General features: G+C 41.8%; 63 protein-coding genes and 2 riboswitches (2 of these 65 cut by a window edge). Of the genes, 53 read left to right on the top strand and 10 right to left on the bottom strand.

The window, feature by feature from the left end; all coding sequences use genetic code 11:
- On the top strand, positions 1–438 hold the 3' portion of the coding sequence (gene tasA, locus ACRRMM_RS02390; RefSeq protein WP_008342195.1) for a biofilm matrix protein TasA. 363 nt of this gene lie to the left of the window's left edge; the window shows 438 of its 801 coding nt (coding positions 364–801); its start codon lies off the left edge, out of view; its stop codon occupies positions 436–438.
- A gap of 67 nt (positions 439–505) precedes the next feature.
- On the opposite strand, the gene sinR is transcribed toward tasA, so the two are convergent.
- From sinR to ACRRMM_RS02370, 4 genes are all read right to left on the bottom strand, one after another.
- Positions 506–841 carry a transcriptional regulator SinR gene (sinR, locus tag ACRRMM_RS02385; RefSeq protein WP_017357978.1) on the bottom strand — a complete coding sequence of 112 codons (336 nt, stop codon included), beginning with the start codon at positions 839–841 and terminating at the stop codon, positions 506–508.
- A 33-nt stretch (positions 842–874) separates the two neighbouring features.
- Positions 875–1,039: an anti-repressor SinI family protein gene (locus tag ACRRMM_RS02380; RefSeq protein WP_008342197.1), complete on the bottom strand. Its 165-nt coding sequence runs from the start codon at positions 1,037–1,039 to the stop codon at positions 875–877.
- Between the two features lie 184 nt (positions 1,040–1,223).
- Complete coding sequence (locus ACRRMM_RS02375; protein ID WP_007501215.1) at positions 1,224–2,021, bottom strand: YqhG family protein; 798 nt, start codon at positions 2,019–2,021, stop codon at positions 1,224–1,226.
- 14 nt (positions 2,022–2,035) lie between these two features.
- Positions 2,036–3,706 (bottom strand): DEAD/DEAH box helicase, encoded by a 1,671-nt coding sequence (locus ACRRMM_RS02370; RefSeq protein WP_428828445.1) that lies wholly within the window; start codon positions 3,704–3,706, stop codon positions 2,036–2,038.
- 250 nt (positions 3,707–3,956) lie between these two features.
- Positions 3,957–4,064: riboswitch (glycine riboswitch) on the top strand.
- Between the two features lie 3 nt (positions 4,065–4,067).
- Positions 4,068–4,163: riboswitch (glycine riboswitch) on the top strand.
- A 104-nt stretch (positions 4,164–4,267) separates the two neighbouring features.
- Here ACRRMM_RS02370 and gcvT point away from each other — a divergent pair.
- The 3 genes from gcvT to gcvPB are packed head-to-tail and all read left to right on the top strand — an operon-like array spanning position 4,268 to position 8,181.
- A complete protein-coding gene (gene gcvT / locus ACRRMM_RS02365; protein ID WP_411238303.1) occupies positions 4,268–5,365 on the top strand; it encodes a glycine cleavage system aminomethyltransferase GcvT in 1,098 nt (365 codons plus the stop codon).
- A 16-nt stretch (positions 5,366–5,381) separates the two neighbouring features.
- Complete coding sequence (gcvPA, locus tag ACRRMM_RS02360; protein WP_035702787.1) at positions 5,382–6,728, top strand: aminomethyl-transferring glycine dehydrogenase subunit GcvPA; 1,347 nt, start codon at positions 5,382–5,384, stop codon at positions 6,726–6,728.
- Positions 6,721–8,181, top strand: coding sequence for an aminomethyl-transferring glycine dehydrogenase subunit GcvPB (gcvPB, locus tag ACRRMM_RS02355; RefSeq protein ID WP_338335294.1), 1,461 nt, complete (start codon positions 6,721–6,723; stop codon positions 8,179–8,181). The genes gcvPA and gcvPB overlap by 8 nt, the downstream gene beginning before the upstream one ends.
- Positions 8,182–8,221: 40 nt before the next feature.
- Here the strand turns inward: gcvPB and ACRRMM_RS02350 are convergent, their stop codons facing one another.
- A complete protein-coding gene (locus ACRRMM_RS02350; RefSeq protein WP_024718853.1) occupies positions 8,222–8,602 on the bottom strand; it encodes a rhodanese-like domain-containing protein in 381 nt (126 codons plus the stop codon).
- 219 nt (positions 8,603–8,821) lie between these two features.
- Here ACRRMM_RS02350 and ACRRMM_RS02345 point away from each other — a divergent pair, with 219 nt between their 5' ends.
- The 3 genes from ACRRMM_RS02345 (at position 8,822) to ACRRMM_RS02335 (ending at position 11,156) form a co-directional block, all read left to right on the top strand.
- The gene (locus ACRRMM_RS02345; protein WP_017357972.1) at positions 8,822–9,658 is read left to right on the top strand and encodes a lipoate--protein ligase family protein; all 837 of its coding nucleotides are present in this window, start codon (positions 8,822–8,824) and stop codon (positions 9,656–9,658) included.
- Positions 9,659–9,743: 85 nt separating this feature from the next.
- Positions 9,744–10,178 carry a transcriptional regulator MntR gene (mntR, locus tag ACRRMM_RS02340; RefSeq protein WP_003215946.1) on the top strand — a complete coding sequence of 145 codons (435 nt, stop codon included), beginning with the start codon at positions 9,744–9,746 and terminating at the stop codon, positions 10,176–10,178.
- Positions 10,179–10,280: 102 nt separating this feature from the next.
- Positions 10,281–11,156 (top strand): patatin-like phospholipase family protein, encoded by an 876-nt coding sequence (locus ACRRMM_RS02335; RefSeq protein ID WP_428828444.1) that lies wholly within the window; start codon positions 10,281–10,283, stop codon positions 11,154–11,156.
- Here ACRRMM_RS02335 and ACRRMM_RS02330 read toward each other — a convergent pair.
- Complete coding sequence (locus ACRRMM_RS02330) at positions 11,153–11,548, bottom strand: SA1362 family protein (protein WP_007501201.1); 396 nt, start codon at positions 11,546–11,548, stop codon at positions 11,153–11,155. The two genes, ACRRMM_RS02335 and ACRRMM_RS02330, sit on opposite strands and share 4 nt — an antisense overlap.
- Before the next feature lie 38 nt (positions 11,549–11,586).
- The gene (locus ACRRMM_RS02325; protein WP_428828443.1) at positions 11,587–12,543 is read right to left on the bottom strand and encodes a DUF1385 domain-containing protein; all 957 of its coding nucleotides are present in this window, start codon (positions 12,541–12,543) and stop codon (positions 11,587–11,589) included.
- 221 nt (positions 12,544–12,764) lie between these two features.
- Here ACRRMM_RS02325 and ACRRMM_RS02320 point away from each other — a divergent pair, with 221 nt between their 5' ends.
- The 29 genes from ACRRMM_RS02320 to ACRRMM_RS02180 all read left to right on the top strand — a co-directional run bounded on the left by ACRRMM_RS02320 (position 12,765) and on the right by ACRRMM_RS02180 (position 38,492).
- Positions 12,765–13,292 carry a YqhR family membrane protein gene (locus ACRRMM_RS02320; RefSeq protein WP_268449608.1) on the top strand — a complete coding sequence of 176 codons (528 nt, stop codon included), beginning with the start codon at positions 12,765–12,767 and terminating at the stop codon, positions 13,290–13,292.
- A gap of 109 nt (positions 13,293–13,401) precedes the next feature.
- On the top strand, positions 13,402–13,845 hold the full coding sequence (gene aroQ / locus ACRRMM_RS02315) for a type II 3-dehydroquinate dehydratase (RefSeq protein ID WP_007501195.1): 444 nt from the start codon (positions 13,402–13,404) through the stop codon (positions 13,843–13,845).
- Positions 13,842–14,903: a M24 family metallopeptidase gene (locus ACRRMM_RS02310; protein ID WP_007501193.1), complete on the top strand. Its 1,062-nt coding sequence runs from the start codon at positions 13,842–13,844 to the stop codon at positions 14,901–14,903. Before aroQ ends, ACRRMM_RS02310 begins: the two co-directional genes overlap by 4 nt.
- A gap of 25 nt (positions 14,904–14,928) precedes the next feature.
- Positions 14,929–15,486, top strand: coding sequence for an elongation factor P (efp, locus tag ACRRMM_RS02305; RefSeq protein ID WP_007501192.1), 558 nt, complete (start codon positions 14,929–14,931; stop codon positions 15,484–15,486).
- Between the two features lie 375 nt (positions 15,487–15,861).
- Positions 15,862–16,143 (top strand): YqhV family protein, encoded by a 282-nt coding sequence (locus ACRRMM_RS02300; protein WP_017367580.1) that lies wholly within the window; start codon positions 15,862–15,864, stop codon positions 16,141–16,143.
- A gap of 66 nt (positions 16,144–16,209) precedes the next feature.
- Positions 16,210–17,133: a stage III sporulation protein AA gene (gene spoIIIAA, locus ACRRMM_RS02295; RefSeq protein ID WP_019743012.1), complete on the top strand. Its 924-nt coding sequence runs from the start codon at positions 16,210–16,212 to the stop codon at positions 17,131–17,133.
- On the top strand, positions 17,127–17,642 hold the full coding sequence (spoIIIAB, locus tag ACRRMM_RS02290) for a stage III sporulation protein SpoIIIAB (RefSeq protein ID WP_007501189.1): 516 nt from the start codon (positions 17,127–17,129) through the stop codon (positions 17,640–17,642). The genes spoIIIAA and spoIIIAB overlap by 7 nt, the downstream gene beginning before the upstream one ends.
- A gap of 19 nt (positions 17,643–17,661) precedes the next feature.
- A complete protein-coding gene (spoIIIAC, locus tag ACRRMM_RS02285) occupies positions 17,662–17,868 on the top strand; it encodes a stage III sporulation protein AC (protein WP_003153142.1) in 207 nt (68 codons plus the stop codon).
- The gene (gene spoIIIAD / locus ACRRMM_RS02280) at positions 17,865–18,278 is read left to right on the top strand and encodes a stage III sporulation protein AD (protein WP_087978339.1); all 414 of its coding nucleotides are present in this window, start codon (positions 17,865–17,867) and stop codon (positions 18,276–18,278) included. Before spoIIIAC ends, spoIIIAD begins: the two co-directional genes overlap by 4 nt.
- Positions 18,279–18,297: 19 nt before the next feature.
- On the top strand, positions 18,298–19,491 hold the full coding sequence (gene spoIIIAE, locus ACRRMM_RS02275; RefSeq protein WP_017357967.1) for a stage III sporulation protein AE: 1,194 nt from the start codon (positions 18,298–18,300) through the stop codon (positions 19,489–19,491).
- A gap of 14 nt (positions 19,492–19,505) precedes the next feature.
- Positions 19,506–20,138, top strand: coding sequence for a stage III sporulation protein AF (gene spoIIIAF, locus ACRRMM_RS02270; RefSeq protein WP_007501185.1), 633 nt, complete (start codon positions 19,506–19,508; stop codon positions 20,136–20,138).
- 28 nt (positions 20,139–20,166) lie between these two features.
- Positions 20,167–20,802, top strand: a complete 636-nt coding sequence (gene spoIIIAG / locus ACRRMM_RS02265; RefSeq protein ID WP_370539206.1) for a stage III sporulation protein AG — start codon at positions 20,167–20,169, stop codon at positions 20,800–20,802.
- A complete protein-coding gene (locus tag ACRRMM_RS02260; protein ID WP_024718861.1) occupies positions 20,802–21,434 on the top strand; it encodes a SpoIIIAH-like family protein in 633 nt (210 codons plus the stop codon). The genes spoIIIAG and ACRRMM_RS02260 overlap by 1 nt, the downstream gene beginning before the upstream one ends.
- A gap of 194 nt (positions 21,435–21,628) precedes the next feature.
- Complete coding sequence (gene accB, locus ACRRMM_RS02255) at positions 21,629–22,111, top strand: acetyl-CoA carboxylase biotin carboxyl carrier protein (RefSeq protein WP_019743732.1); 483 nt, start codon at positions 21,629–21,631, stop codon at positions 22,109–22,111.
- A gap of 11 nt (positions 22,112–22,122) precedes the next feature.
- Positions 22,123–23,472, top strand: a complete 1,350-nt coding sequence (accC, locus tag ACRRMM_RS02250; protein WP_008342217.1) for an acetyl-CoA carboxylase biotin carboxylase subunit — start codon at positions 22,123–22,125, stop codon at positions 23,470–23,472.
- Between the two features lie 25 nt (positions 23,473–23,497).
- On the top strand, positions 23,498–23,905 hold the full coding sequence (locus tag ACRRMM_RS02245; protein WP_017357965.1) for an Asp23/Gls24 family envelope stress response protein: 408 nt from the start codon (positions 23,498–23,500) through the stop codon (positions 23,903–23,905).
- 209 nt (positions 23,906–24,114) lie between these two features.
- Positions 24,115–24,510, top strand: coding sequence for a transcription antitermination factor NusB (gene nusB, locus ACRRMM_RS02240; protein WP_012010530.1), 396 nt, complete (start codon positions 24,115–24,117; stop codon positions 24,508–24,510).
- An 11-nt stretch (positions 24,511–24,521) separates the two neighbouring features.
- The gene (gene folD, locus ACRRMM_RS02235; RefSeq protein ID WP_007501171.1) at positions 24,522–25,373 is read left to right on the top strand and encodes a bifunctional methylenetetrahydrofolate dehydrogenase/methenyltetrahydrofolate cyclohydrolase FolD; all 852 of its coding nucleotides are present in this window, start codon (positions 24,522–24,524) and stop codon (positions 25,371–25,373) included.
- Positions 25,374–25,443: 70 nt separating this feature from the next.
- A complete protein-coding gene (xseA, locus tag ACRRMM_RS02230) occupies positions 25,444–26,802 on the top strand; it encodes an exodeoxyribonuclease VII large subunit (RefSeq protein ID WP_428828442.1) in 1,359 nt (452 codons plus the stop codon).
- On the top strand, positions 26,786–27,046 hold the full coding sequence (locus tag ACRRMM_RS02225; RefSeq protein WP_428828441.1) for an exodeoxyribonuclease VII small subunit: 261 nt from the start codon (positions 26,786–26,788) through the stop codon (positions 27,044–27,046). Before xseA ends, ACRRMM_RS02225 begins: the two co-directional genes overlap by 17 nt.
- On the top strand, positions 27,030–27,926 hold the full coding sequence (locus tag ACRRMM_RS02220) for a polyprenyl synthetase family protein (RefSeq protein WP_205831366.1): 897 nt from the start codon (positions 27,030–27,032) through the stop codon (positions 27,924–27,926). Before ACRRMM_RS02225 ends, ACRRMM_RS02220 begins: the two co-directional genes overlap by 17 nt.
- Positions 27,927–28,077: 151 nt before the next feature.
- Positions 28,078–29,979 carry a 1-deoxy-D-xylulose-5-phosphate synthase gene (gene dxs, locus ACRRMM_RS02215; protein ID WP_007501165.1) on the top strand — a complete coding sequence of 634 codons (1,902 nt, stop codon included), beginning with the start codon at positions 28,078–28,080 and terminating at the stop codon, positions 29,977–29,979.
- Entirely contained in the window at positions 29,976–30,830 is an 855-nt protein-coding gene (locus tag ACRRMM_RS02210) for a TlyA family RNA methyltransferase (RefSeq protein WP_007501164.1), read from the top strand. The genes dxs and ACRRMM_RS02210 overlap by 4 nt, the downstream gene beginning before the upstream one ends.
- A 366-nt stretch (positions 30,831–31,196) precedes the next feature.
- A complete protein-coding gene (ahrC, locus tag ACRRMM_RS02205; protein WP_007501163.1) occupies positions 31,197–31,646 on the top strand; it encodes a transcriptional regulator AhrC/ArgR in 450 nt (149 codons plus the stop codon).
- A 34-nt stretch (positions 31,647–31,680) separates the two neighbouring features.
- Positions 31,681–33,414, top strand: a complete 1,734-nt coding sequence (gene recN / locus ACRRMM_RS02200; RefSeq protein WP_039964012.1) for a DNA repair protein RecN — start codon at positions 31,681–31,683, stop codon at positions 33,412–33,414.
- Between the two features lie 198 nt (positions 33,415–33,612).
- Complete coding sequence (spoIVB, locus tag ACRRMM_RS02195; protein WP_432450773.1) at positions 33,613–34,890, top strand: SpoIVB peptidase; 1,278 nt, start codon at positions 33,613–33,615, stop codon at positions 34,888–34,890.
- Positions 34,891–35,173: 283 nt separating this feature from the next.
- Positions 35,174–35,977: a sporulation transcription factor Spo0A gene (gene spo0A / locus ACRRMM_RS02190; protein WP_008342226.1), complete on the top strand. Its 804-nt coding sequence runs from the start codon at positions 35,174–35,176 to the stop codon at positions 35,975–35,977.
- 450 nt (positions 35,978–36,427) lie between these two features.
- Positions 36,428–37,528: a Rap family tetratricopeptide repeat protein gene (locus ACRRMM_RS02185; protein ID WP_019743381.1), complete on the top strand. Its 1,101-nt coding sequence runs from the start codon at positions 36,428–36,430 to the stop codon at positions 37,526–37,528.
- Positions 37,529–37,754: 226 nt separating this feature from the next.
- Positions 37,755–38,492 (top strand): glycerophosphodiester phosphodiesterase, encoded by a 738-nt coding sequence (locus tag ACRRMM_RS02180; RefSeq protein ID WP_048001396.1) that lies wholly within the window; start codon positions 37,755–37,757, stop codon positions 38,490–38,492.
- 33 nt (positions 38,493–38,525) lie between these two features.
- Here the strand turns inward: ACRRMM_RS02180 and ACRRMM_RS02175 are convergent, their stop codons facing one another.
- Positions 38,526–38,762: a DUF2627 domain-containing protein gene (locus tag ACRRMM_RS02175; RefSeq protein ID WP_017357960.1), complete on the bottom strand. Its 237-nt coding sequence runs from the start codon at positions 38,760–38,762 to the stop codon at positions 38,526–38,528.
- A gap of 149 nt (positions 38,763–38,911) precedes the next feature.
- On the opposite strand from ACRRMM_RS02175, the gene ACRRMM_RS02170 reads away from it, so the two are divergent.
- The 9 genes from ACRRMM_RS02170 (at position 38,912) to ACRRMM_RS02130 (ending at position 49,336) form a co-directional block, all read left to right on the top strand.
- The gene (locus ACRRMM_RS02170) at positions 38,912–40,984 is read left to right on the top strand and encodes a sigma-54 interaction domain-containing protein (RefSeq protein WP_017367572.1); all 2,073 of its coding nucleotides are present in this window, start codon (positions 38,912–38,914) and stop codon (positions 40,982–40,984) included.
- 125 nt (positions 40,985–41,109) lie between these two features.
- The gene (gene yqiS / locus ACRRMM_RS02165; protein ID WP_008342231.1) at positions 41,110–42,003 is read left to right on the top strand and encodes a phosphate butyryltransferase; all 894 of its coding nucleotides are present in this window, start codon (positions 41,110–41,112) and stop codon (positions 42,001–42,003) included.
- A gap of 25 nt (positions 42,004–42,028) precedes the next feature.
- Positions 42,029–43,123: a branched-chain amino acid dehydrogenase gene (gene bcd, locus ACRRMM_RS02160; RefSeq protein ID WP_007501155.1), complete on the top strand. Its 1,095-nt coding sequence runs from the start codon at positions 42,029–42,031 to the stop codon at positions 43,121–43,123.
- 33 nt (positions 43,124–43,156) lie between these two features.
- Positions 43,157–44,278, top strand: a complete 1,122-nt coding sequence (gene buk / locus ACRRMM_RS02155) for a butyrate kinase (RefSeq protein WP_017357958.1) — start codon at positions 43,157–43,159, stop codon at positions 44,276–44,278.
- Positions 44,268–45,692, top strand: a complete 1,425-nt coding sequence (gene lpdA / locus ACRRMM_RS02150; RefSeq protein ID WP_428828439.1) for a dihydrolipoyl dehydrogenase — start codon at positions 44,268–44,270, stop codon at positions 45,690–45,692. Before buk ends, lpdA begins: the two co-directional genes overlap by 11 nt.
- Positions 45,693–45,709: 17 nt before the next feature.
- Positions 45,710–46,702 (top strand): thiamine pyrophosphate-dependent dehydrogenase E1 component subunit alpha, encoded by a 993-nt coding sequence (locus tag ACRRMM_RS02145; RefSeq protein WP_048003063.1) that lies wholly within the window; start codon positions 45,710–45,712, stop codon positions 46,700–46,702.
- Positions 46,703–46,714: 12 nt separating this feature from the next.
- The gene (locus ACRRMM_RS02140; protein ID WP_007501148.1) at positions 46,715–47,698 is read left to right on the top strand and encodes an alpha-ketoacid dehydrogenase subunit beta; all 984 of its coding nucleotides are present in this window, start codon (positions 46,715–46,717) and stop codon (positions 47,696–47,698) included.
- A gap of 19 nt (positions 47,699–47,717) precedes the next feature.
- Positions 47,718–48,974 carry a dihydrolipoamide acetyltransferase family protein gene (locus ACRRMM_RS02135; RefSeq protein ID WP_428828438.1) on the top strand — a complete coding sequence of 419 codons (1,257 nt, stop codon included), beginning with the start codon at positions 47,718–47,720 and terminating at the stop codon, positions 48,972–48,974.
- Positions 48,975–49,042: 68 nt separating this feature from the next.
- Positions 49,043–49,336 carry a YesK family protein gene (locus ACRRMM_RS02130; RefSeq protein WP_008342236.1) on the top strand — a complete coding sequence of 98 codons (294 nt, stop codon included), beginning with the start codon at positions 49,043–49,045 and terminating at the stop codon, positions 49,334–49,336.
- Positions 49,337–49,350: 14 nt separating this feature from the next.
- Here ACRRMM_RS02130 and ACRRMM_RS02125 read toward each other — a convergent pair whose 3' ends face one another.
- Positions 49,351–50,244 (bottom strand): YegS/Rv2252/BmrU family lipid kinase, encoded by an 894-nt coding sequence (locus ACRRMM_RS02125; RefSeq protein WP_048001399.1) that lies wholly within the window; start codon positions 50,242–50,244, stop codon positions 49,351–49,353.
- Positions 50,245–50,411: 167 nt separating this feature from the next.
- Between ACRRMM_RS02125 and ACRRMM_RS02120 the strand changes: the two genes are divergently transcribed.
- The 6 genes from ACRRMM_RS02120 to ACRRMM_RS02095 all read left to right on the top strand — a co-directional run bounded on the left by ACRRMM_RS02120 (position 50,412) and on the right by ACRRMM_RS02095 (position 54,932).
- Complete coding sequence (locus tag ACRRMM_RS02120; protein WP_007501138.1) at positions 50,412–50,849, top strand: BrxA/BrxB family bacilliredoxin; 438 nt, start codon at positions 50,412–50,414, stop codon at positions 50,847–50,849.
- A 196-nt stretch (positions 50,850–51,045) separates the two neighbouring features.
- On the top strand, positions 51,046–51,810 hold the full coding sequence (locus ACRRMM_RS02115; RefSeq protein WP_008342238.1) for a transporter substrate-binding domain-containing protein: 765 nt from the start codon (positions 51,046–51,048) through the stop codon (positions 51,808–51,810).
- A gap of 126 nt (positions 51,811–51,936) precedes the next feature.
- Entirely contained in the window at positions 51,937–52,590 is a 654-nt protein-coding gene (locus ACRRMM_RS02110) for an amino acid ABC transporter permease (protein ID WP_008342239.1), read from the top strand.
- Positions 52,583–53,305, top strand: coding sequence for an amino acid ABC transporter ATP-binding protein (locus ACRRMM_RS02105; protein WP_017357952.1), 723 nt, complete (start codon positions 52,583–52,585; stop codon positions 53,303–53,305). The genes ACRRMM_RS02110 and ACRRMM_RS02105 overlap by 8 nt, the downstream gene beginning before the upstream one ends.
- A 111-nt stretch (positions 53,306–53,416) precedes the next feature.
- Positions 53,417–54,370: an aromatic acid exporter family protein gene (locus tag ACRRMM_RS02100; RefSeq protein ID WP_007501130.1), complete on the top strand. Its 954-nt coding sequence runs from the start codon at positions 53,417–53,419 to the stop codon at positions 54,368–54,370.
- Positions 54,371–54,422: 52 nt separating this feature from the next.
- On the top strand, positions 54,423–54,932 hold the full coding sequence (locus ACRRMM_RS02095) for a L,D-transpeptidase (RefSeq protein WP_353829576.1): 510 nt from the start codon (positions 54,423–54,425) through the stop codon (positions 54,930–54,932).
- 40 nt (positions 54,933–54,972) lie between these two features.
- Here the strand turns inward: ACRRMM_RS02095 and prli42 are convergent, their stop codons facing one another.
- Positions 54,973–55,065, bottom strand: coding sequence for a stressosome-associated protein Prli42 (gene prli42 / locus ACRRMM_RS02090; RefSeq protein ID WP_017357951.1), 93 nt, complete (start codon positions 55,063–55,065; stop codon positions 54,973–54,975).
- A 101-nt stretch (positions 55,066–55,166) separates the two neighbouring features.
- Between prli42 and mce the strand changes: the two genes are divergently transcribed.
- Together mce and ACRRMM_RS02080 are read left to right on the top strand one after the other, a co-directional pair.
- Complete coding sequence (gene mce / locus ACRRMM_RS02085) at positions 55,167–55,589, top strand: methylmalonyl-CoA epimerase (protein ID WP_353829575.1); 423 nt, start codon at positions 55,167–55,169, stop codon at positions 55,587–55,589.
- On the top strand, positions 55,582–56,035 hold the beginning of the coding sequence (locus ACRRMM_RS02080; protein ID WP_113747203.1) for an acyl-CoA carboxylase subunit beta. Its footprint extends 1,010 nt past the window's final position; the window shows 454 of its 1,464 coding nt (coding positions 1–454); it begins with the start codon at positions 55,582–55,584; the stop codon falls past the right edge of the window. Before mce ends, ACRRMM_RS02080 begins: the two co-directional genes overlap by 8 nt.

Genomic DNA, 56,035 nt, shown 5'->3' with positions numbered 1-56,035 from the left:
GCCGAAGGTGGGAATGGATACCCGAAAAATATTATTTTAGACCATGCAAACCTGCTTGACCTGCATCTATTAACGTCAAAGCAGGATCAGACCGCATTTGAAAAGCTTCGTCATGCCGTCGATGAGAAGTTTTTACATGAAAGTGGTAAAATTAATGTTGCCACCGTTGATGGATCAACAGCTCCAGAGTATGACGGCATTCCAAAGAATCCGTTTGATTACGATAAAATGGAAATGATCATTGAATTTGTCAATGACCAGACGAAGGATAAAGCGGGTAACTATATCCAAAATAAATACCAAGGCGATGCGATTCAAGTTGATCTTTCCTTCGAAGCGACTCAGTGGAATGGTTTAACGATCAATCCAAAAAAGCATACGGATGAAAAAGGCTACGTGAAAGAAAACGAAAAAGCACACAGCGAAGATAAAAAATAAAGTCAGTCTTTAGACTGATAACAAGATCTGCATAGCAATTGGAGGAGTATGCGCTAAAATATGCGCATTACTCCTCTTCTTGCTTTTTTTTCCAGATTTGATAATCTAAAAATTCACGAAATTGCTTTTTCGAAACCCCTGATGTCATTGCATCTCGAACTAGTTTTTCCCATTCACTATCTAATTGACCATCGTATTCGGTTTCATCATTTTCGTTTAACAGTGTATGAACCGAGACGTCCAGAACAGCGGAGACTTTTTCAAGAAATTGAATGGAGGGGTTTGTTTGCAAGTTTCTTTCTATTGAACTTAAATAAGACTTCGCTACCCCAGCCTTTTCGGCCAGTTCTGATAGTGAGTAGCCTTTTTCATTGCGGTATTGTTTAATACGCTGGCCAATCAATGTCATCACCTTCCTTTCGATATTATAGCACATTCAGAAAGGTTTGATAGAATGACTTCTTGCCATAGGGGGAGACTCAGAGGACTTTTCGCGTGATTTGAGAAAATGACGGACTTCTTCTACTGTTAGTCCTGCTTTGCGCGCTTCGCGTAATAATTGAACCCATTCACTGTCTAATAACTTCGTTTTCTTTTCCATACAAATACCCTCCTAAAATACTGAATCGTGTATTTCAGGCACTTAACGCATGAAATGGAAAAACACAGGTGATAAGACCTCATAGATTGCTTGCGTCATGTTTCCGCCCAATACAAACAGACAAACGTTGCTTTTGATTGATCGAAAATTTGATATCACTTGAAAGGGAGGGAGACTCGCTAAGTCAGCCTCCTCTTTTTTGCTGTAAGTAAAAAAGTCCGCCATTTTCAATCGTAAGACTGATTTTTGGTTCGTATAAAGTTTTAAGTGCTTGTCTTTCTATTTCATATTCTACAGATGTGTCTGAAGTCCCTTCATAAAATTGGTTTAAAAGTTCCGAGTCTTCTTTCCACTTTTGAACAGCTCTTACCGCCCAATCATCCGGCTCTTCATTGGCATAACGTTCCATCAGGCTGTAAAGCCGTTTGACGCCGCTCTCTGGCTTAATCATCGTACTCATTGTGAAGCAATAATCAGGAATTTGAGACGACAGCTCACGTGCTTCTAGCTTCTCTTGAAATTGTTCGATGACTTCTCCGCGTATTAGATGAAGTCCAAGAGACAGCAGTTTATCTTTTTTACGGTCTGCCAGATAGGATATTTTGACATTGAGACCAAGCCACGGCTCCAGTGCGATCTGGCTGTTTGTGAGCGGTCTGACTTTTTCGTACAGCCGAATAAAACGGCCTTGCTGTTTCACAACCTCGAATATTTGGAATAAACGAGGGGAGCCGAAGTGGACAAATTCTCCTTCGACCGAGTCATCAGCTTTTTTTTGATCTGTGATCAAAGTCAATTGCCGCGGCTCAGGTACGCCTCCCGTTTTTTCGAGCCAATGCCAATAAAAAGGGCGGTTCATGATCAATTTATCCATTTCGATTGTCAGCTGTACGGTCAGGTGCCCTGCACTTTCTTCAAGTATGTCGCATTGATTTGCCTGAAAGAAACGGAGAAGAAATGTGTGAATCTCGCGCTGCTCCATTGGTCAACTCTCCTTTATGAACCTTGCTGTCTTTCTTCTAAAATCGGTGTTTGTGCTTCTGTTAAATAGGAAGCAAATTGGGTTAATTTCTTTTTCATATCTACGTCAGACTCGTGCTGGAAGAGAATTTGATGCAATTCTGTTTCAGCATCTTGGATATCAATTCGGGTTAAAATATCATCTAGATCGCCAATGACGTTTTCAAACAGCTGAATTTTTTCATATAAAAGTTTTAAAATATGTTCTTCAACTGTCCCGCTGGTTGCCATATTGTAAATGTGAACATCCCGCTCCTGACCGAGCCGGTGAATACGTCCAATTCTTTGTTCCAAGCGCATTGGGTTCCACGGAAGGTCGTAGTTGATGATTTGGTTGCAAAACTGAAGATTGATCCCCTCGCCGCCTGCTTCTGTCGCGATGAGCACTTGCGCCCGCTCTCTAAATAAATCTTTCATCCAGTCTTTTTTACTCCGTTTAAACCCGCCTCGAAAAGGGACCGAACTGATGCCGTTTTGCTGGAGAAACCATTGCAAATAAATTTGTGTCGCACGGTATTCAGTGAAGATAATGACTTTTTCATTTAATTGCTGAATGAGTTTAACGACTTCAAGTGCTTTAGAATTTTGTTCTACCTGGTTAATTTTCTCCATGATGTGCATCATCGCAGAAGCACCTAGAATGTGTTTTTCCTCTTCTTGCATTTTTTTAATGGTCATATAGACGGCCTCACGACTCGAACAGCATTCTCGTTCTAAGGTCATAATTGAAAACATGTGCTTCGTATAGGAAGGATTTTCTTTTAACTGACAAATTTCATCATATAGTGCTTGTTCTGTCGGGGAGAAATCAATAGAAATTGTCTTCACATGACGCTTTGACCACTCGATGCCAGTGTCTTGTCTCCGGTTCCGAATCATGACTTTATTGACTAACTGTTTTAGCCGGTCATGGTCTTCAAGTTGAAGGTCTTTTTTGGCAAAGAGGTCTTTAAATTGTGTTTCATTACCTAAATGGCCTGGCTTCAACAGAGAGACGAGATTAAAAATTTCTCCTATCCGATTTTGGATAGGTGTGGCTGTGAGCAGTAGGCAGAACTTTTTATTCAAATTTCTCACAAACTCATAGTTTTTCGTTTTATTGTTTTTCAGTTTGTGTGCTTCATCAATAATGACCATATCGTAGGAGATGGATAAGATCGTGTCTCGATGCGGCTGTCTTTTGGCTGTATCAATTGAGGAAACCACAACATCGCACTGCTCCCACACATAGCTCTTCTTTTGCTCGACAGCATCTATGTAAAATTTCGTCCGCAGTTCTTGTACCCATTGAGACACAAGGGAGGCGGGTACGAGAATGAGAATCTTCTTGGCAAGTCCGCGAATCATGTATTCTTTGATAATCAGTCCTGCTTCAACGGTTTTTCCAAGACCCACTTCATCTGCTAAAATGGCTTTCCCATTCATCTCTTCTACGACTCTTCTAGCGACTTCGAGCTGGTGTTTTAAAGGAGTAAATGCAGGCAGGTGCGCAGGTGCTTGCAATCCTTCAAATGAATCAATGGCTGTCACTTTTTGTACCTGTGCTGCTAAACGGTACATATCCCAATTCGCCCAGGGACCGTCTGCTGTAAGCCGCTTTTGAAATTCACTTGCCCATTTTTGATCAAATATCGTTTGAATATTCAATGTGACCGCCTGCCTTTCTGATAGAGTGATGATAAAATCGTTCTGTTTTTAAACGCTTCATTTTTTGATAGCGATTTAAAAGATGTTATATATCAATAAAAGCGAACGATAATGAATGATTATTTTAAAAATGTTAATGATTTTTCTGTTGCTCTTCATCCATTTCTAATGGTAGGATGTTGGTAAGTGATCTAGAGAATAAGTCACCCATTTTGATAGTATGTCCAATAAAGGTGAAGAATATGAGCGGATGATGGTATGGGGAGAGACCTAGCGGTTATTTTGCACTGACAGGCGCCGAAGGAGCAAGCTGAATTGGTTCAGTGAATCTCTCAGGCAAAAGTACTCTTACCGGACGCAACTCTGGAGAGTGTTTGCGCAGCGATTTTTAGCAAACCACCAAAGGGGAAAACGCACAATGATATTGTGCTGTAAACTTTCAGGTGCAAGGACAGAGACTTCTTTTTGATAAAAGGGAGCGCTCTGTCCTTTTTTGCTGTGATTTTTTTCTGAAAATTCAGCTTGTAATGTGCACTGTAAGAAAAAAGGGGGAAACGATTGATGTTGAAACGAACACCGCTTTTTCATGCGTATGAAACGTTTGGCGCAAAAACCATTGACTTCGGGGGCTGGGAATTACCTGTCCAATTTTCTTCCATTAAAGAAGAACATGAAGCTGTTCGAACAAAAGCAGGGCTGTTTGACGTGTCTCACATGGGTGAGGTGGAAGTCACAGGTCAGGGAGCCCTTCCTTTTTTACAAAGGTTATTAACCAATGATCTGTCAAAGCTGACAGACGGTAAGGCACTATATACAGCCATGTGTTATGAGGATGGCGGAACGGTGGATGATCTGCTTGTTTACCAAAAAGAAAAGAACAACTATTTGCTTGTGATCAATGCTTCAAATATTGAAAAAGATGTGGATTGGCTGCAGAAACATCAAGGTGAGGAAGATGTTTCGATTAAAAATGTCTCTGATCAAACTGCCTTGTTAGCCCTTCAAGGACCTCTTGCTGCTGACATCATCAAAGATGTTGCGGATGAAGAGGTAACATCACTGAAGCCATTTACGTTTTTATCAAAAGCAATCATTGCGCAAAAAGAGGTGCTTGTCTCAAGAACCGGCTACACAGGAGAAGATGGCTTTGAAATCTACTGCCAGTCAGAAGATGCTGTTCACCTTTGGACCGCTTTATTAGATGCCGGACAGCCGAAAGGACTGATTCCATGTGGACTCGGTGCACGTGACACCTTAAGATTTGAAGCAAGACTTCCGCTTTATGGCCAAGAGCTCACAAAGGATATTTCTCCTTTAGAAGGCGGCATTGGTTTTGCTGTTAAAACGGATAAAGAAGCAGATTTTATCGGAAAAGATGCACTTAAAAAACAAAAAGAAGAAGGACCGAAGCGAAAGCTTGTCGGGATTGAAATGATAGATAAGGGGATTCCGCGGACAGACTATCCGGTCTTCTCAGGAGATAAGCAGATTGGTGTAGTCACAACCGGTACACAATCTCCAACATTAAAGAAAAATATTGGGCTTGCCTTGATTGAAACATCAGAGGCGCAGCTTGGGACAGAAGTGGAAGTGCAAGTTCGTAAAAAACGTCTAAAAGCCAAAATCGTCGCCACACCATTTTATAAAAGAGCCAAATAACGAGGAGGAATAGAGGATGAAGCACAGGTATTTGCCGCAAACAGAGCAAGATCAAAAAGAAATGCTGGATGTCATCGGTGTTCAGTCGATTGATGAGCTTTTCTCAGATATCCCAGAGAAAGTCAGATTCAAAGGTGCGTACAACATTAAAGAAGCCGCATCAGAAACAGAGCTAGTGCGGGAATTGTCTCGTCTTGCTGCAAAAAATAAAGATACAGTGGCTTATGCCTCGTTTTTAGGTGCTGGTGTGTATGATCATTACCAGCCTGTGATTGTCGATCATGTGATTTCACGTTCTGAATTTTATACAGCGTACACACCTTATCAGCCTGAAATTTCTCAAGGTGAATTGCAAGCAATCTTTGAATTTCAAACAATGATTGCTGAGCTGACCGGTATGGATCTTGCCAACTCCTCGATGTATGATGGCGGAACGGCATTAGCTGAAGCGGCGATGCTGGCTGCAGGACATACAAAAAAGAAAAAGATTGTGGTATCTGAGACGGTTCATCCTGAATCAAGAGCGGTGCTGAAAACATATGCGAAAGGACAGCATATTGAAGTCGTCGAGGTACCTGCGCGAAAAGGTCAGACCGATCTAGCTGCATTAGAAGAAGCCGTCTGCGACGAAACAGCAGCGGTCCTTGTACAATACCCAAACTTCTTCGGTGTTGTCGAACCGTTAAAAGACATTGAACCGATTGCACATAAAGGGAAAAGTCTGTTCATCGTCTCAAGTAACCCACTTGCACTTGGTTTACTGACACCACCAGGAAAGCTTGGGGCAGATATTGTCGTTGGTGATGCGCAGCCGTTTGGCATTCCAGCTGCATTTGGCGGACCTCATTGTGGATATTTCGCTGTGACGAAAAAATTAATGCGGAAAGTGCCGGGGCGTTTAGTCGGACAAACAGAAGACGAGAACGGTGTGCGAGGATTTGTGCTGACCCTTCAAGCGCGCGAGCAGCATATCCGAAGAGACAAAGCGACTTCAAATATTTGTTCAAACCAAGCATTAAATGCGTTAGCCGCTTCTGTTGCGATGACGGCGCTTGGGAAAACAGGTATCAAAGACATTGCCTATCAAAACGTACAAAAGGCCCATTATGCCAAGACGCAGGCAGAAAAACATGGGTTACAGGCTGAAATAGAGGGCGCTCATTTTAATGAATTTGTGTTGAAACTGAATGAACCTGTGAAAGAAGCGAATGAGCGATTGCTTGAAAAAGGAATCATCGGTGGATATGACTTGGGACGGGATTATCCAGAGCTTCAGCAGCATATGCTCGTCGCTGTGACAGAACTAAGAACAAAAGAAGAAATTGATACGTTCATCAAGGAATTGGGGGATCGTCATGAATAAACAAGATCAGCCGCTTATTTTTGAATTATCCAAAGAAGGAAGAATTGGTTACAGCCTGCCTGATTTAGACGTACCTGAGGAGAAGCTCCCAGATTTATTTGATGAAGCGTATATCCGCCATGAAGATGCGGAGCTGCCAGAGGTTTCTGAACTGGATATTATGCGTCACTACACAGCATTATCTAGGCGTAATCACGGGGTCGATTCTGGCTTTTATCCTCTAGGCTCTTGTACGATGAAATATAATCCAAAGATTAACGAAAAGGTGGCACGTCTTGCAGGCTTCTCGCATGTGCATCCACTTCAAGAGGCAGACACTGTGCAAGGTGCATTAGAGTTACTTTATGATTTAGGTGACCATTTAGAAGAAATTACAGGAATGGACGCCGTGACATTACAGCCTGCGGCAGGAGCACATGGCGAATGGACGGGCCTCATGATGATTCGTGCATACCATGAAGCAAGAGGAGATCATAAACGAACAAAAGTCATCGTGCCTGATTCTGCTCATGGAACAAATCCCGCATCTGCAACAGTAGCTGGATTTGAAACGATTACGGTGGCATCTAATGAACATGGGCTTGTCGATTTAGACGACCTGCGCCGTGTTGTCAATGAAGAAACGGCGGCGCTCATGCTCACAAATCCAAATACACTCGGTCTTTTTGAAGAAAATATTTTAGAAATGGCTGAAATCGTCCATGGAGCAGGCGGGAAGCTCTATTATGATGGAGCGAACTTAAATGCCGTATTAAGCAGAGCAAGACCGGGGGATATGGGATTTGATGTGGTTCACTTAAATCTTCATAAAACCTTTACAGGTCCACACGGAGGAGGAGGCCCTGGTTCAGGTCCAGTTGGCGTGAAAAAGGATTTGATTCCATATTTGCCAAAGCCAGTGCTTGTAAAGAAAGAAGGTCGTTATTTCTTTGATTACGATCGTCCAGAATCCATCGGCCGTGTGAAACCGTTCTATGGGAACTTTGGTATCAATGTCAGAGCGTATGCGTATATCCGCTCTATGGGGCCAGACGGCTTAAAGGCTGTAACTGATCATGCGGTGTTGAATGCAAACTATATGATGCGCCGCTTATGTGTTCATTATGATTTGCCATTTGACCGTCACTGTAAGCATGAATTTGTCCTTTCAGGTAAACGTCAAAAGAAACTAGGTGTGCGGACACTTGATATTGCCAAACGATTACTTGATTTTGGCTATCATCCGCCAACGATTTACTTCCCGCTAAATGTAGAGGAATGTATCATGATTGAACCAACTGAAACAGAATCAAAAGAAACCCTCGATGCATTTATTGAAGCGATGATTCAAATCGCAAAAGAAGCGGAAGAGAACCCAGAAATCGTACAGGAAGCACCACATACAACCGTTGTGAAACGAATGGATGAAACAAAGGCTGCACGGAATCCAGTGCTGGTTTTTGAAAGAAAATAAAAAGACTCATGGGGGGCAATAGCTCCCAGAGTCTTTTTTGTTAGTTCTTTGTTTTAATGCGGCCGCCCCATTTTTTAAAGCCGCCCTTTAAATTATAAATCTCACGACAGCCATTTTTACGTAACGTTTGAGCAGCCTTTCCGCTTCTCAAATTATTTTGGCAATAGAGATAAACAGGCTTGTCAGGGCGTATTTCATTTTTGCGCTGCTTTAATTGTGAAAGGGGAATGTTTCTTGCGCCTAAAATATGTCCACCTTCAAACTCATTTGGTTCTCTCACATCAATGAGTTGGGCTTTGCGGTAACCTTTGATAAATTCTGCTTCCGTCAGCGTTTTCATAATGCGCTGCTGATAAATGTAACTGCCGATGGAATAAAGAACGAAAAGTCCACAAAGTGAGAGGACGATATAGTTGAATATTGGCAATACGACTCGACTCCTTCTTGAGCATCAGCACAGTCACCTGTCTGATGGTACGTTTTAGACAAATACTATTATAGTAAAGCAAAAGAAACTTGTCATCATAAATGGTAAGAATTATTTTCAATTCCTTCCCTATTTGATAGACTGATGAAGAGAGAAAATCGGTGGTTACCACCGTCATCTAACATTGACTACGTAAAAGAGAAGGGATTTTATATGCAAAAAGAGAAATGGTGTTTCATTGATACAGGAAACCAAGACCCTGCCTTTAACATGGCAATGGACGAAGCCTTGCTTTATTGGCATAGCGAGAAGCTGATCCCGCCTGTGATCCGTTTTTATGGTTGGAATCCAGCGACATTATCTGTTGGATATTTTCAACATGTTGAAAAAGAAATCAACATGGAAGCGGTTGAGCGCTATGGTCTTGGATTTGTTCGCAGGCCTACAGGAGGCCGCGGCGTTCTTCATGATCAGGAATTGACCTACAGTGTCATCGTGTCAGAAGAGCACCCAGAGATGCCGGCGACGGTGACAGAGGCATACCGCGTCATTTCAGAAGGGATTTTAGAGGGCTTTAAAGAACTGGGACTCGATGCGTATTTTGCCATTCCTCGTACAGAAAAAGAAAAAGAAAGCTTAAAAAATCCAAGATCGTCTGTATGTTTTGATGCGCCTTCATGGTACGAGCTTGTTGTAGAAGGCAGAAAAGTAGCAGGCAGTGCGCAAACAAGGCAAAAAGGTGTGATCCTCCAGCATGGCTCGATTTTAATTGATCTTGATGAGGATAAATTGTTTGATTTATTTCTGTATCCAAACGACCGGGTGAGAGAGCGGATGCAGCGCAGCTTTAAAAACAAAGCGGTGGCGATCAATGAAATTTCAGATCGAACATGTACGATAGACGATGCGCGTGTTGCATTTAAACGAGGGTTTGAAAAAGGATTAAATATCGAGCTTGTGCCTTATGAGCTGACAGATGAAGAGTTGGCATTTGTTCATCACCTCGCCAAAACGAAATACGCCACAGATGATTGGAATTACAAGCGTTAAGACGAAGGACTCTTCTTGTTTTTTAATGGGCGATGGTGTAGAATTGTTATGATTATTAAGTAAAGGTGCATTTTGGAGGGGTTTTATGACTACACCTAGTATGGAAGATTATATTGAACAAATTTATATGCTGATAGAAGAAAAAGGATATGCAAGAGTATCTGATATTGCAGAAGCCCTCGCTGTCCATCCCTCCTCTGTAACAAAAATGGTTCAGAAGCTAGATAAAGATGAATACCTCATTTATGAGAAATATCGTGGTCTAATTTTAACCCCGAAAGGCAAAAAAATTGGAAAACGTCTCGTATACAGACATGAACTGCTAGAGCAATTTTTAAGAATCATTGGTGTAGATGAAGAGAAAATTTATGATGATGTAGAAGGTATTGAGCATCATCTCAGCTGGAACAGCATTGACCGCATCGGCGATCTTGTCCAATTCTTTGAAGAAAACGATGAGCGATCCGTTCAGCTGAAAGCGATTCAAAAGAAAAACGAACAAACAAATCAAGAATCTTAAGAAAAAGGACACCTGGCGAAGGGTGTCCTTTTTGAATATAGTTCTAATGAAAGGCAATTGCTCCTACACTATTAATAGTGTGACAGAAAAGGGGGCTCCTTGATGAAGATAGATGGTGTGTTCTCAGGTGGAGGCATTAAGGGTGCAGCACTTGCAGGCGCCTATGAAGCGCTTGAAGCAAGGGGATTTCAATTTGTCCGTCTCGCTGGAACAAGTGCGGGAGCGATCATTGCTTCACTCATCGCAGCGGGTTTTACGAGTCAGGAGATTCGGGAGCTGTTAGACGAAATGGATGAGCATCAATTGCTTGACCGAAGGTGTCAATTCATCCCGTTTAAAATGCTCAGGTGGGTGTCTATTTATTGGCGTCTTGGCCTTTACAAAGGTGACCGTCTAGAAAAATGGCTGACAGACGTGTTAAAACGAAAAGGCGTCACTGTATTTGGGGATCTGAAAAAAGATACGCTCAAAATCGTCGCTTCTGATTTAACAAATGGCAAAATCCTCGTCCTTCCAGATGACCTTCCTTCCTATGGGTTAAATCCAGAACGGTTTTCTGTTGCCAGGGCCGTTCGGATGAGCTGCAGTCTGCCGTATTTTTTCGAACCTGTCAAACTGAGGTCTTCAAAAGGAATTTGTACCATAGTGGATGGCGGCGTGCTCAGCAACTTTCCCATTTGGCTATTTGCAGAAGAGAAAAAAAGACCGTTTGTCGGTGTCACATTAACCCCAAACGAAAAAGAACGCCCTCAACATTCCATCCGCAATGCGTTTGAACTGTTTGGCGCTCTATTTGAAACGATGCGTGGTGCTCATGACGAAAGACATATTGCCACAAAACACGAACGTCATATTATTTTTATTCCTGTAGAACACGTCATTGCCACTGATTTTCAGCTGATGACAGAAAAGAAAAAGGCGCTCGTCGATCTAGGCAGACAGAAGGCCGAGCAATTTTTAAAGAGCTGGACATTTTAAAATAAGGCGCGATTTTTCTTTTTGTTTTTCTTGCCTTCAATGACTGTCAAATGTGTTTGGCTTTTCTTTTTGAGAAGGACGGGCTTCGACTTGTGGTCAGTCGGCACGCTTCGCAAATGAGTGACCCGGTTTTTCATCTGGCTTTTCGTTTTTGGTTTAGGCTGCTGGTAGCGACGTTTTGATTGTTTGACTGCTTTACGATAAAGATTTCCTTCTGTTCCAGTTCTTCGATTCATCAGCCATCTAAATAAGAAAAATAGAACCGCTCCAACGATCACAACTGATAGCAGCATTGTAAAGAGTCTGCTTGGATTCGTTGTGAGTAAATACACAAATCCCAAAACACCTAAAGCGAAAATAATGGTAAAAGCAGGATGTACTCGGCGATTCATAACTGTCCACCTCCGAAAGAATTTACCGGATTTATAAACTAGATCACTTGATGAGCAGAATCTGATGCTTGTTTCGCAGATGCTTCCTCTAAACGAAGAAGTTCATTAAAACTTGCAATGGCTACCTCGACTTGATCATCAGAGGGTTCTTTTGTTGTGAGCAATTGCAGCCAAAGGCCAGGATAGCCAAGCACTTTAAGCACTGGCATGTCACGGAGTTTGTTTGTGAGCTGAAGCACTTCAAATGAAATGCCCAGAACAACCGGAATAAGCGCCAAGCGATTCAGAACTCTCACCCATAAAGGATCTGTCGGTACGAGTAAATAGACGAACATGCCGACAATGACAGTGAATAAAATAAAGCTGCTGCCGCATCGATAATGCAGGCGAGATTGGCTTTGGACATTTTCCACTGTGATGTCAAGATTCTGTTCATAGCAGTTTATGACTTTATGTTCTGCCCCATGATATTGAAATACCCTTTTAATTAAAGGGGTCATGGAAATAAAGTAAATATAGCCTAATAACAGGATCAATTTAAAGAATGTTTCCACTGCAATTTGTGCGAAGTTTCCAGAAAACACCGGACGCACAAGTTCGGCTAAAAAGACAGGCACTAAAGTAAAGACAAATTTACTAAAAAGAAGAGAGAGAACTCCGATCACAGCAATGCCAAAGATCATTGATAATTTCGAGCTTTTTTGTTCTTTTTCAAGAGAATGATCTTCAGAAGGATCTAAGTCATAGCGCTCGCTGGAGAAGTTTAAGTGCTTACTGCCGTTTGCGCTTGCTTCAACAAGTGCAGCAACACCCCTGACAAAAGGGATTTTCTTAAGAAAGGCGGTTCGTTTATTGGAGGTCCGGGGAAGCTTTAAAAACTCAATCGACTCATCCTTACGCCGAATCGCTGTCACATAGTTCATTTTACCTCCGAACATGACACCTTCCACAACTGCCTGCCCTCCATATGCTGGAGGTTTTGTTTGATTGGACATATTTCATCAACCTGCCTGTTTCCTGTAATTTACATGCATTTCCTTATACCTTTATTGTACAGGAAAAGAGGGGAAATCACTAGCTCACAGGTCGATTATCTACTAGAATTCTATCTACCTCTTTTTAGCCAGTATACCCTGTTATAAAAATTTTACACTCTCGCACGGAAATCCTTTTTTTTCATGACATTTTGGACATACTACTTGCTGGAGGTGTTCATATGAAACGTGATGAAAAGAAAAACCAAGAAGAAAAAAATCAATCAGTACAAACGTCTTCAATGGTGGCAAGGGCAGCAGCCACAGGTTTTGTCGGCGGAGTTTTTTGGGGCTTTATCGGATTTCTGACCCATGTGTTTCATTTTTCAGAGGTGAGTCCAAATATGCTGTTGCAGCCATTTGTGCTTGGTGAATGGAAAAAAGGCGGACTTGGTACATTTATGAGTATTGTACTTTTAGGGATTTTATCTATTGGGGCAGCCTTTATTTATTATGGACTGCTCAAACGGATCAAAGGTTTTTGGATGGGACTGATTTATGGAGGGGTTTTGTGGCTGCTTGTTTTTTATGTATTTAATCCTATATTCCCCGATGTGAAGCAAGTGCAAGATTTGCAGCAAAGCACCATTGTGACGACATTTTGCCTATATATTTTATATGGCATGTTTGTCGGGTACAGTATTTCATTTGAATATAATGAATTAACGAGTCAGAAGCTTGCAAGGGCACTCGGGAAAAAGACAGAATAAAGTGTAAATCCACCATTCATATGATAAAATTATTTTTGGAAACGAAAGGTTTCTAAGGAAAAAGAAACAGACATCGATATAGAGTGAATTAGGGTGAAGGAGTGGTCATATGCCTCATTTTCTAGTGCTGAATGGGCCCAACTTAAATAGGCTCGGCAAGAGAGAGCCAGGAGTTTATGGAAGTAAAACATTAACAGATTTAGAAACGGATTTGTTTCAGTTTGCAGAAAGAGCAAATATTCAATTGACGTTCTTTCAATCGAATCACGAGGGAGATTTGGTCGATGCGCTCCATGAAGCAGAAGATCAGTACGATGGCGTCGTGTTTAACCCGGGTGCTTTTACCCACTATAGCTATGCACTGAGAGATGCCATTGCAAGTATTACGTTACCTGTCATCGAAGTACATATCACAAATGTTCATAAAAGAGAGGAATTCCGCCATCATTCGGTTCTTGCTCCAGTATGCCAAGGTCAAATCGTTGGACTCGGTTTAGAAGGATATAAATTGGCGATTCGTTATTTAGTCAGTGAAGGGGGAGCAGTATCATGAAACTTGAAAAACTAAGAAAACTTTTAGCCGAATTAGACATAGATGGTTTAGTGATTACGAGCAGCTTTAATTTACATTATATGACGAGTTTTACTGGATCAGCGGGTCTTGCCATCGTTTCAAAGGATCGAGCCGCCTTTATTACGGATTTTCGTTACACGGAGCAAGCAAAGGATCAAGTAAAGGGCTATGACATCATTGAACATAAAGGAAACATTGTGGAAACTGCTGTCCAAACGGCAAACGAATTTGGGGTGAAACGTCTTGGTTTTGAACAAAACCATATGACATTTGCCACCTACCAGCAGTACTCGGGGAAAGCAAGCGGTATCGAGCTTGTTCCAGTCTCAGAATCAGTTGAAAAGTTGCGCTTGATTAAGTCTAATGAAGAGATTAAGATATTAGAGGAAGCTGCGAAGATTGCAGATCATGCCTTTGATCATATTCTCACGTACATCAAGCCGGGCCTGACAGAAATTGCGGTCATGAACGAGCTTGAATTTTTCATGAGAAAAGAAGGGGCAGAAGGATCTTCATTCGATATGATTGTTGCCTCTGGCGTTCGTTCAAGCCTGCCACACGGGAGAGCGAGCGAAAAGGTGATTGAATCTGGCGACTTGGTGACACTGGATTTCGGTGCCTATTATAAAGGCTATTGTTCAGACATGACAAGAACCATTGCTGTAGGAACACCAAGCGACAAATTAAAGGAAATTTATCATATCGTATTAGAAGCAGAAAACGCTGGTGTGGATAAAATCAAGCCAGGCTTAACAGGAAAAGAAGCTGATCGCATCACACGAGACATCATTGAAAAGTATGGCTACGGTCAATACTTCGGGCATTCGACTGGACATGGTCTTGGTATGGAAGTACATGAAGCACCTGGCCTTTCCTCGCGCTCAGATGTCGTGTTAGAAGAGGGAATGGTTGTGACAGTTGAACCAGGCATTTACTTGCCGGATGTCGGCGGCGTGAGAATTGAGGATGATATTGTCCTGACAGCTGACGGCAATAAACGATTGACCCACTCACCGAAAGAACTTATCATATTATGATGGTGAAATGTAGGAGGATGACAAAATGATTTCAGTAAACGATTTTCGTACAGGCCTGACAATTGAAGTGGACGGCGGTATTTGGCGTGTAGTGGATTTCCAACACGTAAAACCAGGAAAAGGCGCAGCGTTTGTCCGTTCGAAACTGCGTAACCTGCGTACAGGTGCGATTCAAGAGAAAACATTCCGTGCAGGTGAAAAAGTAGCGAAAGCTCAAATTGAAACAAAAACAATGCAATATTTATATGCAAATGGCGATCAGCATGTATTCATGGATACAAGCTCATACGAACAACTTGAACTAAGCGAAGCGCAAATCAAAGATGAGCTGAAATATTTGCTTGAAAATATGTCGGTTCAAATCGTCATGTACGGTGATGAAACACTTGGAGTAGAACTTCCAAACACTGTAGAACTAGAAGTAGTAGAAACAGAGCCTGGTATTAAAGGCGATACAACATCAGGTGGATCAAAACCTGCAAAAACAGAAACTGGTTTAATCGTGAACGTTCCTTTCTTTGTGAACCAAGGTGATAAACTAGTGATCAATACATCTGACGGTTCATACGTTTCAAGAGCGTAATGAACGGAGAGAGACTGTAAACCTCGTGTTTACAGTCTCAGCGTGTAGGCAAACCCTCGCATTCTTTGTCAGTCCTGCGTGCTGGTGCTCACGAATGTCAAATTCGCTCCGCGCCAGTACTCGTTCTTCCTAGACTGCAAAGGTTTTCTATCACGCTGAAAAGAAGACAAAGGGATAAAATCAAGTTCATTTTATCCCTTTGTCAACTATCTGAGACTGTAAACTTCGTGTTTACAGTCTTTTTTTATTTGAAAAATAGGACGCCTCGTTATGACACCCCTTACTCTATTCTCTCATCCATCTCTCTTCCTTTTGAAAAACAAGACTACTTCTAGCTAGTGAAGCATATAGTGTAAAAAAAGCTGGAGGTTCTATATGAAACAATTTCTCCCGGGTATACACCCATCAGTCGCTGCCATGGCAGGGATGAGGTTTTTATCTGCTGCGATTGAACTGACGGCCGCCATCCTCATTTTAGTGACAAATGATGTGCGTAAAGCGGTTGTCATCAATAGTATATTAGCGATCATCGGGCCGCTCATTTTTATTATCACGATGACGATTGGAATCTATCAAATTGCAGGGCAGTTATCCTATGCGAAGCTTGTGTTTATTTTCATTGGTGTCGTATTTATTCTTGTTGGAATTTATAAGTGAAATGGCTTGGCATAATTAACGGCATACATCATACATTTTAGAGAAGAAAAAAAGGAGGGGAATTCGTTGCGGAGTTTGTTGGATATTCTCCCGCACTCAATTGGACAAGAACTCAGCATGTTAAAAGAAGCAGAGTGGGCGCAAATAGAAGAAATCCGCATTCGCACCGATCGCCCGATTGAGCTGATGCAAGGTGGAAAACCACGCTTTCTTTCCTATCATACAACAGGTGAAGATGCGGCTCAGCTATTAGGCAGGCTCAGTAATTACAGCATGTACACACTAGAGGAAGAGTTAAAACAGGGCTATATCACCATATCTGGCGGACATCGGGTTGGGCTTGCTGGAAAGGTCATCGTCGAAAATGGATTCGTCAAAGGCTTAAGAGATATTTCTTCATTTAATATTCGCATTGCAAAAGAGAAGATCGGAATTGCTTTGCCGTTTCTCCCTTATTTATATGAAAAACATTGGTGTAACACACTGATTATAGGTCCGCCGCAAACCGGGAAAACGACATTGCTGCGTGATCTAGCACGTCTTGTCAGTACAGGAACAACAGCCATTTCTCCTAGAAAAACAGGGATTGTAGATGAACGATCTGAAATCGCAGGTTGTATAAGAGGAGTGCCGCAGCATTCTTTTGGGCACCGGATTGATGTACTTGATGCGTGCCCAAAGGCTGAAGGGTTAATGATGATGATCAGATCCATGAGCCCAGAAGTCATCATTGTCGATGAAATCGGAAAAAGTGAAGATGTACAGGCACTGTTAGAAGCAATCCATGCTGGAGTCACCATTATCGTCTCAGCTCATGGGTATTCACTTGAAGACTTATCTAAACGGCCATCATTTGAACCGTTATGGCAGCTTCGTGTGTTTGATCGATATGTGGAATTAAATAGAGAAAAAGGGCCTGGCACGATCGGACGAATATTTGACCAAGAGGGACAAGAGCTGAAGAGGAGGCGGGGAGTGGACGTATGTTAAAGCTTATTGGTGCTATTTTCATTGTTGCGGCTACGACATGGGGAGGATTCGAGTTTGCGAAGCGGTACAGTGATCGGCCAAAGCAAATCCGCCAGCTCCGATTTGCACTCCAATCTCTTGAAGCTGAAATTATGTATGGTCAAACTCCTTTAGCTAGAGCCGCTGACCAAATTGCGTCCCAAGTAGGACCGCCTGTGAATCGGCTATTTGAACAATTTGCAGAAAAACTCAACGTCGGAACCTTTTCTGCGAGGCATGCATGGAATGAAAGTCTAGAGGATGTATGGAAAAAAACCGTATTAAAAAAAGGCGAATATGAGGCGCTGAAGCACTTTGGAGAAACCCTTGGTCAGCATGATGTGACGGCTCAGCAAAAATATATCAAGCTAGCTTTAGGCCATTTGGAATCAGAGGAAAAAGAAGCTGAAGTTGCCCAAGCAAAAAATGAAAAAATGGTGAGAAGTCTTGGTTTTCTAAGTGGGTTACTACTGATTCTGTTATTGATGTGAGAGGAAGGGAGTCGAGAGCATGGGCGTTGATGTAAACGTCATATTCCAAATTGCAGGAGTGGGTATCGTCGTGGCTTTTCTCCATACGATTTTAGATCAAATGGGGAAAAAAGAGTACGCACAGTGGGTGACACTGCTTGGATTTATCTACATTTTATTTATGGTTGCTACCATTGTGGATGATTTGTTTAAGAAGATTAAAGCCGTATTTCTATTTCAAGGATAGGGGAGGGCTTACAAATCGAAATTATTCAAATTGTTGGACTTGGTTTAATCGCTACTTTTCTAGCATTAATCGTCAAAGAACAAAAGCCAACCTTCGCCTTTATGCTTGTTGTGTTTACTGGGTGTGTCATTTTCCTTTATTTAATCGATCAAATCTATGCCATTATCTCCATGATTGAAAAAATTGCAGCAAGTGCAGGCGTCAATATGAAATACGTTGAAACCATTTTGAAAATCATTGGCATTGCCTATATTGCAGAATTTGGTGCCCAGCTCACAAAGGATGCTGGACAAGGCGCCATCGCTTCAAAAATAGAGCTTGGCGGCAAGATTCTTATTTTGGTCATGGCGGTACCGATTTTAACGGTCATCATTGAGACGATCCTAGGTATGATCCCGTCCATGACTTGATGGAAAAGAGGTGATGATGATGAAACGGGTGACAGCTGTGCTGGGGTTTATGATGTTCTTTTGGATGATCGTTCCGTATGCAGGTGCAGAAGAAAGTGTGCCTTTATCAAGTGAAGAACCGGTCGCAGAAGAAGTTGCGGGTGGACAGGCTGATGCCTTAGAGCTTCATTCTATCAGTGACTTTTGGGAAACGATATTGGACGAGTATGGCGGATTTCTGCCTGAAAGCCAAAAAGGTACAGTGAAGGAAATGATCGATGGCGATAAAGAGCTATCTCCCCAAACGTGGCTGAAGGCTTTTGTTCATTATCTGTTTCATGAGCTGATTGCCAATGGAAAGCTCTTAGGCACACTTATATTACTCACCATCTTTTGTTCGCTTTTGCAGCTTTTGCAAAATGCATTTGAGCAAAGCACTGTTAGTAAAGTTGCATACGCTCTTGTTTATATGGTGCTTATCATTATTGCATTAAACAGTTTTCATGTTGCGATCTCTTATGCAACAGAAGCCATTCAAACGATGACTAGTTTTATTCTTGCTCTTATTCCTCTTTTATTAGCACTTATTGCCTCATCAGGCGGGCTTGTCTCAGCCGGATTCTTTCATCCTGTGATTTTGTTTTTAATGAACACGAGCGGTGTTTTTATTCAATATGTCGTTCTTCCGCTCATCTTTTTATCAGCGATCTTGAGCATCGTCAGTACATTGACCGAACAATACAAAGTGACCCAGCTTGCCCAGCTGTTAAGAAATGTAGCTATTGGGGGGCTTGCTGTTTTTTTAACCGTATTCCTCGGCGTCATTTCTGTACAGGGGGCATCTGCTGCTATCACTGATGGCATCGCTCTTCGCACAGCCAAATTTATTACCGGAAATTTCATCCCTGTCCTTGGCAGAATGTTTACTGATGCGACAGATACCGTCATCAGTGCCTCTGTATTACTTAAAAATACGGTCGGACTTGTTGGCGTCGCTATTCTCATTTCAATTGCCGCTTTCCCTGCGATTAAAGTGCTCTCGCTAGCCCTTATATATAAGCTTGCTGCAGCCATTCTTCAGCCATTAGGAGGCGGACCGATTATCAGCTGCCTTGATGTCATTTCAAAAAGTGTGCTTTATATCTTTGCTGCACTTGCTGTCGTGTCGCTCATGTTCTTTTTAAGCATTACCGTCATTATCACTGCTGGCAACCTCACCATGATGATGAAGTAAGGAGGGGACACCATTTGAGTTTTCTCACAGAATGGATCACAAGTATTATTCTATTTATTTTATTTGCGATTGTGATTGATCTTTTGCTTCCCAATTCAAGCATGCAGAAGTATGCAAAAATGGTCGTCAGCTTACTGTTAATTGTGGTGATGCTCAATCCGATCTTTGCGTTATTCCGGGCAGATCCTGACCAAATTTTCTCAGAAATCATGAAAGGGAAGGACCAAGCGCAATCAGAAGAAATAAAAAATCAGATGAATTTAGAAAAAAAAGAAATACAAGCTTCACAGCGTGCATATATTTTAAAGCAAATGGCTGTCCAACTAGAAAAAAGCGCAAAGGAGCCACTGGAGAAGGAGAGCTATGAAATGAAACACGTAGAAGTGTTGGCAGATGAGGAGCACCTTGATCAGAATATGGAGGCAGATCAATTTCGCATCAAAGCAGTCCTTGTCCCGCTCACAGGTGATGCTGTAGAAACGGTGGCAAAGGTCGACATTGATCTCTCCAGGCAAAAGGAGGAAAGCGCCGGGGCGTCAGCAAAAGAGATGGCGAGGGTGAAAGAGACGCTTGCAGATGTATGGAATACACGGCCTGAACACATTGCGCTGAACATTGAGGGAGGTGACGCAGCAGATCATGAATAACAAAGACTGGAGACAAAAACTGAAATCAATGTTCCAAGCACCTGAAAAAGGTGAAGGGAAACCAAAATTAACGAAGCACCATTACTTACTGCTTGTCTTCATTATCGGCGTGTCATTCATGTTAGTCAGTCAGATTCTGTCACCGCCATCAAGCAAACAAGAGGCTGCTGTTCCTGCGTCTAAAAAAACATCCTCAGAAGAGCAGGCGGTGTTCAAACCATCCTCTTCAGGTAAGTCAAACAACTCAATAGAGGATGTTGAACAAGAATACGAAAATCAGCTGAAAGAGATTTTAGAAACGATCATTGGTGTTGAGGATGTTTCCATCGTGGTAAATGTAGACGCAACTTCTTTAAAAGTGTTTGAAAAAAACAAATCCAATAAAAGCACTACAACCGAGGAAACAGACAAAGAAGGCGGCGTGCGAAGTGTCACGGATCAAACAAAAGAAGAAGAGATTGTCATTATTAAAAATGGCAATGAAGAAACACCTGTTGTTGTCCAAACGAAAAAGCCAGACATTCGAGGTGTCCTCGTTGTTGCTCAAGGAGTAGACAACGTTCAAATAAAGAAAACCATCATTGAAGCGGTTACACGAGTGCTTGATGTACCGAGCCATAGAGTGGCTGTTGCCCCTAAAAAAATCAAGGAGGATTCGGAATGATGTTAAAAAAACAAACGGTTTGGCTATTAACGATGCTAAGTTTAGTTGTCGTATTAAGTGTGTACTATATCATGTCTCCACAAGGTGAGAATGCTGTGACAGTAGAAGATACAAAATCAAAAGGAATGGAAGAGAAAAAGGCTGAGCCAGAAAAAGGGACTGACAAAGGAACCGAAAAGAACGCAGAAGAGAAATCAACTGACAAAGAAACCAATGCGAAACAAGAAGATGTTGAAACAAGTGGAGAAGAAGGAAAGGCTGTTTCAGAGCAGACCGATGATGAACTTTTCACAACCTACAGACTTGAACTGGAAGATAAGCGCAGCAAGCAGCGTGAAGAGTATAACGAAATTGTGTCTAGCGATGATGCAACAGCGCAAGAGAAAAGTGAAGCTTATGATCAAATGACAGCGCTTAGTGAGGCAGAAGGAACAGAGCGTCAGCTGGAGACATTAATCAAAACAAAAGGATATAAAGATGCGCTCGTCAGTGCAGAAGGAGATAAAGTAAACATCACGGTTCGTTCTGATAAAAAATCAAAGTCCCAAGCAGCAGATATTATTGATTTGGTCACAAAAGAAATGAGAGGGCTTGATAACGTAGCCGTCACTTTTGAGCCATCGAATCAATAAAAAATGCACAAGCGCCCTTTTCTGAAAAGGGCGTTTTTTCATGCGGGTTGACGCCCTTTTTCAGGTGCTTGTGCGATGAGTCTCATCACATTAATAGTTGAATTCAACGAAATCCTCCTGTAAGATGGTTATAGTATGTACTTTTAGTACTAGCCTATAAAAAAAGATAAATCCATACATAGGGGTGCAAATCCATGTTAAAAATTGAAGAGATTCATGAACTAATTAAATTAATTGACGAATCAACAATTGATGAATTTACGTACGAAAACGAAGGTGCAAAAATCAAGTTAAAGAAAAATAAAGAAGTCGTTCAGCAAGTTGCGGCACAAGCACCAGTGGCTCCTGTCCAAGCAGCTCCAGCTCAACAAGCTCCTAAAGCACAAGCTCCAGCTCAGACCGAAGCCCCTGCACAAGAGGCAACTGCGTCTGAAAACCTGCATAAAATCACATCCCCAATGGTTGGCACATTTTACGCTTCTTCTTCACCAGAAGCAGATCCATATGTGACAACAGGTTCTAAAGTGAAGGAAAACTCAGTTGTATGTATCGTTGAAGCGATGAAACTGTTTAATGAAATCGAAGCAGAAGTAAAAGGCGAAATCGTCGAAGTATTAGCTGAAAACGGTCAGCTTGTAGAATTCGGACAACCCCTCTTTCTAGTGAAAGCAGAGTAAGGAGTACGATCATGATTAAAAAGCTATTAATTGCAAACAGAGGAGAAATCGCAGTTAGAATCATCCGTGCTTGTAAAGAGCTTGGAATTGAAACAGTTGCGGTATTTTCTGAAGCGGATCGTGATGCGCTGCATGTTCAAATGGCTGATGAAGCATATTGCATCGGACCGACTGCTTCAAAAGATAGTTATTTAAATGTGACAAATATTGTCAGTGTGGCAAAGCTAACAGGTACAGATGCCATCCATCCAGGATATGGTTTCCTTGCTGAAAATGCAGACTTTGCAGAGCTTTGCGAGGAATGTAATGTCATCTTTGTTGGACCAACTGCGTCAGCAATTTCCAAAATGGGAACGAAAGATGTGGCAAGAGAAACAATGAAGCAAGCTGGTGTTCCAATTGTCCCTGGTTCTCAAGGAATTGTAAAAGATCTTGATGATGCTGTTTCAACAGCAGCTGGTATTGGGTATCCTGTCATTATTAAAGCAACTGCAGGCGGTGGTGGTAAAGGTATCCGTGTGGCTCGCACAGAAGAAGAGCTCATTAACGGTGTCACCATCACGCAGCAGGAAGCAGCACAAAACTTCGGGAACCCAGGTGTCTATTTGGAGAAATTCATTGAAGACTTTAGACACGTTGAAATTCAAGTCCTTGCTGATCAGCATGGGAATACCATTCACTTAGGTGAACGTGATTGTTCTATCCAAAGAAGAATGCAAAAGCTTCTGGAAGAAACGCCATCACCTGCACTAAATGCAGATATTCGTGAGCAAATGGGTGAAGCTGCCGTAAAAGCAGCCGAAGCTGTTGAATACACAGGTGCCGGAACGGTTGAATTCATTTACGATTATAATGAAGAGAAGTTTTACTTCATGGAAATGAATACACGTATCCAAGTAGAGCATCCTGTAACGGAAATGGTCACTGGTGTTGATTTGATCAAAGAACAGATCAAAGTAGCTTCAGGTGAAAAGCTTTCCCTTACGCAAGAGGATGTCGTATACGAAGGCTGGGCGATTGAATGTCGTATTAACGCAGAGAACCCTGAGAAAAATTTCATGCCTTCTGCTGGTGAAATTAAAATGTACCTTCCGCCAGGCGGTTTAGGAGTACGTATTGATTCTGCCGCTTACCCTGGTTATGTGATTCCGCCATATTACGATAGTATGATTGCGAAAGTGATCACATATGGTAAAACGAGAGAAGAAGCAATAGCAAGAATGAAACGTGCGCTTCAAGAATTCGTCATTGAAGGAGTCTACACAACGATTCCATTCCACCTCAGATTACTAGAGCACGAAACATTTGTGAGCGGTAATTTTAATACGAAGTTTTTAGAAACGTATCAAATTATGAAATAATAACAGCTTTCGGAGGTGAATGATCGTGTCAGAAAACAATTTGCTTGAAATGAACCTTGATGAAGATCAATTGGGAAAAGTGCAAATTGCGCCAGAAGTGATTGAAGTCATTGCTGGGATCGCTGCATCAGAGGTCGAAGGAATTGCGGAAATGCGCGGCAACTTCGCTGCTGATGTGGCAGAACGCTTTGGGAAGAAAAATCACCGTAAAGGTGTGAAAGTAGATGTCTCTGATGAAGGCATCACAATTGATGTGTATTGTGTGGTTGAATTTGGCCTATCCATTCCAAAGGTATCCACTGCTGTTCAAGAAAATATCCGTCAAACCCTTTTAAACATGACGGCCTTAACGATTAATGAAATTAACATTCATGTCGTTGGCATTCAATTTGATACAAAAACAGCTGAAGCTGAAGTTGATCAAGAAATGTAAAAAGGGTTGAAGTGAAACCAAGGAGGCATTGCCTCTTTGGTTTTTTAAAGCCCATTTTTGGGAAAATTCCACATGATGATTACGTCACGCATGGAGTGATTCGTTTTTCGTCACAGCTCGCATGGATCTTGGTGCGACTGCGGTCAAAATATGTTATGATCTCTGTATGGCTTAACGACAAGCGGATAAAGTGGTTAAAGGAGTAAATAATGAAAAGAAGAACTGCAAGAGAAAAGGCGCTACAAACATTATTTCAAATTGATGTCAGCAATATTGATCCGAAAGAGGCCATTACACATGCGCTGGATGAACAAGAATCAGATCCTTTTTTCGAGGAACTGGTTTTCGGTGTGCTCGAACAAAAGGACAAGCTCGATGACATGATTTCACAGCATCTTGTGAATTGGAAACTTGATCGTATTGCGAACGTAGACAGAGCCATTTTAAGGCTGTCTGTGTACGAAATGGTATATCAAGAAGATATCCCGGTGAGTGTTTCAATGAATGAAGCCATTGAACTGGCTAAATTGTTCGGTGACGATAAGGCGCCGAAATTTGTAAATGGTGTACTTTCAAACATTAAAAACGACCTAAAGCAACAATAGGAGGATTCGACATGACAGCAACAATCATCGATGGGAAAGAAACAGCAAAAGAAAAGCGTGAACAATTAGCAAAAGAAGTAGAAGAGCTAAAACAAAAAGGAGTCACACCTGGTCTTGCCGTTATTCTAATCGGTGATGATCCGGCTTCACTTTCTTACGTACGCGGGAAGAAAAAAGCAGCAGAAGCCATGGGCATGCATTTCCAGCTTGATCATTTAGATGCTTCTTTAACAGAAGAGGAATTGCTAAAGATGATTGATCAGTACAATGCGAATGATCAATTCCACGGAATTCTTGTTCAGCTTCCACTGCCAAAACATATTTCTGAAAAAGCCGTCATTGAACGAATTTCACCAGAGAAAGACGTAGATGGTTTTCATCCGCTGAATATCGGGAAAATGCTACTTGGAGAAGACACATTCCTCCCTTGCACACCAGCAGGTATTGTTGAATTATTGAACAAAACAGGTGTGGATCTCTCTGGAAAAGAAGTGGTCGTTGTAGGACGAAGCAATATCGTCGGCAAACCAGTTGGACAATTGCTACTAAACGAAAATGCAACCGTCACCTACTGTCATTCAAGAACGGCGAACATTTCAGAACATACGTTAAAAGCGGACATTTTAGTTGTTGCCGTCGGTCGAGCAAACTTTATTAAAGCTGACCAAATTAAAGAAGGCGCTATTGTCATTGATGTAGGAGTCAATCGTCTAGAAACAGGGAAACTTGTAGGGGACGTTGACTTTGAAGCAGCAAAAGAAAAAGCTTCATACATCACACCAGTCCCTGGCGGAGTGGGTCCAATGACAATTACGATGCTTGCACACAATACGGTTAAATCAGCAAAACGTACATTATCATAAGCTTGATCCATTCATCCACCTGCGTGCTGCCGGTGGATGAATGTGCGTTTTTGAAGAGGAGGAATACGTCATGAGTGAAAAAGCCTTTGTGACGGTCACAGCCCTTACAAAATACATAAAAAGAAAATTTGATGTTGACCCTCATTTAGAAGATATTTGGATCAAAGGTGAGTTATCAAATGTGAAGATTCATTCAAGAGGGCATGTTTATTTCACCTTAAAGGACGAAAATGCACGTATGCAAGCCGTCATGTTCCAGCGCTCCGCGTCCAAGCTGCCTTTTTCACCAAAGAGCGGGATGAAAGTGTTCGTACGAGGCGGAATTCAAGTCTACGAACCGAGCGGAAGCTATCAATTATATGCAAAAGAAATGCAGCCTGATGGTGTTGGTGCTCTTCATCTTGCCTATGAAGAGCTGAAGAAGAAACTAGCAAGTGAAGGCTTATTTGATGAGCGCTATAAAAAAACAATTCCTGAATTTCCAGAGGTTGTTGGTGTTATTACATCCCCAACAGGAGCAGCTGTTCGAGATGTCATTACCACGATCAATCGGCGCTATCAGCAGGCCAAGATCATTGTGCTTCCGGCATTAGTCCAAGGAGAAAATGCTCCGCGTTCGATTGTGGAACGGATTAAAGAAGCCAATGAAAAACAGCTTTGTGATGTCTTGATTGTCGGGAGAGGCGGAGGATCGATTGAAGAACTTTGGGCCTTTAATGAAGAAGCAGTCGCAAGAGCGATCTTCGCATCAGACATTCCAATCATTTCTGCGGTTGGGCACGAAACAGACTTTACCATTAGTGATTTCACTGCAGACATGAGAGCACCCACACCAACAGGAGCAGCAGAACTAGCTGTTCCAAGCACTGCCGACTTAATCGAACGAATCAAATCAATCGACATTCGGTTAACAAGAGCGGTAAAAAATCGAACGTCACAAGCAAAAGACCGTCTTGTGGCACTTCAATCCTCCTATGCTTTCCGTTTTCCAAAACGATTACAAGAGCAAAAAGAGCAGCAATTCGATATGGTATTTGATCGTTTTCAAAAACAGCTGACAAGACAAATGGAACAAAAACGCAGTCAACTTGACCGCCAAACATATAGACTGAAGCCGCTTCATCCAAAAGAGCAGTTGCTTCAGGCGAAAAAACGCCATGCCAATGAAACAGAACAGCTCATTCGGAGCATGAATGTGCAAATGAAAACAATTCATTCGCAGTTCCAATCGGTTCTTGGTAAACTAAATGCATTAAATCCGCTTCAAGTCATGGAAAGAGGCTATAGTTTAGCCTATAAAGAAGATGAGCTCATTAAAAGTGTGAATCAAGTAGAAACGAAGGATCAACTGACGATTACAATGAAGGATGGACGTCTGATTTGTGAGGTTATTGAGAAGGAGGGCAATCATCATGACAGAATCAAATAAACAAAAAGAAGAACAAATGACATTTGAAGAGGCCATGAAAGGACTTGAAGAGATTGTGGGAAAGCTCGAAGAAGGCGATGTACCGCTTGAACAAGCCATCCACTATTTCCAAGAGGGTATGACGCTCTCAAAACTTTGCCATGAAAAATTACAGCATGTTGAAAAGCAAATGGATTTCATTTTAAAAGAGGACGGTGAACTGGCTTCTTTTTCAGTGAAGGAGGCAGATGCTGGTGACAAGTAACTTAAACGAATTTTTAACAACACGAAAACAAGCAATTGAAGATTATTTATTTACATATGTGCAGGAATTGTCTATTCCAGAAGAGCTGAAATCTTCTATGCTTTATTCTCTGAAAGCTGGCGGAAAAAGACTGCGTCCTGTGCTTGTTCTTGCTCTTTTAAATGCGTATGGGAAAAAGGAAGAAGACGGTATACCAGTAGGTTGTGCAGTGGAAATGATTCATACGTATTCCTTGATACATGATGATCTTCCTTGTATGGATGATGATGATCTGCGCCGAGGAAAACCGACCAACCATAAAGTATACGGCGAGGCAACAGCCGTTCTTGCAGGCGATGCGTTGCTCACTGAAAGCTTCCGTCTGATTACATCGCAATTATCTGACGATGTACCTGCTGATCAAAAGCTTCGAATCATCGATGAACTTGTTACATCAGCAGGTGCACTCGGAATGGTTGGCGGGCAATTTGATGATATGGAAGCAGAACAGAAACAAATCCCTCTTTCTGAATTAGAATCGATTCATGCCCGCAAAACAGGAAAGCTACTCACCTTTAGTGTGGTTGCTGGTGCGATACTGGCAGGTGCATCTGATGATGAGATCGAAAAGCTGAGAGAATTCAGCTATCATATTGGCATTGCTTTTCAAATTCGTGATGATATTTTAGATCTTGAAGGCAGCGAAGAGAAAATAGGAAAGCGGATCGGCTCCGATACAGCAAATGAAAAGTCGACATATCCTTCTTTATTAACGCTTTCAGGAGCAAAAGAAAAGCTGGATGAACATATCACTCGTGCGAAAGAAATTGTCTCAAATCTTGAGTTGGAGCAAAACTTGCTGCATGATTTATGCGATCTGATTGCCTCACGAGATCACTAAAAACAGCCTAGATTTGAGGGTCCTCGAGCAATTGTGGTAAACTGTAAACAGTTTATCATGATGAGACAACTCTTATTCCTGAATTGGTTTTCATAGGAATAAGGCATTATATATGTAGATAGAAATTTTGTTGAAAGCGAGTTGATCCTGATTGGATCTTTTATCAATAAAAAATCCAACGTTTCTAAAAGGAATGTCAAATGCAGAATTAGAGGAGCTGAGTGCGGACATTCGCACGTTTTTAATTGAGTCGTTAGCGAACTCTGGTGGGCACATTGGTCCAAACCTTGGTGTCGTTGAACTTACTGTTGCACTTCACAAAGTATTTGACAGCCCGAAAGACAAATTTCTTTGGGATGTTGGACATCAGTCTTACGTTCACAAGCTGTTAACTGGAAGAGGTGCCGAGTTTGATACACTTCGTCAGTATAAAGGGCTCTGCGGTTTCCCTAAACGAAATGAAAGTGAACATGATGTTTGGGAAACTGGACACAGTTCAACCTCATTATCTGGTGCAATGGGAATGGCGGCAGCGCGTGACATTAAAGGAACAGATGAATACATTCTCCCGATTATCGGCGATGGTGCACTAACCGGCGGTATGGCGTTAGAAGCACTGAACCATATCGGGGATGAAAAAAAAGACATGATTGTGATCTTAAACGACAATGAAATGAGTATTGCGCCAAACGTTGGTGCGATCCATACAATGCTTGGCAGACTACGTACAGCTGGTAAATACCAATGGGTAAAGGACGAGCTTGAATACTTATTCAAGCGTATCCCAGCAGTAGGCGGGAAGCTTGCTGCAACAGCAGAACGTATCAAGGACAGTCTGAAATATTTGCTTGTCTCTGGTATGTTCTTTGAGGAAATGGGCTTTACTTACTTAGGACCAGTAGATGGACATTCCTATGAAGATTTGTTTGAGAATCTTGAGTACGCAAAGAAAACAAAAGGCCCGGTTCTCCTTCATGTCATCACGAAAAAAGGAAAGGGCTATAAGCCGGCCGAATCTGATAAGATCGGCACATGGCACGGAACAGGACCATACAAAATCGACACAGGTGACTTTGTAAAACCGACAGCAGCCGCACCGTCATGGAGTGGTCTCGTCAGTGAAACCGTCAGAAAGTTGGCACGGGAAGATGAGCGGATTGTCGCGATTACACCTGCAATGCCTGTTGGCTCAAAGCTTGAAGGGTTTGCAAAAGAATTCCCAGAGCGAATGTTTGATGTTGGAATTGCAGAGCAGCACGCTGCAACAATGGCAGCTGGACTTGCTACACAGGACATGAAGCCATTTTTAGCGATTTATTCAACATTCCTCCAAAGAGCCTATGACCAAGTGTTGCATGATATTTGCCGTCAAAATCTCAATGTGTTCATTGGAATTGACCGTGCAGGTCTTGTCGGTGCAGATGGAGAAACGCATCAAGGTGTGTTTGACATTGCTTTCATGCGTCATATGCCGAATATGGTTCTCATGATGCCAAAAGATGAAAATGAAGGACAGCATATGGTCAACACAGCCATTCAATATGATGATGGTCCAATCGCCATGCGCTTCCCGCGTGGAAATGGACTAGGCGTCAAAATGGATGAACAGCTGAAAACCATCCCAATTGGTTCTTGGGAAGTTCTTCGTCCCGGGAAAGATGCTGTCATTTTAACATTCGGTACAACCATTAAAATGGCGCTGCAGGCAGCAGAAGAACTGCAAAAAGAAGGAAAATCAATTCGTGTTGTCAATGCACGTTTCATTAAGCCTCTTGATGAAGGTATGTTAAATGAGATACTGTCTGAAGGTTTGCCAATTTTAACAATAGAAGAAGCGGTGCTTCAAGGTGGATTTGGCAGCAGCGTATTAGAATATATTCACGACAAAAAAGCGTCTCATATAAAAGTAGAACGTATGGGCATTCCAGATGAATTTATTGAGCATGGAAGTGTCGATGCGCTACTTGAGGAAATTGGACTGACGAAAACACAGGTTGCTGAAACATTACGTGACCTGCTTCCCGCAGCACCAAGAAAAGGAATTGGATCATGACATCAAAGAAAGAACGACTTGACGTTTTATTAGTCGAACAAGGACTAATGGAAACGAGAGAGAAAGCAAAACGCGCCATTATGGCAGGGATCGTTTACTCAAATGAAAACCGTTTGGATAAGCCAGGAGAAAAAATCGCTCGTGATACCCCGCTGACTGTGAAGGGGAATCCGCTGAAATATGTCAGCCGAGGTGGGCTAAAGCTCGAAAAGGCACTTCAAGAATTTGATTTAACCGTTGAAGGAAAGCTTTTAATTGATATCGGCTCATCAACAGGGGGATTTACAGATTGCGCACTCCAAAATGGAGCAGTCAAATCCTATGCTGTGGATGTTGGCTACAATCAGCTTGCGTGGAAATTACGACAGGATGATCGGGTGATCGTCATGGAACGCACCAACTTCCGCCATTCTGTTCCGGCAGATTTCACCGAAGGATTACCAGAGGTTGCATCTATTGATGTATCATTTATCTCGCTCAAACTCATTCTTCCCGCACTAAAGCATATTCTTATCCCAGGCGGCGACTGTATTGCGCTAGTGAAGCCGCAGTTTGAAGCGGGCAGAGAGCTTGTTGGAAAAAAAGGCATTGTGCGAGAACCTTCTGTACATCTTGGTGTGCTAGAAGAAATGAATCAATTTGCTGCAAAAGAAGGCTATGATGTAAAGGATGTTTCGTTTTCACCGATTACAGGCGGAGATGGAAATATCGAATTTCTCCTCCACTTGGTCCTGCATCCCGATCAAGAAGAGAATACGGCACTTCCAGTATCTGAACTTGAAAAAGTCGTCAAAGAAGCCCATGCCGTATTGAAAGAAAAGAAAAACAGTCCTGAGCCGGCTGACACATGAATTATTGAAACAAAAGGAATAATAGCTCGCTATTATTCCTTTTAGATTGTTGACAAAGGGCTAAAATGAACTTGATTTTAGCCCTTTGTCTTCTTTTCAGCGTGATAGAAAACCTTTGCAGCCCTAGGAAGGACGAGTACTGGCGCAGAGCGAATTTGGGATTCGTGAGCACCAGAGCGCAGGACTGACAAAGAATGCGAGGGTTTTCTACATGCTGAACGGAATAATAGCTCGCTATTATTCCTTTTTACATGGTCAAAAGATCAGAATTGACCGTTTCTCACGTAATGCTTGTTTTTTGAAGTGTGCATCATATAACATAGAACGTAAAGACAAACTGAGATTCTAACGCCTAGGGGGGTCAAAATGAACAAAGGTCAAAGACATATTAAGATTAGAGAAATTATCGCAAGCCAAGAAATCGAAACACAAGACGAATTAGTCGATATTTTGAAAGCGGATGGATATAACATCACACAGGCGACCGTATCAAGAGATATCAAAGAACTGCATTTAGTCAAAGTGCCAACAAATAATGGAACATATAAATACAGCCTTCCTGCAGATCAGCGGTTTAACCCGCTATCAAAATTAAAGCGTTCCTTAATGGACGCATTTATTAAAATGGATGCTGCCAGTCATTTAATCGTTCTAAAAACAATGCCTGGGAACGCTCAAGCCATCGGTGCTTTAATGGATAATTTAGATTGGGAAGAAATTATGGGAACCATTTGTGGGGATGATACCATCTTAATCATTTGCCGCACACCAGATGATACGGATACCGTTTCGTCTAAAATTTTAGAACTTCTATAAAGAGATCAGGTTTACAAAAAGAGGTGTCAAATGAGTGTTAGCAGAACTAACCATTAAAAACTTTGCAATCATTGAGGAGTTAACGGTTTCGTTTGAAAAAGGACTCACAGTTCTAACAGGGGAAACAGGTGCCGGAAAATCAATCATGATTGACGCTGTCTCACTTCTCGTAGGGGGAAGAGGATCATCCGAATTTGTCCGTTATGGCGAAAAAAAAGCAGAGCTGGAAGGTCTTTTTCTTGTACCAGCAGATCATCCTGTATTTGCTCTTTGCGAGGAGCAAGGAATTGATGCATCTGATGAAATGATGATTCTTCGCCGTGATATCAATCAAAGCGGGAAAAGCATTTGCCGCATTAATGGTAAGCTTGTCACCATCTCGCTTTTAAGAGAAGTTGGCCGGCTTTTGCTTGATATACATGGACAGCACGATAATCAGCTGTTAATGGAGGATGAAAATCATTTACATTTGCTTGATCAATTTGGAGCAGAAGAAATTGCACCTGCTCTCTCGCAGTATCAAGAAGCGTATGATCAATATATGAAGACAGCGCAAAAGCTCAAACAGTTGTCTGAAAATGAACAGGAAATGGTTCATCGGTTAGACTTATTGCAATTTCAGCTGGAAGAGATCGAAGCGGCACAATTAGAGCCTGGGGAAGATGAGAAGCTTCAAGAGGAACGTCATCAAATCAGCAATTTTGAAAAAATCTTTTCCTCGCTTCAAAACGCATATAATGCTCTGCGTAATGAGCAGGGTGGACTTGATTGGGTTGGGATGGCTTCAAGCGAGCTTGATCAAGTTTCTGAGATCAACGACGATCTGAAAAAGCTCTCTGAGCAAGTGTCAAACTCCTATTATTTATTAGAAGATTCTACTTTTCAAATGCGCAGCATGCTTGATCAATTAGAATTTGACCCAGCCCGTCTTGATTTTATTGAGTCTAGGTTAAATGAGATGAAGCAGCTGAAGCGAAAGTACGGCACAACCGTTGAGGAAATTTTAGAATATGCGGCTAAGATTGAAGAGGAGATAGACCAAATCCAAAATCGAGACAGCCATTTGCAGACACTTAAAAACAAACTTGATGCGATAAGCCGGGATGCATTGCTTGAAGCGCTTAACGTGTCAGAGCTCCGTAAAAAATGGGCGAAAAAACTGGCGAAGCATATTCAAGCTGAATTGAAGGATTTATATATGGAGAAGTCATCTTTTGATACCGCTTTTACGATTCGATATGCACCTTTTGGCAGTACGGACTGCCCGCTTTTAGATGGAAAACCCGTACAGCTCGGAAAAAATGGCATAGATCAAGCGCAATTTGTCATTTCTACAAATCCGGGTGAACCGATGAAATCTTTGTCAAAAGTAGCATCTGGAGGAGAAATTTCACGTGTCATGCTGGCAGTGAAAAGTATTTTCTCAGCGAAACAAGAAGTGACGTCCATTATATTTGATGAAGTGGATACGGGTGTTAGCGGCAGAGTCGCACAAGCCATTGCTGAAAAAATTTATAAAGTAGCAGCAGGCTCACAAGTACTCTGTATTACCCATCTTCCGCAAGTCGCAGCTATGGCTGATACACATCTTTTTATTTCTAAACGCGCTAAAGCTGGTAGAACAATGACGAACGTCAAACCACTCAGTGATGATGAAAAAGTGAGTGAAATTGGCCGAATGATTGCTGGTGTAGAAGTCACTGAGCTCACAAAACAGCATGCAAAAGAATTACTGCACCAAGCAAATGATGTCAAAACGACAGGGTAGCTGAAACAACAGCTGCCTTTTTTATATTGTCTCATATTCGCCGTATATACGCATGAAATCGTCTTTTTCTTTTATCAATTTATCCAATCATTTTCTAAAGGTGTCGGTTATAAATCCTCGCTAAGAAGGCAAAAGTAAAGATGTAGCCAAAACATTAATGTTCTGGTGTGGGTAAGGAGCGAGGAGAGTGAAAAATGAATGCCCGAAAAGATGAGAAAAGCCATTGGTGTGATTCTCCTTGTTTCTTTAATAAGTACAGGGTTTATGAGCATAGTGAAGGAATATATCAGCATTCCAACAACTGTCGCAGTATTTGAACACGAGGAGCATTCGATTGATACATCCATTGAAGCGTCAGCCAATGCTTCTTCACCAGCCTTTAGTCTTTCAGAGAAAAAGAATCAACTTGAAGTAACGGGACAAAAGGCGGGAAAAGCCGAAATTGTTTATGATTTTAAAGGATTTCCTATTAAGAAAACAAAAGTCGATGTTCTTCCCGAATTAAAAGTCATTCCTGGAGGACAATCCATTGGCGTCAAACTCCACTCTGTCGGAGTTCTCGTTGTTGGTTTTCATCAAATCACAACAGCAGACGGCAAAAAATCACCAGGTGAAGCTGCAGGCATTCAATCAGGGGATATGATCATTGAGATCAATGGTCAGAAAATGGAGAAGATGAATGACCTCACCCCATTTATTCAGAAAGCCGGAAAAACGGGGGAAACCCTTCATTTACTCATAAAAAGAGACCATAAAACCTTTCAAACGACATTAACACCCGCGAAAGATGCAAGTGAAGGTACTTATCGAATCGGTCTTTATATTCGTGATTCCGCAGCAGGAATCGGGACGATGACCTTCTTTGAACCATCTTCTAAAAAATATGGCGCCCTTGGGCATGTGATTTCTGACATGGATACAAAAAAACCAATCGTGGTCGACAATGGTGAAATTGTCAGATCAACTGTCACATCCATTGAAAAAGGGACAGGAGGCAACCCTGGAGAAAAATTGGCCAGGTTTTCTTCCGAAAGAAAAACGATAGGTGATATTTCACGTAACAGTCCATTCGGTATATTTGGTACGTTAACCGAAAAACTTGAAAATCATGTAGCAGACAAACCACTTCCAGTCGCATTATCAAATGAAGTAAAAGAAGGTCCAGCCGAAATATTAACGGTCGTGGACCATGATAAAGTAGAGAAATTTGATATTAAAATCGTCAGCACAACACCACAAAAATTCCCGGCAACAAAAGGAATGGTGCTTAAAGTAACAGATGAACGCTTATTAAGCAAAACGGGCGGGATCGTTCAAGGAATGAGCGGTAGTCCGATCATCCAAAATGGCAAAGTCATTGGAGCGGTCACTCACGTGTTCGTCAATGACCCGACAAGCGGATACGGCGTACACATTGAATGGATGCTGTCAGAAGCAGGAATTGACCTTTATCAAAAAAACAAAAAAGCAAGCTGATGAAAAACTGCCGCGAATCTTCCGGCAGTTTTTTTCTACCCTTTCTTTCTCTTCCATCATGTTATAAAATAAGGAAAAAGAGATTTTTCGACAAAATGGAAAACAGTGTGTTGTCAAATTGCAATAATCGTCGATTCATTAAGAAAAACGTAGAAAAAGCTAGATAATGCTCTATTATTCGGAAAATTAAACTTTTTTAAAGGGGATAGCATGGTTTTGTCGAATTGAACACTCAGAAGAGAAATGCAAAAGACTAAGGAATCGACATTGGGGAGGAAAGAACGTGGAGAAAATTAAAGTGTGTGTAGCTGATGACAATCGAGAACTTGTTGGCCTTTTGACAGAGTATATTGAGGGACAGGAAGATATGGAAGTACTTGGCGTGGCGTATAATGGTCAGGAATGTCTGACATTATTTAAAGATAAAGAGCCCGACGTTCTCCTCTTAGATATTATCATGCCTCATTTAGACGGTCTTGCTGTACTGGAACGCCTCCGTGAAAACAATGAAATGACCAAACAGCCAAGTGTCATTATGCTGACGGCTTTCGGACAAGAAGACGTAACGAAAAAAGCAGTCGATTTGGGCGCATCCTATTTCATTTTGAAACCATTCGATATGGAAAACCTCGTAGGTCATATTCGTCAAGTCAGTGGAAACGGCACACAAGTCAGCCATCGATCTTCATCTATCCAAAACAGTGTCCTTCGCAGCAAACCTGAACCGAAACGTAAGAACTTAGATGCGAGCATTACGACGATTATTCATGAGATTGGCGTGCCAGCTCATATTAAAGGCTATTTATACTTAAGAGAAGCCATTTCGATGGTGTACAATGATATTGAACTACTCGGCAGTATTACAAAAGTATTGTACCCAGACATTGCAAAGAAATTTAACACGACAGCCAGCAGGGTAGAACGAGCGATTCGTCATGCCATTGAAGTGGCTTGGAGCAGAGGGAATATTGACTCCATTTCGTCACTCTTTGGCTACACAGTCAGCATGTCAAAAGCCAAACCGACCAATTCAGAATTTATTGCGATGGTGGCTGATCGTCTGCGTTTAGAGCATAGAGCAAGCTAAAATCAACGTCCATAAAAAAACGTTTCTTCAATGAGGCGTTTTTTTATTTTTGTAAAATATTGCTAAAAAATGGTTATGTTGATAAAATCATCTTTAATGTTTAAATTGGACAAACGGGTCGCTTTATTTTCAGAATAAAATGAAAAATAAAGCATGAAAGAAATGAATAGGACATAAAATAGTGGTAATCAGCTACGCTAATCAATTGGCTTATAGAAGAAGAAAACGCTCATTCGTAAGAAAAAGGATGAGAGGAAAAGGTCTTATGTAATTAGTAAATAAAGTAAATGAGATCGAAAGTTCTATTTCTATTGACCTGATTGGTTGGCGTTTTAAAGTCACTGGCTTCTTAGAGATTGTGCCATTTGAACTGAATATTCCCATTGTCGAATTTAATAATTTTCACATTCTTTTACTATGCTATAATAATGAAAAGAAGAGGGTGAGGTTATGGGAAAGCTGAAAATCCACTCTGCTGAGGTTGCGAACGAAATTAGCAAGTGGACGAGGGTCATTTCTCAGAATGACCTAGAAAAATCTGCTGTCTATAAAGAGAAAATTCAGAATTTGCTAAAAAATACAGATGAGGATCGAGAAGTTCTTCTTTATTATCAGCTAGTCGACGGCAGACATGAAATGTTACTTGGAAATATTGAAAAAGCCAATCAGATTATGAAAAGTGTCGGAACGCTGGATGAAAAAGCAGATGACATTATTAATTTTTATTTTTACTTTTATAAAGGCCAATATGCTGCCTATGTCAAAAAATATGATGAGGCGATTAGTTTTTATAAGATTGCTGAGCAGCGGCTAAAACGTGTGAATGAAGATCTTGAAGTCGGAACTTTTCATCATAAAGTCGCTTCCATTTATTACGAACTGAAGCAAAATTTCATATCCATTAATCATATTAAAAAAGCCATTGATACATTTAAAGCGCATGAAGAATATACCGCACAGGCGATTGACAGCTTGATCTTACATGCGAGCAACTGTATTGATTTACTACAGTTTGATGAAGCTGAGGAAAAGTACCAAGAGGCACTTGAGAAAAGTAAGCGCATTAACAATGAAGTGCTGATTGGGAAGTGCTATCACAATTTAGCGGTTCTTTATTACGCAAAACCTGATTATGAAAAAAGTGCGCAATACGCCAAAAAAGGGATGAGCATTCAAATTCATCGCGACAATAGCCATTATTTCATCCAATCTTTATATGTTCTCGCAAATGCCTTAGTTCATTTAGGAGATCATGAGGCGAAAGAATATATTAAAGAGGGGATTCAATATAGCTGCGATATCCAAAATAATGAATATATAGTAAAATTTGAAATTTTGGATTTGATGTGCGAAAATAGTGGAGCAGCAGACGTATTCTCTGAAAAATTAGACTACATAGAAAAAAATAGATTATATGTGGAGCTTGAGGATTTGTCTGAACAAATATCGAAATACTTCAAGGAACGAAATGATTATCAAAATGCCATTCGTTTTCTTGAAAAGAAATTCGATGCGCAAATACTTCAAAAGAAAGTGGAGGTTATCTTATGAAAAAGTTGTTGTTAGGTGTAACAATCGTTACAGCAGTCGCAGTTGTTTCTTCCCTTTTTGCTCTTGACGCAGAGACGACAGAGCAAGCCATCAGAGCGATTACGTGATCGAATTTACCTGTCAACCTCTTCTCTCTTATTAGAAGAGGTTTTTTTATGTGCTCAAACTGGCAAAACGAAAAAAGACACGTCATAATATAGGTAATCATCATATTTAGAGGTGGCATATGACGAAAATTTTTGCGCATAGAGGCTTTAAAGGAAACTATCCAGAGAACACGATGATTGCCTTTGAGCACGCACTCCATTCTGGAGCGGATGGAATTGAGCTTGATGTTCAGCTCACCAAAGACGGCAGGCTGGCTGTTATTCACGATGAAAAACTGAACCGAACGACCAATATGAAAGGGTTAGTGAAAGACTATACATATGAAGAGTTAAAAAGAGGAGATGCCAGTCATTCTTTCTATGAAGAAACGGGTGCGGTCACCATTCCTCTTTTAGAAGAAGTATTAGAGCTAGTGACGCAGAGACCATCCTTTATGATCAACATTGAATTAAAAAACTCTATTTATCGATATCCAGGGATTGAAGAGAAAGTAAAAGAGCAAATTGAGCACTTTCAAATAGAGGATCGAGTGCTTGTCTCATCATTTCATCACGGCAGCTTAGCTCTTTTTCACAAGCTAATGCCGCACATTGAACTGGCGGTCCTCACAATGGATGTGATTCATCAGCCGGACATGTATTTAAAAACAATCCCGGCAAAGGGCTACCATCCGAATATAAAGGGCGCTGGGGTGACAAAAGAAGTAGTAGCCGCTCTCCATGCGGACCAACAAGTGATTAGACCGTTTACTGTAAACAGTGAGAAGCAAATAAAAAATATGTTGACCTTGGGTGTTGATGGAATCTTTACAGATTTTCCTGATCGAGCCGTCAAAATAAGAGAAGAAATGAAATAAATACCCGCTATCAACAGCGGGTCTTTTTCATGATTACCTTTGCTTAAAACGAGTTGTTACTTTATTTCGTTTACGGTCTCTATATAAAATAAATCCTGCAACAACATAAAGGCCTCCCCCTAAAAATAACAACCCTGCAATTCCTTGCAGCCATAAATATGGAAATGGTGCAATGATGATGCCGAAAACAGTGTCACGCAGCAGCTTAATGCCAAGTGCTGCAAAGGCTCCAGGTATTAAAATAATCACTAATGCCAGTATTCTCCCCATCAAATGTCCCCTTAAACGTCATTTACTTCCATTGTCTAATTCAAAAAATATTTTGTCAAGAAAGGAAAACGTGGTAATATAGGTGTTGTGCAATTTTTTGCAACGGAAAAATATGGTGTGCAAAATTTTTCATATAAAGGGGTAACGGGATGCAGAGAGTCTTGATTGTCGGTGCAGGACAAGGTGGATCAGCACTGCTTGAAACATTGCTGAAAACAAATACGGTTCAAATCATTGCGATCGCCGACCTTGATCTCGAGGCACCGGGGATGGATGAAGCGAAAAAGAATGGAATTGAGACGACGACGGATTGGAAAGAATACATAAAAGATGACATTGATATCATCATTGAAACCACAGGCAGTTCTGCTGTACTGAAGGAACTAATTGAACAAAAACCAGAGCATGCTGTGATTGTGCCAAGCTCGATGGCATATGTCATGTCAGAATTAATGGCAGAGAAACAACAGCTTATTCAAATATTGAAGGAACAAACCTATAAACATGACCGCATTTTTAATGCAACGAATGATGGCATGATTTTTATTAATATGGATGAAGAAGTGGTCCTGTTTAATCGATCGGCTGCCAAAATGGTGGGGTGTTCGCAAAAGGATGCGATTGGCCGTCACATTCGAGAAGTGATTCCGAACACGAAACTTCCCGATATATTAAGGTCAAGGGAGCCGGAATTTAACCAAAAGCAATTTTTGAATCAGCAAATTCAAATTGTGACCACCCGTCTGCCGATTATTGATGACGCGGGGAGAATGTTAGGTGCTTTATCCATCTTTAAAGACATTACAGATGCGGTGGAGCTTGCGGAAGAAGTGACAAACCTCAAAGAAGTAAGAACGATGCTTGAGGCGATTATTCAATCATCAGATGAAGCCATATCGGTTGTCGATGAGCAGGGGAAAGGTATTTTGATCAACCGTGCTTATACGAAAATGACCGGTTTAACGGATAAAGAGGTCGTAGGTAAACCAGCTGGTGCTGATATTTCCGAAGGGGAAAGCATGCACTTAAAGGTGCTTGAAACAAGAAGACCTGTTCGTGGCGTCAGAATGAAGGTTGGTCCAAATAAAAAAGATGTCATCGTCAATGTAGCACCTGTTATTGTGGACGGCATTCTAAAAGGCAGTGTCGGCGTCATTCACGATGTATCCGAAATTCAATCATTGACGAATGAATTAAATAAAGCAAGACAGCTCATCCGAACACTTGAAGCAAAGTACACATTTGAAGACATTATTGGAGAAAGTGAACAAATGCTTGTCGCACTTGAGCAGGCAAAGCTGGGTGCAAAAACGCCGGCAACCATTTTACTCCGCGGAGAATCAGGTACTGGGAAAGAGCTGTTTGCACATGCCATTCACAATGAAAGTGATCGCAAGTACAACCGCTTTGTCCGTGTCAACTGTGCTGCCTTATCAGAAACTCTTTTAGAGTCAGAACTGTTTGGCTACGAGGAAGGAGCGTTTTCTGGTGCAAGGCGAGGCGGGAAAAAAGGGCTGTTTGAAGAAGCCAATCAAGGCAGCATCTTTTTAGATGAAATCGGTGAAATGACGCCAAGTACACAAGCGAAATTGCTGCGTGTCATGCAAGAAAAAGAAATTGTTCGGGTAGGCGGAACGAAAGCGATACCGGTCGATGTGCGTGTGATCACAGCGACAAATGTCAATATTGAAAAGGCGATGGCAGAAGGGAAGTTCAGAGAGGATTTATATTATCGAATGAATAGATACCCGATATCGATCCCACCGCTCAGACAGCGTCTCGAAGATATTGAATCATTAAGTAAACGCCTCATCCAGAAGATCAATTTAGACTATGGGCGAAACGTCAGCGGCTTAACAGATCGTGCGCTTCATAGACTTCGATCATATAGCTGGCCAGGCAACGTGAGAGAGCTTGAAAATGTGCTTGGACGAGCGATGATCTTTTTGAATCCGCAAGAAGAATGGATCGATGAAGCGCATATCGCCTTCATGGAGTCAGACGAGCATGAGGAAAAAGAGCAGCAGGAACTGGCTGTTAGTCAATTTGAGGGGGAGACGCTCTCAGATGCTGTAGAAGCATTTGAAGCGCAGTTGATCAAACAAACCCTTGAAAAACATCAATTCAATCGCACAAAAACAGCGAAAACGTTAGGGATCAGCATTCGAAATCTTTACTATAAAATGGATAAGTATCAGCTTGCAAAAGATAGCATGCAGTAACATGCACGTAACCTGCAAGAAATTGCATAATTTCTTTGCGGAAAGGCTTATTTTTCACACATTTCAAGCTGGCACGGAACTTGCATATAAAAAGAGGAACCGAGCACAAGGAAAGGTGGGCAAGTATGAAGCTTGACGATCTGATTATCAAAGCCTCGCAGCTGCAGAATAAAACAGCGGCTGTGGCTCATGCAGAAGACGAAGAAGTGCTTCATGCCATCAAAATGGCAATCGAACGAAAAGTCGCTCGCTTCCTGCTGGTTGGAAACAAACGCAACCTAAAGGAGCTAGTCAAACAGCATGAGATTAATGAAGACTGGATAGATATTATTCATTCAGATTCACCCGAAGAATCTGCCAAAATTGCCGTTCAGGCAGTAAGTGAAAATCATGCAGATATTCTCATGAAGGGGCATGTCCCGACAGCCGTACTGTTAAAAGCTGTCCTAAATAAAGAATATGGGCTTCGGACAGCGAGTGTCCTTTCACATGTTGCAGCCTTCGAAGTACCGGGCTTTGACCGTTTTATCTATGTGACGGACTCTGCGATGAACATTGCGCCTGATTTAAATATGCTGAAAGAAATTACGGTGAATTCCGTTCAAGTCGCACAAGCTGTCGGAAATGATATGCCCAAAGTGGCGGTATTATCAGCGGTAGAAGTCGTAAACCCAGCGATGGATTCGACGCTCACAGCTGCAAGCCTTGCGCAAATGAATCGAAGAGGTCAAATTTCTGGCTGCCTGATTGATGGACCGCTGGCTTTAGATAATGCCATTTCTCAAACGGCAGCTTCTCATAAAAATATTACGAGTGATGTGGCTGGTCATGCAGATATTTTGCTTGTGCCAACCATTGAAGCAGGCAACATTCTTTATAAATCTCTCATCTACTTTGCTCATGCAAAAGTGGGAGCTGTGGTGGCAGGAGCGAAAGCACCGATTGCTTTAACAAGCCGGTCTGATTCAGCTGAAAGCAAGCTCTATTCAATTGCACTTGCCATCTGTACATCTAATTAAGCGAAAGTATTAGGAGGAATAGAAAATGGAACTTTTTAAATATATGGAACGATACGATTATGAACAGCTTGTATTTTGTCAGGATGAACAGTCTGGTTTAAAAGCCATCATTGCCATTCATGATACAACACTTGGGCCAGCACTCGGCGGAACAAGAATGTGGACATATGAAAATGAAGAAGCAGCGATCGAAGATGCCTTGCGTCTTGCAAGAGGTATGACTTATAAAAATGCGGCGGCAGGGCTTAACCTTGGCGGCGGTAAAACGGTCATCATTGGTGATCCGAGAAAAGACAAGAATGAAGAAATGTTCCGTGCTTTTGGCCGTTACATTCAAGGATTAAATGGCCGTTATATCACTGCTGAAGATGTCGGTACAACGGTAGAAGATATGGATCTTATCCATGAAGAAACAGACTTTGTCACAGGCATCTCTCCTGCATTTGGTTCTTCAGGAAACCCATCTCCAGTGACTGCTTACGGTGTATATAAAGGCATGAAAGCAGCTGCAAAAGCAGCATTCGGTACAGATTCATTAGAAGGAAAAACAATTGCCGTTCAAGGTGTTGGAAACGTGGCTTACAACCTATGTAAACACCTGCATGAAGAAGGCGCACAGCTTATCGTCACTGATATCAACAAAGACTCAGTTCAGCGAGCTGTAGAAGACTTCGGTGCAAAAGCGGTAGACCCTGATGATATTTATGATCAAGAATGTGATATATACGCACCATGTGCACTCGGTGCAACCATTAACGATGTGACGATTCCTAAATTAAAGGCAAAAGTCATCGCAGGTGCAGCGAATAACCAGCTGAGAGAAACTCATCATGGAGATCTTATTCATGAAATGGGCATTGTGTACGCACCGGATTATGTGATCAATGCAGGCGGTGTGATTAACGTTGCAGATGAGCTTTATGGCTATAATGCAGATCGTGCAATGAAAAAAGTAGAAGGCATTTACCAAAACATTGAGCGAGTGATTGAAATCTCTAACCGTGATGCCATTCCAACTTATAAAGCGGCAGACCGATTGGCTGAAGAGCGAATTGAAAGAATGCGCAAATCAAGAAGCCAATTCCTGCAAAATGGTCAACATATTTTAAGTCGTCGCTAAATGGATGAATGAGTTGAAACGGAGGTTTTGTTTTTGCTGACAAAAGAATGGCGTATTCTCACGATTAATCCTGGCTCTACCTCAACAAAAATCGGTGTGTTTCATAATGAACGATCTATTTTTGAAACGACATTAAGACATACAGATGAGGAAATTAAGCAGTTTCCTCATATCATTGATCAATTTTCATTCCGTAAAGAAACCATTTTGAAAACACTGCATGAACAGGGGATGAACATCTCAAAGTTTGATGCAGTTTGCGCACGCGGTGGTCTTCTTCGTCCGATTGAAGGTGGCACATATGAAGTAAATGAGCAAATGGTTGAAGATCTAAAAGAAGGGTATGCTGGCCAGCACGCCTCTAATCTAGGCGGAATTATTGCCCGAGAAATTGCACTTGGCCTTAACATCCCAGCTTTTATTGTTGATCCCGTAGTCGTAGATGAACTACAGCCAATTGCTCGTATTTCAGGACTGCCAACAATTGAGCGGAAAAGCATTTTTCATGCGTTAAATCAAAAAGCAGTCGCAAGAAAAACGGCTGCTTCGTTTGGAAAACGTTATGAAGATTTGAACATGATCATTACCCATATGGGCGGCGGAATTACGATTGGTGTACATCAAAAAGGAAAAGTCATTGATGTGAATAACGGTCTTCATGGCGAGGGTCCTTTCAGCCCAGAGCGGGCAGGTACTCTTCCAACAGGTGACCTTGTTAATTTATGCTTTTCTGGTGAATATTCGCAAGAGGAAATGCTCAAACGCATTATTGGCGAAGGCGGTCTTGCGGGCTATCTTGGTACGACAGATGCAGTAAAAGTAGAGCGTATGATTGAAGCAGGCGATGAGCGTGCGGCGCTTATTTATGAAGCGATGTGCTATCAAATTGCCAAAGAAATCGGTGCGGCTAGTGCGGTTTTAAAAGGAGCTGTTGACGTCATTGTGTTAACAGGTGGCCTTGCGTACAGCAAACAAATTACGTCAAGCATTAGAGGATACATTGACTGGATTTCAGATGTTGTTGTGTACCCAGGTGAAAATGAATTGCAATCCTTAGCAGAAGGGGCGCTTCGCATTTTAAAAGAAGAAGAATCACCAAAAGAATACCCAAATGATCAAAAGGCGGAGAAAGGAGTGACAAGTCATGGCAACTGAATATGACCTCGTCATTCTTGGTGGAGGCACAGGCGGCTATGTAGCGGCCATTCGTGCCTCTCAACTTGGATTGAAAACAGCAGTCGTAGAAAAATCAAAGCTCGGTGGAACATGTCTTCATAAAGGCTGTATCCCATCTAAAGCGCTGCTTAGAAGTGCAGAAGTCTATCAAACGGTCAAACGTGCCGCTGATTTTGGCGTTGAAGCAAGCGGAATTGCCTTACAATTTGCCAACGTACAAAAAAGAAAAACAGAGATTGTCGACAAATTAGCAGGCGGCGTCAAACATTTAATGAAACAAGGGAAAATTGATGTATACGAAGGAATAGGCCGTATCTTAGGCCCTTCGATTTTTTCGCCAATGCCAGGCACCATCTCGGTAGAAATGGCGAATGGCGATGAAAATGAAATGCTGATTCCTAAGCAGGTCATCATTGCGACTGGATCAAGACCGCGCGTCCTGCCCGGACTTGAAGCGGATGGAACACACATCCTTACATCAGACGAAGCACTTGAACTGCAAGAACTCCCTCAGTCCATGCTGATTGTCGGCGGAGGCGTGATTGGAATCGAATGGGCTTCTATGCTCAATGATTTTGGCGTAAAAGTCACAGTGATCGAATTTGCAGATCGCATTTTGCCAACAGAGGATCAAGATATTTCTAAAGAAATGGAAAAGCTTTTAACGAAAAAGGGCATCACCTTAGTGACAAATGCGAAGGTTCTGCCAGATACTGCCGAAAAGCATGAGAATCTGGTCAAGATCCAAGTGGAACAAGGTGGAGACACTCAGTCGTTTGAAGCAGAGAAACTGCTTCTTTCAGTTGGCCGAGTGCCAAACGTGGAAGGCATAGGTCTTGAAAACACGGACATCCAGACAGAAAATCATGGCATTGTCGTGAATGAGCATTACCAAACGAAAGAGTCGCATATTTACGCAATAGGTGATGTCATTGGCGGTCTTCAGCTGGCGCATGTCGCATCACATGAAGGCATGATTGCAGTAGAACATATGGCTGGTCAAGATCCAAAGCCGCTTGATGAAACGCTCGTGTCTAAATGTGTTTACTCTCACCCAGAAACCGCTAGTGTTGGACTGACTGAACAGGCGGCAAAAGAGCAAGGCTACGAAGTCAAGATTGGGAAGTTTCCCTTTATGGCCATCGGAAAAGCGCTTGTATTTGGAGAGTCTGATGGATTTGTCAAAATCATTGCTGACCAAAAGACAGATGATATCTTAGGGATTCATATGATTGGTCCTCATGTAACAGATATGATATCTGAAGCTGGATTAGCCAAAGTATTAGATGCAACTCCGTGGGAAGTGGCGCAGACGATCCACCCGCACCCAACCTTGTCAGAAGCAATTGGCGAGGCAGCACTGGCTGTTGACGGAAAGGCGATCCATTTTTAATCAAGGAGGGAAACATGATGAGTAACATGCGTCATCAGGAATTAGGATTATCAGATGAACAAGCGATTGACATATATAGAACCATGCTTTTAGCAAGAAAAATTGATGAACGGATGTGGCTGTTAAACCGTTCTGGAAAAATTCCATTCGTCATCTCTTGTCAAGGACAGGAAGCGCAGCAAGTCGGTGCCGCTTTTGCCCTCAATAGGGAAGAGGATTACGTTTTACCTTATTACCGTGATATGGGGGTTGTCCTTGCATTCGGGATGACGGCGAAAGATTTAATGATGTCTGGTTTTGCGAAAAAAGACGATCCAAACTCAGGCGGGAGACAGATGCCAGGTCATTTTGGGCAAAGATCAAACCGAATTGTGACAGGATCATCACCTGTGACAACACAGGTTCCTCATGCGGTTGGCATCGCACTTGCCGGGCGGCTAGAGCAAAAGGATTTTGTTAGCTTTGTCACGTTCGGTGAAGGCTCTTCAAACCAAGGAGACTTTCACGAAGGCGCCAACTTTGCTGCGGTGCATAAGCTGCCTGTTATTTTCATGTGTGAAAACAATAAGTATGCGATTTCTGTCCCGTATGACAAACAAGTGGCATGTGAGCGTATTTCAGATCGTGCAATAGGGTACGGAATGCCGGGTGTGACGGTTGATGGAAATGATCCGCTTGAAGTGTATGCAGCGGTCAAAGAAGCGAGAGACCGTGCGGCAAGAGGTGAAGGCCCAACATTGATCGAAACCATTTCTTACCGGTTAACTGCGCATTCAAGTGATGACGATGATTCTAGCTATCGAGAAAAGGAAGAAGTGCTCGAAGCAAGAAAGAAAGATCCGCTCATTCAATATGAAACGTACTTAATCGAAGGAAATGTCATGACTTCTGAAATGAAAGAAGACATGACCAAAGAAATCATGCAAATCGTAAACGAAGCCACTGATGAAGCGGAAAACGCAGCTTATGCCGATGCAGAAAGCGCACTTCGTTACGTGTATGCGGAGTAAGGGGGAAGAAAAATGCCTGTTATGTCATATATAGACGCTATTACACTAGCGATGAAAGAAGAAATGGAGCGAGATCCGAAAGTGTTTGTACTCGGAGAGGATGTCGGGAAAAAAGGCGGCGTATTTAAAGCAACAGCGGGTCTTTACGAGCAATTTGGAGAAGCGCGCGTCATGGATACACCTCTTGCCGAATCAGCGATTGCAGGTGTAGGTATTGGGGCAGCGATGTATGGAATGCGCCCAATTGCAGAAATGCAATTTGCGGATTTCATTATGCCAGCCATCAACCAAATCATTTCAGAGGCTGCAAAAATTAGATATCGTTCCAATAATGATTGGAGTTGCCCAATGGTCATTCGTGCTCCTTACGGGGGCGGCGTACACGGGGCGCTTTATCATTCACAATCGGTCGAAGCCATTTTTGCCAATCAGCCAGGCTTAAAGATTGTGATGCCTTCTACACCTTATGATGTCAAAGGGTTGTTAAAAGCCGCAGTGCGTGATCCAGATCCTGTATTGTTCTTTGAACACAAACGTGCATACCGTCTCATTAAAGGAGAAGTGCCTGAAGAAGATTATACGCTCCCTATTGGAAAAGCGGATGTGAAACGAGAAGGCGATGACATTACGGTCATTACATATGGCCTTTGTGTTCATTTTGCCCTCCAAGCAGCAGAGCGCCTTGCGAAGGACGGAATTTCTGCTCATATTCTCGATTTACGTACAGTGTACCCGCTTGATCAAGAAGCGATTATTGAAGCGGCATCAAAAACAGGGAAAGTACTCTTGTTAACAGAAGATACAAAAGAAGGAAGCATCATGAGTGAAGTAGCTGCCATCATTTCAGAGCACTGCTTGTTTGATTTAGATGCGCCAATTAAACGTCTAGCAGGACCTGATATCCCTGCAATGCCTTATGCACCGACAATGGAGAAATTCTTCATGGTTAATCCGGATAAGGTAGAAGCTGAAATGAGAGAACTAGCGGCGTTTTAAGAAAGAGGAGGGTTTCAAAGTGGCAACTGAACAAATGAAAATGCCTCAGCTTGGTGAAAGTGTAACAGAAGGAACCATTAGCAAATGGCTCGTTTCACCTGGCGATCATGTGAATAAATACGATCCGATTGCGGAAGTCATGACAGATAAAGTAAATGCAGAGGTTCCGTCATCCTTTACAGGAACAATCACTAAACTAGCGGCTGCAGAGGGTGATACACTTCAAGTAGGAGAAGTGTTTTGTGAAATTGAAGTAGAAGGCAGTGCGCAGCAGAGTGCGAAAATAGAAGAGGCGCCTGCGCAAGATGAAGCACCAGAACCTGACCAAACAAATGTGGATCAGAGTCAAAAGAAACGATACTCTCCGGCAGTCCTGCGTTTAGCAGATGAGCACGGAATTGATTTAGCGACTGTTCAAGGAACGGGAGCTGGCGGCAGAATCACAAGAAAAGATTTGCTGAAGCTTATCGAAAGTGGAGGCGCAAAAGAAACAGCAGCACCTGCTAGTGAAAGAACAAGTCAAAAAGAGCCTGCTCAGTCGACACAAGCAAAAGCAGCTCCTTCCATCCCTTCAATGCCTGGAGATGTTGAACTGCCGGTCACTCCGATTAGACAGGCGATTGCCGCAAACATGCTAAGAAGCAAGCATGAAATTCCACATGCCTGGACGATGATGGAAGTGGATGTGACAAACCTTGTGACAAGAAGAAATCAGCTAAAAGATCAATTCAAAGCAAAAGAAGGCTTTAATTTGACGTTCTTTGCGTTCTTTGTCAAAGCAGTGGCTCAGGCCTTAAAGGAATTCCCTGAAATGAACAGCATGTGGGCTGGTGATAAAATTGTTCAAAAGAAAGCGATCAATGTCTCCATTGCTGTTGCGACAGATGACGCTCTTTTTGTCCCAGTGATTAAAGATGCGGATGAGAAAACGATTAAGGGAATCGCCAAAGAAATTCATGAACTTGCTTCCAAGGTCAGACAAGGCAAACTGAAGCAAAGTGACATGGAAGGTGGCACTTTCACTGTGAACAACACAGGATCATTTGGTTCGGTTCAATCAATGGGGATCATTAACTATCCGCAAGCAGCCATTTTACAAGTAGAATCTATTGTAAAGCGCCCGATGATTGTAAATGGTATGATTGCCGCAAGAGATATGGTGAATCTTTGTCTTTCATTAGATCATAGAGTACTCGATGGTCTTGTATGCGGTAGGTTCCTGCAAAGAATTAAACAAATTCTTGAAGGCATTGACGAGCAGACGTCCGTCTATTAAGCTCATTTATATGTCCCCTTCTCACAATGAGAGGGGGATTTCCATATCAATCAGAAAGGAGCGATGAGATGTCTGGATTAGATTTCTTTGCTTTTCTTACGATTGGTCTGATGTTTATCACAGCCATTGCGTTCGCTTTTCTTCGGTATATTTCCAAATCACGCAATCATCCTGAACGCTTACTGCTCATCATATCGATCGTTTCAATCATTCAAATCGCCTATTGCTTGTTGATGATAGGTGGATTTAAAGGAGTCGCCAATAGTTTATTAGGCATTTCCCTTCTGATAGGTACACTGCTAGGGTATGCACTTGAATATTTATACAGACGTTATATCAAAAAAACGCCCGCATCGAAATGATGCAGGCGTTTTCTTTATTCTGCTGGAACGATAAAGGTCAAATGCTGTTTTAATACTTCAAGGGAAGAAGGAGCGGTCATGTATACTTCTCCATCTGTATCTGCATCCATTTCCTCTTTAGTATGAATATGAATGCTGGATGCTTGTATAAGAGACAGGTCACCTTTAAAATCCTCTAGCTCTTCACGGTTCATTGAAAAAATCTCTTTTAAAGCAGAGAAACTCGTATTTCTGCAAATTAAAATTTCGACTTTTCCATCATCAATTGAAGCATTTGGCAGATCTATTTTATTTGTACCGATAAAGTGCCCATTCATGACAAGGACAATCACAGCTTCTTCTTCCCAGTTTTCCTCTTCCGTTTCAATGCGTACATAGAAAGGTTCTGTCTGCTGAAGGGTTCGAAGAGCGCTCGTGAAGTAGCTGATTTTTCCGAGGACAGCTTTTTCTTTATCATTAATATTGTTTGAGGTATCTGCGATGAGACCAATCCCCCAAAAATTTAAAAGGTATCGATCCTCTGCTTTGATTAAATCGACCTTTTTTTCAGTGCCATCTATCACCATTTGAGCGGCCTTTGGCATCTGCTGAGGGATGCCCAGCGTTCTAGAAAAGTCATTGCACGTCCCGCCAGGTAAGATCGCTACAGCTGGCCTTTTTTCTAAACCGCCAATTCCATTCATACATTCATGGACGGTTCCGTCTCCACCTAGTATAATCAGCAATTCAACCGACTCATCCATCTCACGGCAGAAATGATAGGCATCATTCGGCTGTTTTGTAGGCTTAAGGATGAGTTCATCAATATGTAAAGAAAGAAGAGGCACTGTTTGACCTAGTGTTTTTTCCATGTTTTTTTGTCCAGCATTTCCGTTATAAATGAGTATCGCTTTTTTGAATTGTGCCATCACGCAGTTCTCCCTTTCATCACTTTATTATCACTTTTCCCCAATTCCACAGGTCATAAACGACGTTTGAAAAAAGTGAAGGGGGCGAAACAAGACATTTGCCCGCCGGCGTTTTCCTTGATATGATGTAGTTAAAATGGTTTGGTACGTAGAAGGAGTGGACGGTTATGAATATTGATTTTAATTTATTTATGAATGATATTGTGAAACAAGCACGAGAAGAGATTAAACAGGCAGGTTATACGGAACTGACAACAGCTGAAGAAGTCGATGAAGCGCTGACGAAAAAAGGAACGACACTTGTCATGGTGAATTCAGTGTGCGGCTGTGCAGGCGGTATTGCTAGACCAGCGGCTGGTTATTCTGTTCATTACGATAAGCGTCCAGATCAATTGCTCACAGTGTTTGCTGGACAGGACAAAGAAGCAACCGCAAGAGCACGTGAATACTTTGAAGGCTTCCCGCCATCTTCACCATCATTTGCTCTATTAAAAGACGGGAAAATCATTAAAATGGTCGAACGTCACGAAATCGAAGGACATGAACCGATGGAAGTGGTGTCAAAACTTCAAGCCGCTTTCGATGAGTATTGCGAAGAAGTGTAACATGTTACTTTTGAATGAATCATTTAGAGGCAGTCCGGTCTTTTGATCGGTCTGTTTTTTTGTTTTATATGACATAAGAATCAAAATAATTTTAGCAAAATACTATTGCATATCAAAAAGAAAGTGTTTAAAATACATTATAGTGAATAAATATTCAAATCTACTCATGATTTTAAATACTAGGAGGCATTATCATATGAAAAAGTGGTTATTATTACTTATGACAGCTGGTCTTGCAGCTGCATTAGCAGCATGCGGAACTTCTTCTAATAATTCAAACGCATCAGGAGACGACAAAACACTCATTATGGCGACTTCAGCAGATTATCCGCCATTTGAATCAAAAGACGGTGATAAAATTATCGGTTTTGATGTCGACCTTGCTACAGCTCTAGCGAAAAAGAACGGCTACAAGCTAGAAATTCAAGATATGGACTTTGCAAGCCTTGTGTCAGCTCTTAAAACAAATAAAGCTGATATTGTGCTTGCAGGCATGACACCTACTGAAAAGCGTAAAAAACAAGTTGATTTCTCAGATGTTTACTACAACGCTGAAAACTTGGTTGTATCAAAAAAATCTAGCGGTATAAAAACAGAGAAAGATTTAAAAGACAAAACGGTTGGCGTTCAATTAGGTTCTATCCAGCAAGATGAAGCAAACGGATTGCAAAAGAAATATAACTTAACAGTTGAAGATCGTAATAAAATTTCTGATATCATTCAAGAAATTAAAGCAGGCCGTTTTGATGCAGCTATTATTGAAGATAAAGTAGCGGCTGGCTACTTGAAAAAGGAAAAAGATTTCCAAGCATTTGGATTGAATAGCTCAAACGAAGGTTCAGCCATTGCATTCAAAAAAAATAGCGACTTAACAGCGAAATTCAATAAATCATTAAAAGAAATGAAGGATAATGGCGAACTTGATAAACTCATTAAAAAATGGTTTGCTGATGAAAAGTAAGTCAGGAAAAGGATCAGCGTCATTCATGAAAATCAAGTAGAAAGCGCTGAAAAGTTCAACATGTGTTGAACTTTTTTCCTGTTTATTCTTTGATTTTATCTGAAGGAAAAAAAGGAGAATATCATGATGGATTTTAAAGATGTCATACCTCAGATGCCCTTTATTTTAGAAGGTCTTAAAGTAACGCTTTCTATTGTTGTGGTATCACTGTTCCTTGGTTTTATTTTAGGAATCTTATTAACGCTCTGTAAAATTAGTGTATTTAAGCCACTTATCTGGCTAGCCGATTTTTATACGTCAATCTTCCGAGGCACACCGCTTGTGCTTCAGCTTTTGATTATTTATTTTGGTCTTCCTCAGCTGCTCGGCTTTCAAATTGATCAATACTGGGCAGCTGTAGCCGCCTTTTCACTAAACTCGGCGGCGTACGTATCTGAAATCATTCGTGCAGGAATCAATGCCATTGATAAAGGGCAAAAAGAAGCGGCCGTTGCTTTAGGTATCCCGTATGCTAAAATGATGAAGGACTTATTGCTTCCGCAAGCATTCAAAAATATTTCACCAGCACTTGTGAACGAAACGATTACACTGACAAAAGAATCAGCGATTGTCACAGTCATTGGACTGGGCGATGTCATGAGACGAGCCTATCAAGCAGGTGCCGTCACCTATAACTATCTTGAACCGCTTATTTTTGCGGGTCTCATCTATTATGTCATCGTGCTTATTCTTACCTTCGTCGGCAAATCGGTGGAAAGGAAGTTAAAATCAAATGATTAAAATAGAGAAACTCACAAAATCTTTCGGTAAAAATGAAGTGTTGAAAGGTATTGATACCACGATTAAAGAAGGCGAAGTGGTAGCTGTCATCGGGCCATCTGGTTCAGGAAAATCAACATTTCTTCGCTGTATTAACTTACTTGAAAAACCGACTTCTGGAGTGATTACGATTCAGGGGACGGAAATTACCAATCCAAAAACAAATGCACTAAAAGTGCGCGAGAATATTGGTATGGTGTTTCAACATTTCCACTTATTCCCGCACAAAACAGTGCTAGAAAATATTACGTATGCGCCAATGAATGTAAAGAACCAATCGAAGGAAGACAGCATCAAGCAGGCAGAGGAGCTTTTAAAAAAGGTTGGACTTTTAGAGAAAAAAGATGATTATCCGAACCGGCTGTCAGGTGGTCAAAAGCAGCGTGTCGCCATTGCACGTGCCCTTGCGATGACACCAGACATCATGCTTTTTGACGAGCCGACGTCTGCTCTTGATCCAGAAATGGTAAAGGAAGTATTAGAGGTCATGAAAGAGCTCGCTCAATCTGGGATGACGCTGATGATCGTCACACATGAAATGGGCTTTGCAAAAGAAGTGGCAGACCGTGTGATCTTTATGGATGATGGGAAAATTGTAGAGGATGCCAATCCTGTAGAATTCTTTGAATCTCCGTCTTCACAGCGTGCTCAAGATTTCTTACAAAAAATATTATAATGAAAAAAACGAGGAGGAGACTTAACATCTCCTTCTTTTTTTGATTATAATGGGGAAAGTAAAAAAAGTTCATCATTTCACAAAAGTAGACAGAAAAGAGTGAATCACATCATGTTTAAAATCGGCTACCGAACGCTGAAAACAGCATTAGGAACAGCTCTAGCCATTTACATTGCACAAATGCTCGGTCTGCAAAACTATTCAGCTGCCGGCATTATTACGATCCTATGTATTCAGGTGACGAAAAAAAGATCACTCCTCGCATCTGGGGCCCGCTTTGCCGCATGCAGTCTTGCCATCTTATTTTCTTATTTATTTTTTGATCTGATTGGGTATCATCCTTTCGTCATTGGACTGATGCTGCTCGTCTTTATTCCAACAACGGTCTTGCTTCGGATTAAAGAAGGGATTGTCACAAGTTCAGTGATTATCCTTCATTTGTATATGTCTGGAGGCATTACGCTTCATCTCATCTGGAATGAGCTTTTACTCATCACCATTGGTGTAGGGGTCGCACTCATTATGAACCTGTATATGCCTAGCGTTGATAAAAAGCTGAAACAATACAGTGAACAAATTGAAGCGAATTTTGCGAAAATCTTTGAAGAAATCGAGCAATATTTAATGACCGGAAAACAAGACTGGACAGGAAAAGAAATTCCAGAGACGCATCAATTGATTAAAGAAGCGAAGGCTCTTGCATACCGTGATGTTGAAAATCATGTCTTAAGGCATGAAAATCTGTATTATCATTATTTCAACATGAGACAAAAGCAATTTGAAATCATTGAGCGGGTGCTTCCGAAAATTACGTCCATTTCTGTTACAACGGAGCATGGGCAAATCATTGCAGAATATATTAGAGATTTACGAGAACATATTCACCCAGGGAACACGGCGCATAAGTTCTTAAGACGCCTGATTGATATGAAAGAAGAGTTCGATGCACTGCCGCTTCCACAAACACGTGAAGAATTTGAAGCTAGAGCCGCACTCTTTCATTTTCTCGGAGAAATGGAACAATATTTGGTGCTTAAAAGTTATTTTAAAGGGATGAAAGAATAAAGACGCATGAGTTCCTCCTTCATTGGTCAATCTAATGAAAAAGGAGGAGCCTATGCGTCTTTTATTTTATACTGTGCTGACCATGTCCCTTTCACCCATCTGGCCGCTCGGGCAAAACCCGCTTCCAGGAGACCCGTATGTCATTATTAATAAACAAACGAATGAGCTTGCGTATATTGATCATGGAAAAATTCAAAAAGTCTACCCGGCTTCTACTGGCAAAACAGCTGATTTAACGCCAGAAGGTGAATTTACGATTATGATCAAAGCGAAAGATCCTTATTACAGAAGAAAAAATATTGAAGGCGGTGCGAAGAATAACCCACTCGGCCGAAGGTGGATTGGATTTGATGCGCGAGGAACCGACGGGAGAACCTATGGCATTCATGGAACAAGTGACGAGACAACGATAGGGAAATTTATTACGGCAGGCTGTGTACGTCTTCATAATCAAGATGTAGAACGGCTATTTGATCAGCTTCCAGTTGGTACAAAGGTATGGATCACGACATCAAGCGATGCATTTGAAAAACTGGCCAAAGACAAACAGGCCATTCGTTAAAAAAACGAATCACCTGCTTGTCTGCTTTTTTATCAACACTTTATAAAAAGGCTGCCGCTCCTGCTAAAAGTGAAGAAATTAACAGTAAGCTAATCATGAGCAATACCATAAATTTCATGAATTTCTGAGACATATCGCACCCCTATAATCAAATGTTTTTGCGACGAGCGCACCTTTCTTTATTCTAGCTCGTTTTTACGCAGGCGACAAGTGATGTACAAAGGAAGTGAACGGATGAATCAAATCGATCATATAGCCATTGCCGTTTTTTCTATTCAAAAAACAGCACGTACATTCTCCGAGCTGTTTAACTGGGAATTTTCAGACATAGAAGTACTTCCGAATCAAGGGGTCAAGGTATCTTTTGCTTCCCTAGGTGATCTGCACATTGAGTTGATTGAACCGATGTCGGATCACAGCACATTACATACCTTTTTAATAAAAAGAGGAGAGGGGCTTCATCATATTGCATTAAAGTCAGGTGACATTCAGGCTGATCTCAGTCAACTTGACGAGCTCGGCATGCAGCTCATTCAAAAGGGCGCACAAAATGGTGCGAACGGAAAGCGCATTGCGTTTATTTCACCAAAAGAAACGTCAGGTGTGCTAATTGAATTGTGTGAACCTTTGAAAGGAGAGAAACAGGAAGATGCATGAATCGTTCAATGACTTGTCTGAATGGCGCGAGAAAGCTTTAAGGGGCGGCGGTGAAAAACGAGCAGCGGCTCACCGAAACAAAGGAAAGCTGACTGTTAGGCAGCGGCTTCATGAACTTCTTGATGAAGGCAGCTTTATGGAAATTCAGTCATTTGCTAAAGGCTGCCGCTCAGAGCATTTAGGGGATGGCGTTGTCACTGGGACGGGACTGATTCATGGGAGACAAGTAGGCGTTTATGCACAAGATGCGACCGTGTACGGGGGTTCGCTAGGGGATATGCATGCGAAAAAAATAGCGGCTTTAATGGATTTGGCGGCTAAAAATCAAATGCCTGTTATCGGTCTAAAAGACTCAGGTGGTGCGAGAATTCAAGAGGGTGTGGTATCATTAGAGGGATATGGTCAGATTTTTAAACGGAATGTGCTGTACTCTGGTCAAATTCCGC

Origin of the sequence: Bacillus sp. XT-4, from assembly GCF_050864245.1 — a bacterium.
Lineage (GTDB): Bacteria > Bacillota > Bacilli > Bacillales > Bacillaceae > Bacillus > Bacillus altitudinis.
This window is presented reverse-complemented; position numbering and strand designations above follow the sequence as displayed.

What these genes read in the sequence shown, in the direction of transcription:
- ACRRMM_RS02380 (WP_008342197.1), bottom strand. Translation starts at nt 1,039, where the DNA reads ATGGAAAAGAAAACGAAGTTATTAGACAGTGAATGGGTTCAATTATTA.
- ACRRMM_RS02375 (WP_007501215.1), bottom strand. Translation starts at nt 2,021, where the DNA reads ATGGAGCAGCGCGAGATTCACACATTTCTTCTCCGTTTCTTTCAGGCA.
- gcvT (WP_411238303.1), top strand. Translation starts at nt 4,268, where the DNA reads ATGTTGAAACGAACACCGCTTTTTCATGCGTATGAAACGTTTGGCGCA.
- gcvPA (WP_035702787.1), top strand. Translation starts at nt 5,382, where the DNA reads ATGAAGCACAGGTATTTGCCGCAAACAGAGCAAGATCAAAAAGAAATG.
- gcvPB (WP_338335294.1), top strand. Translation starts at nt 6,721, where the DNA reads ATGAATAAACAAGATCAGCCGCTTATTTTTGAATTATCCAAAGAAGGA.
- ACRRMM_RS02345 (WP_017357972.1), top strand. Translation starts at nt 8,822, where the DNA reads ATGCAAAAAGAGAAATGGTGTTTCATTGATACAGGAAACCAAGACCCT.
- mntR (WP_003215946.1), top strand. Translation starts at nt 9,744, where the DNA reads ATGACTACACCTAGTATGGAAGATTATATTGAACAAATTTATATGCTG.
- ACRRMM_RS02335 (WP_428828444.1), top strand. Translation starts at nt 10,281, where the DNA reads ATGAAGATAGATGGTGTGTTCTCAGGTGGAGGCATTAAGGGTGCAGCA.
- ACRRMM_RS02330 (WP_007501201.1), bottom strand. Translation starts at nt 11,548, where the DNA reads ATGAATCGCCGAGTACATCCTGCTTTTACCATTATTTTCGCTTTAGGT.
- ACRRMM_RS02325 (WP_428828443.1), bottom strand. Translation starts at nt 12,543, where the DNA reads ATGTCCAATCAAACAAAACCTCCAGCATATGGAGGGCAGGCAGTTGTG.
- ACRRMM_RS02320 (WP_268449608.1), top strand. Translation starts at nt 12,765, where the DNA reads ATGAAACGTGATGAAAAGAAAAACCAAGAAGAAAAAAATCAATCAGTA.
- aroQ (WP_007501195.1), top strand. Translation starts at nt 13,402, where the DNA reads ATGCCTCATTTTCTAGTGCTGAATGGGCCCAACTTAAATAGGCTCGGC.
- ACRRMM_RS02310 (WP_007501193.1), top strand. Translation starts at nt 13,842, where the DNA reads ATGAAACTTGAAAAACTAAGAAAACTTTTAGCCGAATTAGACATAGAT.
- efp (WP_007501192.1), top strand. Translation starts at nt 14,929, where the DNA reads ATGATTTCAGTAAACGATTTTCGTACAGGCCTGACAATTGAAGTGGAC.
- ACRRMM_RS02300 (WP_017367580.1), top strand. Translation starts at nt 15,862, where the DNA reads ATGAAACAATTTCTCCCGGGTATACACCCATCAGTCGCTGCCATGGCA.
- spoIIIAB (WP_007501189.1), top strand. Translation starts at nt 17,127, where the DNA reads ATGTTAAAGCTTATTGGTGCTATTTTCATTGTTGCGGCTACGACATGG.
- spoIIIAC (WP_003153142.1), top strand. Translation starts at nt 17,662, where the DNA reads ATGGGCGTTGATGTAAACGTCATATTCCAAATTGCAGGAGTGGGTATC.
- spoIIIAE (WP_017357967.1), top strand. Translation starts at nt 18,298, where the DNA reads ATGAAACGGGTGACAGCTGTGCTGGGGTTTATGATGTTCTTTTGGATG.
- spoIIIAG (WP_370539206.1), top strand. Translation starts at nt 20,167, where the DNA reads ATGTTCCAAGCACCTGAAAAAGGTGAAGGGAAACCAAAATTAACGAAG.
- ACRRMM_RS02260 (WP_024718861.1), top strand. Translation starts at nt 20,802, where the DNA reads ATGTTAAAAAAACAAACGGTTTGGCTATTAACGATGCTAAGTTTAGTT.
- accB (WP_019743732.1), top strand. Translation starts at nt 21,629, where the DNA reads ATGTTAAAAATTGAAGAGATTCATGAACTAATTAAATTAATTGACGAA.
- accC (WP_008342217.1), top strand. Translation starts at nt 22,123, where the DNA reads ATGATTAAAAAGCTATTAATTGCAAACAGAGGAGAAATCGCAGTTAGA.
- nusB (WP_012010530.1), top strand. Translation starts at nt 24,115, where the DNA reads ATGAAAAGAAGAACTGCAAGAGAAAAGGCGCTACAAACATTATTTCAA.
- folD (WP_007501171.1), top strand. Translation starts at nt 24,522, where the DNA reads ATGACAGCAACAATCATCGATGGGAAAGAAACAGCAAAAGAAAAGCGT.
- xseA (WP_428828442.1), top strand. Translation starts at nt 25,444, where the DNA reads ATGAGTGAAAAAGCCTTTGTGACGGTCACAGCCCTTACAAAATACATA.
- ACRRMM_RS02225 (WP_428828441.1), top strand. Translation starts at nt 26,786, where the DNA reads ATGACAGAATCAAATAAACAAAAAGAAGAACAAATGACATTTGAAGAG.
- ACRRMM_RS02220 (WP_205831366.1), top strand. Translation starts at nt 27,030, where the DNA reads ATGCTGGTGACAAGTAACTTAAACGAATTTTTAACAACACGAAAACAA.
- ACRRMM_RS02210 (WP_007501164.1), top strand. Translation starts at nt 29,976, where the DNA reads ATGACATCAAAGAAAGAACGACTTGACGTTTTATTAGTCGAACAAGGA.
- ahrC (WP_007501163.1), top strand. Translation starts at nt 31,197, where the DNA reads ATGAACAAAGGTCAAAGACATATTAAGATTAGAGAAATTATCGCAAGC.
- spoIVB (WP_432450773.1), top strand. Translation starts at nt 33,613, where the DNA reads ATGCCCGAAAAGATGAGAAAAGCCATTGGTGTGATTCTCCTTGTTTCT.
- ACRRMM_RS02185 (WP_019743381.1), top strand. Translation starts at nt 36,428, where the DNA reads ATGGGAAAGCTGAAAATCCACTCTGCTGAGGTTGCGAACGAAATTAGC.
- ACRRMM_RS02180 (WP_048001396.1), top strand. Translation starts at nt 37,755, where the DNA reads ATGACGAAAATTTTTGCGCATAGAGGCTTTAAAGGAAACTATCCAGAG.
- ACRRMM_RS02175 (WP_017357960.1), bottom strand. Translation starts at nt 38,762, where the DNA reads ATGGGGAGAATACTGGCATTAGTGATTATTTTAATACCTGGAGCCTTT.
- ACRRMM_RS02170 (WP_017367572.1), top strand. Translation starts at nt 38,912, where the DNA reads ATGCAGAGAGTCTTGATTGTCGGTGCAGGACAAGGTGGATCAGCACTG.
- yqiS (WP_008342231.1), top strand. Translation starts at nt 41,110, where the DNA reads ATGAAGCTTGACGATCTGATTATCAAAGCCTCGCAGCTGCAGAATAAA.
- bcd (WP_007501155.1), top strand. Translation starts at nt 42,029, where the DNA reads ATGGAACTTTTTAAATATATGGAACGATACGATTATGAACAGCTTGTA.
- lpdA (WP_428828439.1), top strand. Translation starts at nt 44,268, where the DNA reads ATGGCAACTGAATATGACCTCGTCATTCTTGGTGGAGGCACAGGCGGC.
- ACRRMM_RS02145 (WP_048003063.1), top strand. Translation starts at nt 45,710, where the DNA reads ATGAGTAACATGCGTCATCAGGAATTAGGATTATCAGATGAACAAGCG.
- ACRRMM_RS02140 (WP_007501148.1), top strand. Translation starts at nt 46,715, where the DNA reads ATGCCTGTTATGTCATATATAGACGCTATTACACTAGCGATGAAAGAA.
- ACRRMM_RS02130 (WP_008342236.1), top strand. Translation starts at nt 49,043, where the DNA reads ATGTCTGGATTAGATTTCTTTGCTTTTCTTACGATTGGTCTGATGTTT.
- ACRRMM_RS02125 (WP_048001399.1), bottom strand. Translation starts at nt 50,244, where the DNA reads ATGGCACAATTCAAAAAAGCGATACTCATTTATAACGGAAATGCTGGA.
- ACRRMM_RS02120 (WP_007501138.1), top strand. Translation starts at nt 50,412, where the DNA reads ATGAATATTGATTTTAATTTATTTATGAATGATATTGTGAAACAAGCA.
- ACRRMM_RS02115 (WP_008342238.1), top strand. Translation starts at nt 51,046, where the DNA reads ATGAAAAAGTGGTTATTATTACTTATGACAGCTGGTCTTGCAGCTGCA.
- ACRRMM_RS02110 (WP_008342239.1), top strand. Translation starts at nt 51,937, where the DNA reads ATGGATTTTAAAGATGTCATACCTCAGATGCCCTTTATTTTAGAAGGT.
- ACRRMM_RS02105 (WP_017357952.1), top strand. Translation starts at nt 52,583, where the DNA reads ATGATTAAAATAGAGAAACTCACAAAATCTTTCGGTAAAAATGAAGTG.
- ACRRMM_RS02100 (WP_007501130.1), top strand. Translation starts at nt 53,417, where the DNA reads ATGTTTAAAATCGGCTACCGAACGCTGAAAACAGCATTAGGAACAGCT.
- ACRRMM_RS02095 (WP_353829576.1), top strand. Translation starts at nt 54,423, where the DNA reads ATGCGTCTTTTATTTTATACTGTGCTGACCATGTCCCTTTCACCCATC.
- prli42 (WP_017357951.1), bottom strand. Translation starts at nt 55,065, where the DNA reads ATGTCTCAGAAATTCATGAAATTTATGGTATTGCTCATGATTAGCTTA.
- mce (WP_353829575.1), top strand. Translation starts at nt 55,167, where the DNA reads ATGAATCAAATCGATCATATAGCCATTGCCGTTTTTTCTATTCAAAAA.